The 56,275-nt window shown below is 59.9% G+C and carries 55 protein-coding genes, 2 tRNA genes, 1 pseudogene and 1 riboswitch (1 of these 59 cut by a window edge); of the genes and pseudogenes, 24 read left to right on the top strand and 34 right to left on the bottom strand.

Features of this window, described 5'->3' with window-relative positions:
• On the top strand, window positions 1–183 hold the 3' end of the coding sequence (locus G5171_RS05845) for an MATE family efflux transporter (protein ID WP_005338381.1). 1,197 nt of this gene lie to the left of the window's left edge; the window shows 183 of its 1,380 coding nt (coding positions 1,198–1,380); its start codon lies off the left edge, out of view; the stop codon is at window positions 181–183.
• Window positions 184–306: 123 nt separating this feature from the next.
• A complete protein-coding gene (locus G5171_RS05840) occupies window positions 307–555 on the top strand; it encodes a YciN family protein (protein WP_005338382.1) in 249 nt (82 codons plus the stop codon).
• 33 nt (window positions 556–588) lie between these two features.
• On the opposite strand, the gene G5171_RS05835 is transcribed toward G5171_RS05840, so the two are convergent.
• Entirely contained in the window at window positions 589–1,710 is a 1,122-nt protein-coding gene (locus G5171_RS05835; protein WP_005349944.1) for a GGDEF domain-containing protein, read from the bottom strand.
• A 246-nt stretch (window positions 1,711–1,956) separates the two neighbouring features.
• Here G5171_RS05835 and G5171_RS05830 point away from each other — a divergent pair, with 246 nt between their 5' ends.
• Both G5171_RS05830 and G5171_RS05825 read left to right on the top strand, forming a co-directional pair.
• Window positions 1,957–3,354 carry a nucleobase:cation symporter-2 family protein gene (locus G5171_RS05830; protein ID WP_368193040.1) on the top strand — a complete coding sequence of 466 codons (1,398 nt, stop codon included), beginning with the start codon at window positions 1,957–1,959 and terminating at the stop codon, window positions 3,352–3,354.
• A gap of 102 nt (window positions 3,355–3,456) precedes the next feature.
• Complete coding sequence (locus tag G5171_RS05825; protein ID WP_368193042.1) at window positions 3,457–4,173, top strand: lipoyl protein ligase domain-containing protein; 717 nt, start codon at window positions 3,457–3,459, stop codon at window positions 4,171–4,173.
• Window positions 4,174–4,287: 114 nt separating this feature from the next.
• Here the strand turns inward: G5171_RS05825 and G5171_RS05820 are convergent, their stop codons facing one another.
• Window positions 4,288–5,664 carry an alanine/glycine:cation symporter family protein gene (locus G5171_RS05820; protein ID WP_005338391.1) on the bottom strand — a complete coding sequence of 459 codons (1,377 nt, stop codon included), beginning with the start codon at window positions 5,662–5,664 and terminating at the stop codon, window positions 4,288–4,290.
• A gap of 107 nt (window positions 5,665–5,771) precedes the next feature.
• A riboswitch (glycine riboswitch) is annotated at window positions 5,772–5,887 on the bottom strand.
• 507 nt (window positions 5,888–6,394) lie between these two features.
• Between G5171_RS05820 and G5171_RS05815 the strand changes: the two genes are divergently transcribed.
• Complete coding sequence (locus G5171_RS05815) at window positions 6,395–7,561, top strand: type III PLP-dependent enzyme (RefSeq protein ID WP_100646524.1); 1,167 nt, start codon at window positions 6,395–6,397, stop codon at window positions 7,559–7,561.
• An 84-nt stretch (window positions 7,562–7,645) separates the two neighbouring features.
• Here the strand turns inward: G5171_RS05815 and G5171_RS05810 are convergent, their stop codons facing one another.
• Window positions 7,646–8,614: a calcium/sodium antiporter gene (locus G5171_RS05810; RefSeq protein WP_100646525.1), complete on the bottom strand. Its 969-nt coding sequence runs from the start codon at window positions 8,612–8,614 to the stop codon at window positions 7,646–7,648.
• A 126-nt stretch (window positions 8,615–8,740) separates the two neighbouring features.
• Window positions 8,741–9,214, bottom strand: a complete 474-nt coding sequence (locus G5171_RS05805; RefSeq protein ID WP_100646526.1) for a peroxiredoxin — start codon at window positions 9,212–9,214, stop codon at window positions 8,741–8,743.
• Window positions 9,215–9,340: 126 nt separating this feature from the next.
• Here G5171_RS05805 and G5171_RS05800 point away from each other — a divergent pair, with 126 nt between their 5' ends.
• Window positions 9,341–10,267: a phenylacetate--CoA ligase family protein gene (locus G5171_RS05800; RefSeq protein ID WP_167557840.1), complete on the top strand. Its 927-nt coding sequence runs from the start codon at window positions 9,341–9,343 to the stop codon at window positions 10,265–10,267.
• Window positions 10,268–10,350: 83 nt separating this feature from the next.
• Here G5171_RS05800 and yfcD read toward each other — a convergent pair whose 3' ends face one another.
• A complete protein-coding gene (gene yfcD / locus G5171_RS05795) occupies window positions 10,351–10,833 on the bottom strand; it encodes an NUDIX hydrolase YfcD (protein WP_167557839.1) in 483 nt (160 codons plus the stop codon).
• Between the two features lie 203 nt (window positions 10,834–11,036).
• Between yfcD and G5171_RS05790 the strand changes: the two genes are divergently transcribed.
• Window positions 11,037–11,255 carry a DUF1107 family protein gene (locus G5171_RS05790; protein WP_421172537.1) on the top strand — a complete coding sequence of 73 codons (219 nt, stop codon included), beginning with the start codon at window positions 11,037–11,039 and terminating at the stop codon, window positions 11,253–11,255.
• Window positions 11,256–11,309: 54 nt separating this feature from the next.
• On the opposite strand, the gene G5171_RS05785 is transcribed toward G5171_RS05790, so the two are convergent.
• The 11 genes from G5171_RS05785 to G5171_RS05735 all read right to left on the bottom strand — a co-directional run bounded on the left by G5171_RS05785 (window position 11,310) and on the right by G5171_RS05735 (window position 21,364).
• Window positions 11,310–11,624, bottom strand: a complete 315-nt coding sequence (locus tag G5171_RS05785; protein WP_227341111.1) for a DUF2845 domain-containing protein — start codon at window positions 11,622–11,624, stop codon at window positions 11,310–11,312.
• A gap of 188 nt (window positions 11,625–11,812) precedes the next feature.
• Complete coding sequence (locus G5171_RS05780) at window positions 11,813–12,424, bottom strand: FKBP-type peptidyl-prolyl cis-trans isomerase (RefSeq protein ID WP_005338405.1); 612 nt, start codon at window positions 12,422–12,424, stop codon at window positions 11,813–11,815.
• 212 nt (window positions 12,425–12,636) lie between these two features.
• Window positions 12,637–13,362, bottom strand: a complete 726-nt coding sequence (locus G5171_RS05775) for a copper homeostasis protein CutC (protein WP_421250606.1) — start codon at window positions 13,360–13,362, stop codon at window positions 12,637–12,639.
• 41 nt (window positions 13,363–13,403) lie between these two features.
• Window positions 13,404–14,306: an ROK family protein gene (locus tag G5171_RS05770; RefSeq protein WP_421250607.1), complete on the bottom strand. Its 903-nt coding sequence runs from the start codon at window positions 14,304–14,306 to the stop codon at window positions 13,404–13,406.
• Window positions 14,307–14,414: 108 nt separating this feature from the next.
• A complete protein-coding gene (locus tag G5171_RS05765; RefSeq protein ID WP_421250608.1) occupies window positions 14,415–14,921 on the bottom strand; it encodes a GNAT family N-acetyltransferase in 507 nt (168 codons plus the stop codon).
• Window positions 14,909–15,715, bottom strand: a complete 807-nt coding sequence (locus tag G5171_RS05760) for a M48 family metallopeptidase (RefSeq protein ID WP_005343906.1) — start codon at window positions 15,713–15,715, stop codon at window positions 14,909–14,911. The genes G5171_RS05765 and G5171_RS05760 overlap by 13 nt, the downstream gene beginning before the upstream one ends.
• A 181-nt stretch (window positions 15,716–15,896) precedes the next feature.
• Window positions 15,897–16,871, bottom strand: coding sequence for a PstS family phosphate ABC transporter substrate-binding protein (locus G5171_RS05755; protein WP_421259946.1), 975 nt, complete (start codon window positions 16,869–16,871; stop codon window positions 15,897–15,899).
• 177 nt (window positions 16,872–17,048) lie between these two features.
• A complete protein-coding gene (gene phoR, locus G5171_RS05750) occupies window positions 17,049–18,344 on the bottom strand; it encodes a phosphate regulon sensor histidine kinase PhoR (RefSeq protein ID WP_421250609.1) in 1,296 nt (431 codons plus the stop codon).
• An 8-nt stretch (window positions 18,345–18,352) separates the two neighbouring features.
• A complete protein-coding gene (gene phoB / locus G5171_RS05745; protein ID WP_005338414.1) occupies window positions 18,353–19,042 on the bottom strand; it encodes a phosphate regulon transcriptional regulator PhoB in 690 nt (229 codons plus the stop codon).
• Between the two features lie 101 nt (window positions 19,043–19,143).
• Window positions 19,144–19,554 carry a VOC family protein gene (locus tag G5171_RS05740; RefSeq protein WP_421250610.1) on the bottom strand — a complete coding sequence of 137 codons (411 nt, stop codon included), beginning with the start codon at window positions 19,552–19,554 and terminating at the stop codon, window positions 19,144–19,146.
• Between the two features lie 130 nt (window positions 19,555–19,684).
• The gene (locus G5171_RS05735; protein ID WP_421250611.1) at window positions 19,685–21,364 is read right to left on the bottom strand and encodes a sigma-54-dependent Fis family transcriptional regulator; all 1,680 of its coding nucleotides are present in this window, start codon (window positions 21,362–21,364) and stop codon (window positions 19,685–19,687) included.
• A gap of 236 nt (window positions 21,365–21,600) precedes the next feature.
• Here G5171_RS05735 and G5171_RS05730 point away from each other — a divergent pair, with 236 nt between their 5' ends.
• Window positions 21,601–23,118, top strand: a complete 1,518-nt coding sequence (locus G5171_RS05730; protein WP_005358870.1) for an aldehyde dehydrogenase family protein — start codon at window positions 21,601–21,603, stop codon at window positions 23,116–23,118.
• An 80-nt stretch (window positions 23,119–23,198) separates the two neighbouring features.
• Here G5171_RS05730 and G5171_RS05725 read toward each other — a convergent pair whose 3' ends face one another.
• A complete protein-coding gene (locus G5171_RS05725) occupies window positions 23,199–23,984 on the bottom strand; it encodes an AraC family transcriptional regulator (protein WP_421250612.1) in 786 nt (261 codons plus the stop codon).
• A 233-nt stretch (window positions 23,985–24,217) separates the two neighbouring features.
• On the opposite strand from G5171_RS05725, the gene G5171_RS05720 reads away from it, so the two are divergent.
• Window positions 24,218–25,117: a DMT family transporter gene (locus tag G5171_RS05720; RefSeq protein WP_421250613.1), complete on the top strand. Its 900-nt coding sequence runs from the start codon at window positions 24,218–24,220 to the stop codon at window positions 25,115–25,117.
• Window positions 25,118–25,193: 76 nt separating this feature from the next.
• Here G5171_RS05720 and G5171_RS05715 read toward each other — a convergent pair whose 3' ends face one another.
• From G5171_RS05715 to G5171_RS05700, 4 genes are read right to left on the bottom strand one after another with little or no spacing between them, the layout of a single operon-like run.
• On the bottom strand, window positions 25,194–25,889 hold the full coding sequence (locus G5171_RS05715) for a response regulator (RefSeq protein ID WP_005338420.1): 696 nt from the start codon (window positions 25,887–25,889) through the stop codon (window positions 25,194–25,196).
• Window positions 25,890–25,892: 3 nt separating this feature from the next.
• Complete coding sequence (locus G5171_RS05710) at window positions 25,893–27,461, bottom strand: ATP-binding protein (protein WP_421250614.1); 1,569 nt, start codon at window positions 27,459–27,461, stop codon at window positions 25,893–25,895.
• Between the two features lie 17 nt (window positions 27,462–27,478).
• Window positions 27,479–29,029 carry an oxaloacetate-decarboxylating malate dehydrogenase gene (maeA, locus tag G5171_RS05705; protein WP_421259945.1) on the bottom strand — a complete coding sequence of 517 codons (1,551 nt, stop codon included), beginning with the start codon at window positions 29,027–29,029 and terminating at the stop codon, window positions 27,479–27,481.
• Between the two features lie 23 nt (window positions 29,030–29,052).
• Window positions 29,053–30,369: a 2-hydroxycarboxylate transporter family protein gene (locus G5171_RS05700; protein ID WP_005343883.1), complete on the bottom strand. Its 1,317-nt coding sequence runs from the start codon at window positions 30,367–30,369 to the stop codon at window positions 29,053–29,055.
• Between the two features lie 987 nt (window positions 30,370–31,356).
• Between G5171_RS05700 and slyA the strand changes: the two genes are divergently transcribed.
• From slyA to G5171_RS05675, 5 genes are all read left to right on the top strand, one after another.
• On the top strand, window positions 31,357–31,869 hold the full coding sequence (gene slyA, locus G5171_RS05695) for a transcriptional regulator SlyA (protein ID WP_268012276.1): 513 nt from the start codon (window positions 31,357–31,359) through the stop codon (window positions 31,867–31,869).
• 1 nt (window position 31,870) lies between these two features.
• On the top strand, window positions 31,871–32,926 hold the full coding sequence (locus G5171_RS05690; protein WP_421259944.1) for an HlyD family secretion protein: 1,056 nt from the start codon (window positions 31,871–31,873) through the stop codon (window positions 32,924–32,926).
• Window positions 32,916–34,013: a DUF2955 domain-containing protein gene (locus G5171_RS05685; RefSeq protein ID WP_421259943.1), complete on the top strand. Its 1,098-nt coding sequence runs from the start codon at window positions 32,916–32,918 to the stop codon at window positions 34,011–34,013. The genes G5171_RS05690 and G5171_RS05685 overlap by 11 nt, the downstream gene beginning before the upstream one ends.
• Before the next feature lie 163 nt (window positions 34,014–34,176).
• Window positions 34,177–34,932 (top strand): substrate-binding periplasmic protein, encoded by a 756-nt coding sequence (locus G5171_RS05680; protein ID WP_005343874.1) that lies wholly within the window; start codon window positions 34,177–34,179, stop codon window positions 34,930–34,932.
• A gap of 145 nt (window positions 34,933–35,077) precedes the next feature.
• Complete coding sequence (locus G5171_RS05675; protein ID WP_005343872.1) at window positions 35,078–35,434, top strand: MliC family protein; 357 nt, start codon at window positions 35,078–35,080, stop codon at window positions 35,432–35,434.
• Between the two features lie 56 nt (window positions 35,435–35,490).
• On the opposite strand, the gene G5171_RS05670 is transcribed toward G5171_RS05675, so the two are convergent.
• From G5171_RS05670 to nrdD, 4 genes are all read right to left on the bottom strand, one after another.
• Window positions 35,491–35,883: a TonB family protein gene (locus G5171_RS05670; protein ID WP_005358848.1), complete on the bottom strand. Its 393-nt coding sequence runs from the start codon at window positions 35,881–35,883 to the stop codon at window positions 35,491–35,493.
• Between the two features lie 176 nt (window positions 35,884–36,059).
• Window positions 36,060–36,230 (bottom strand): YqaE/Pmp3 family membrane protein, encoded by a 171-nt coding sequence (locus G5171_RS05665; RefSeq protein WP_005338440.1) that lies wholly within the window; start codon window positions 36,228–36,230, stop codon window positions 36,060–36,062.
• Between the two features lie 64 nt (window positions 36,231–36,294).
• A complete protein-coding gene (gene nrdG, locus G5171_RS05660; RefSeq protein ID WP_421250619.1) occupies window positions 36,295–36,804 on the bottom strand; it encodes an anaerobic ribonucleoside-triphosphate reductase-activating protein in 510 nt (169 codons plus the stop codon).
• 100 nt (window positions 36,805–36,904) lie between these two features.
• Window positions 36,905–39,022, bottom strand: coding sequence for an anaerobic ribonucleoside-triphosphate reductase (gene nrdD, locus G5171_RS05655; RefSeq protein WP_005343867.1), 2,118 nt, complete (start codon window positions 39,020–39,022; stop codon window positions 36,905–36,907).
• A 445-nt stretch (window positions 39,023–39,467) separates the two neighbouring features.
• Here nrdD and G5171_RS05650 point away from each other — a divergent pair, with 445 nt between their 5' ends.
• Window positions 39,468–40,442 (top strand): ABC transporter substrate-binding protein, encoded by a 975-nt coding sequence (locus G5171_RS05650; protein ID WP_421259942.1) that lies wholly within the window; start codon window positions 39,468–39,470, stop codon window positions 40,440–40,442.
• 73 nt (window positions 40,443–40,515) lie between these two features.
• Here G5171_RS05650 and G5171_RS05645 read toward each other — a convergent pair whose 3' ends face one another.
• The 3 genes from G5171_RS05645 to G5171_RS05635 form a co-directional block, all read right to left on the bottom strand.
• Window positions 40,516–41,067 (bottom strand): hemerythrin domain-containing protein, encoded by a 552-nt coding sequence (locus G5171_RS05645; RefSeq protein ID WP_216951846.1) that lies wholly within the window; start codon window positions 41,065–41,067, stop codon window positions 40,516–40,518.
• Window positions 41,068–41,139: 72 nt separating this feature from the next.
• Window positions 41,140–41,817 carry a uracil-DNA glycosylase gene (gene ung, locus G5171_RS05640; protein WP_421259941.1) on the bottom strand — a complete coding sequence of 226 codons (678 nt, stop codon included), beginning with the start codon at window positions 41,815–41,817 and terminating at the stop codon, window positions 41,140–41,142.
• A gap of 69 nt (window positions 41,818–41,886) precedes the next feature.
• Complete coding sequence (locus G5171_RS05635) at window positions 41,887–42,564, bottom strand: substrate-binding periplasmic protein (protein WP_236344800.1); 678 nt, start codon at window positions 42,562–42,564, stop codon at window positions 41,887–41,889.
• Between the two features lie 429 nt (window positions 42,565–42,993).
• Here G5171_RS05635 and grcA point away from each other — a divergent pair, with 429 nt between their 5' ends.
• Window positions 42,994–43,374, top strand: a complete 381-nt coding sequence (grcA, locus tag G5171_RS05630) for an autonomous glycyl radical cofactor GrcA (RefSeq protein ID WP_005343856.1) — start codon at window positions 42,994–42,996, stop codon at window positions 43,372–43,374.
• 148 nt (window positions 43,375–43,522) lie between these two features.
• Here the strand turns inward: grcA and kdsA are convergent, their stop codons facing one another.
• The 6 genes from kdsA to hemA all read right to left on the bottom strand — a co-directional run bounded on the left by kdsA (window position 43,523) and on the right by hemA (window position 49,133).
• Entirely contained in the window at window positions 43,523–44,377 is an 855-nt protein-coding gene (kdsA, locus tag G5171_RS05625; protein WP_005334937.1) for a 3-deoxy-8-phosphooctulonate synthase, read from the bottom strand.
• Window positions 44,378–44,559: 182 nt separating this feature from the next.
• Window positions 44,560–45,360: a SirB1 family protein gene (locus G5171_RS05620; RefSeq protein ID WP_216979294.1), complete on the bottom strand. Its 801-nt coding sequence runs from the start codon at window positions 45,358–45,360 to the stop codon at window positions 44,560–44,562.
• Window positions 45,361–45,372: 12 nt separating this feature from the next.
• Window positions 45,373–45,762: a SirB2 family protein gene (locus G5171_RS05615; protein ID WP_288729540.1), complete on the bottom strand. Its 390-nt coding sequence runs from the start codon at window positions 45,760–45,762 to the stop codon at window positions 45,373–45,375.
• Between the two features lie 57 nt (window positions 45,763–45,819).
• Window positions 45,820–46,671, bottom strand: coding sequence for a peptide chain release factor N(5)-glutamine methyltransferase (gene prmC / locus G5171_RS05610; protein WP_337072546.1), 852 nt, complete (start codon window positions 46,669–46,671; stop codon window positions 45,820–45,822).
• Between the two features lie 61 nt (window positions 46,672–46,732).
• On the bottom strand, window positions 46,733–47,821 hold the full coding sequence (gene prfA / locus G5171_RS05605; RefSeq protein WP_216979297.1) for a peptide chain release factor 1: 1,089 nt from the start codon (window positions 47,819–47,821) through the stop codon (window positions 46,733–46,735).
• 55 nt (window positions 47,822–47,876) lie between these two features.
• Entirely contained in the window at window positions 47,877–49,133 is a 1,257-nt protein-coding gene (gene hemA, locus G5171_RS05600) for a glutamyl-tRNA reductase (RefSeq protein WP_005343850.1), read from the bottom strand.
• Window positions 49,134–49,259: 126 nt separating this feature from the next.
• Here hemA and lolB point away from each other — a divergent pair, with 126 nt between their 5' ends.
• The 8 genes and pseudogenes from lolB to G5171_RS05560 all read left to right on the top strand — a co-directional run bounded on the left by lolB (window position 49,260) and on the right by G5171_RS05560 (window position 56,275).
• Complete coding sequence (lolB, locus tag G5171_RS05595; protein WP_216979299.1) at window positions 49,260–49,838, top strand: lipoprotein insertase outer membrane protein LolB; 579 nt, start codon at window positions 49,260–49,262, stop codon at window positions 49,836–49,838.
• A pseudogene (gene ispE / locus G5171_RS05590) lies at window positions 49,838–50,708 on the top strand (4-(cytidine 5'-diphospho)-2-C-methyl-D-erythritol kinase). The gene lolB and the pseudogene ispE overlap by 1 nt, the downstream one beginning before the upstream one ends.
• A tRNA-Gln gene (locus G5171_RS05585) sits at window positions 50,688–50,762 on the top strand. Before ispE ends, G5171_RS05585 begins: the two are co-directional and overlap by 21 nt.
• Window positions 50,763–50,948: 186 nt before the next feature.
• Window positions 50,949–51,896, top strand: coding sequence for a ribose-phosphate pyrophosphokinase (locus G5171_RS05580; protein WP_005343846.1), 948 nt, complete (start codon window positions 50,949–50,951; stop codon window positions 51,894–51,896).
• 117 nt (window positions 51,897–52,013) lie between these two features.
• Window positions 52,014–54,002 carry a bifunctional metallophosphatase/5'-nucleotidase gene (locus G5171_RS05575; protein WP_421259940.1) on the top strand — a complete coding sequence of 663 codons (1,989 nt, stop codon included), beginning with the start codon at window positions 52,014–52,016 and terminating at the stop codon, window positions 54,000–54,002.
• A 218-nt stretch (window positions 54,003–54,220) separates the two neighbouring features.
• On the top strand, window positions 54,221–54,811 hold the full coding sequence (pth, locus tag G5171_RS05570) for an aminoacyl-tRNA hydrolase (RefSeq protein ID WP_167574292.1): 591 nt from the start codon (window positions 54,221–54,223) through the stop codon (window positions 54,809–54,811).
• 61 nt (window positions 54,812–54,872) lie between these two features.
• A complete protein-coding gene (ychF, locus tag G5171_RS05565) occupies window positions 54,873–55,964 on the top strand; it encodes a redox-regulated ATPase YchF (protein ID WP_005343844.1) in 1,092 nt (363 codons plus the stop codon).
• Window positions 55,965–56,198: 234 nt separating this feature from the next.
• Window positions 56,199–56,275, top strand: a tRNA-Met gene (locus G5171_RS05560).

Below are 56,275 nucleotides of genomic sequence, written 5' to 3'. Positions count from 1 at the left end.
TTTATCGACATCGTCGGCATGTGGTGCATCGGCATCCCGCTCGCCTGGGTGGCGGTCACGCTACTCGGCTGGCCCCTCTCCTGGGTGGTGGCGGTGGTCTTGCTGGAGGAGCTCAGCAAGGTGTTGCTGGTGCAGCGCCGTATTCGCCAGCGCTGCTGGTTGAAGAATCTGGTGATCGGATAAACAGCCACAAATCGGGGTCATATCAATGACAGAAAAACCCTGTTTGCAGTATGCTGGGCGCCTCTTCAATCAGAGGCAGGGATCCACGATCTCCCTGTCCAGTAGTCGTTTAAGGAGACGAGCATGCAACCACAGAAAGAGCTGATCACCGAGACGGCCCTGCTTGAGATGGCCAACAAGATCATTAAAGAGCATGAAGACTTCATCCACGGTATGCGCGCCGATTCGGTGGAGCAGAAGGGGGATATTCTGGTGTTCAAGGGGGAGTATTTCCTGGCCGAAGATGGCACCCCGACCGGCAAGACCATGGCGGTCTTCAACATGTTCAAGCTGCTGGCCCAGCAACTCTCCGGCAAGTACAAGCTGGCCTGATCTCGCCAGCACATTGCCAACAGGATGCCGCCCTCAGGCGGCATCTGTTTTTGCGCGGTTCTGCCCCTCAACCACCACGCAGTTGCGTCCCGCCATCTTGGCCTGATAGAGACACTCGTCGGCACGGTTGATCAGAATATCGATGGTGTCATCGGAACGAGCCATGGCAATCCCGATACTCACCGTCACCTCCAGCAATTCATCCGAAGTGGGACTCTTCACCAGCCGCGCCTCAACGGCAATGCGCAGCCGCTCGGCCATTTTGCTCGCCAGCGCCGGATCGGCACAGTTGTGCATCAGGATAGCAAACTCTTCGCCGCCATAACGCCCCAGCACCATGTCAGGCTCCAGCTGCTCGCCCAGGGTGGTCGCCACCTCCTTGAGCACCGCATCCCCCGCCAGATGGCCGTAGATATCGTTGATCCGCTTGAAGCGATCGAGATCCAGCAGCATCACCGCAAAGGGCTTCTTCTTGAGTTGCAGCCGGATTCTGGCCTGCTCCAGCTGCTTCATCAGCAGGCGGCGGTTCATCATGCCGGTCAGCTCATCAGTGGTCGATTCCCGATATAGCCGCAGCAGCATATTGAGCTGGCCGCACTGCACCCAGCAACTGGCCATGGTAAACATGCCGAGCACCCACACCTGATTCAGGGTGGCCTGACTCCAGATGCTCTGTCCCACCAGCAGCCAGTGGCCCAGCAGCATGGTCACCAGTACCACGCCTGCCAGTTGCAAGCCGAGGGATAGGGGGATGGGGAAGATGGCAAACAGGGTGATCAGCAGATAGGGAAAGGCCGCATAACCCGCCTGCAACTCCTGTCCGGCGCCAAAGCTGTTCAGGCAGAAGAGGGAGAAGAGCATCATCACGGCCATCAGGTAGCCAAGGGCCAGCTTCATTCTTTCCCGCTTGAAGTGGATGAGGTACGAGAGCGGAATAAGTGGCGAGAGCGCCAGGGTGCAGAAGATCCTGGCCTGGAACAGCTGCTCGAAATGAACGGCGGGCAAGGTCAACCAATCCACCACTGCCCAGGCGGGCAATCCAAGCATCAGCAAGCAGGTCAGCAGGCGCAACCGCACCGTCATAAACCCCATGCGAGTACGAGTAAAATCTTCGGAGTGAACCCTCGCACTCCAGAACTCTGACAACTTGAGCATCCAGAGTCTCCACGATGAATACTGAGGGCTCATTCTACACCTACAAAGTGGTAAAAATGTCATTAGCGGGGAGAATAAAAAGGAGAGGTCGATCACACAAACCGACAGATGATAATCTCAGCGCGCAAACGTTTCAACCCATCAAAAAATAAACCTTTTTTTGCATAATTAGCGCTGGTCAGCCTCATTTCAATCACTACAATAGCGCCCAATTTTCTCCCCCTCCCCACACAATTCGAGGTACTTATGGAACAGGCTGCTGTCACACGCGCCAATCGAGAGGCACATCCACCCAGGCGAGCCCATAGCGAACTGGTCTATGGCATAGAGGATGTCCCGCCTCTGCCCCAGACGCTGTTCGCCGCCCTGCAGCATATGCTCGCCATGTTTGTCGCCATCATTACCCCGCCCCTGATTATCGCCAATGCCCTCGGCCTCCCTGCCGCCGACACCCGTTATATCGTCTCCATGTCGCTGGTCATGTCCGGCATCGCCTCCTTCATTCAAACCCGCCGCTTCGGCCCCATCGGTTCCGGCCTGCTCTCGGTACAGGGCACCAGCTTCAACTTCCTCGGCCCCATCATCGCCTCCGGTCTCGCCCTCAAACAGGCGGCCATGCCCACCGAGGATCTGTTGGGCACATTGTTCGGCACCATGATGGTTGCCGCACTCACTATCGTGGTGATGAGCCGCTTCCTCCATCTGGTGAAACGGATCATCACTCCGCTGGTCACCGGCATAGTGGTGCTGCTGATCGGCCTGACCCTGATCAAGGTCGGTCTCATCAGCATGGGCGGCGGCTATGCAGCCCTCTCTGATGGCAGCTTCGCCAGTCACACCAACCTCTTCCTCTCCCTGCTGGTGCTCGGCCTTATCGTGTTGCTGCAACGCAGTCGCAACCCCTGGTTGCGCCTCTCCGCCATCATGATCGCCATGCTGGCGGGCTATGCCGTGGCCCTGCTGTTGGGCAAAGTGAGCGCCCCCACCTTCGACGGCCCGCTGGTGGTGGTGCCCATTCCGCTCCACTACGGTCTCGGCTTTGACTGGCAGCTGTTCGTGCCGCTCGCCATCATCTTCGTGGTCACGGCGCTCGAAGCGATCGGCGACATGACCGCCACCTCGGACATCTCCGGCGAGCCGCTGGAAGGGCCTGTCTATATGGAGCGGATCAAAGGCGGCGTGCTGGCCGATGGTGCCAACTCCATGCTGGCGGCAGTTTTCTCCACCTTCCCCATGTCCACCTTCGCCCAGAATAACGGCGTCATTCAGCTGACCGGCGTCGCCAGCCGTCACGTCGGGCTCTTTATCGCCGCCATGCTGGCGCTGCTTGGCCTGTTCCCGGCGGTCGCCAGTCTGGTGCAGCAGATCCCCGAGCCCGTGCTGGGGGGCGCCACTATCGTGATGTTCGGCACCATCGCCGCCGCTGGCGTGCGCATCATTGCCCGCGAGGAGCTGGATCGCCGCGCCCTGATGATCCTGGCAGTGTCGCTGGCCATGGGGCTGGGGGTCGCACAGGTGCCGGAAGTGCTGCAACACCTGCCGGAGCTGGCCAAGAGTGTGCTCTCCTACGGCGTCGCCACCGGTGGCATCACCGCCATCGTGCTCAACCTGCTGCTGCCCAAGCGCGAAGCGCGCCACTCCTGAGACATCGTCCACCGATAGCCAACCCAAGCCCCGCACTGCGGGGCTTTACCTTGCCAGTCGCCACGGGTAGTGTGCTGGGCAGCCTTTTTTGAGGATGCCGCCATGCCCTATCGCCTGCTCTCCCCCCTATCCAATACCGCTTCACCCGCACAGATACTGGCGCAAGAGCAGTGCTGGCTGCGCGACTGTGCCCATGACGGCCAGCCCCGCGCTCACCTGTGGCAGGCGCCCCAATGCCTGATTGTCACTCGCAAGGATACCCGCCTCCCCCGTTACGAAGCTGCCTGCCAGCAACTTGCAGCTGAAGGCTGGCCGGTACATGTGCGCGACAGTGGCGGCACCGCCGTGCCCCACGGGGCGGGGATCCTCAACCTATCCCTGCTGCTGCCTCGTACCACCACAGATCTCGCCCACTACTACCGGCTGCTGGGGGCGCCACTGCTGACCCTGCTGGCGGAGTACGGCCTTGAGGGAAGCTATGACTTCGTACCCGGCTCCTTTTGCGATGGTCAGTACAATCTGGTGATCGGGGGACGCAAGATCACCGGTACCGCCCAGCGCTGGCTGGCGCCGGGGCAGGATCACCAAGGCGCCGTGCTGGCGCAAGCCATGCTGCTGGTGGCGGGTGATGTGGATGAGGGAACCAGAATGGCGAGCCGCTTCTACGAGCTGGCGGGCGGCGAGCTGCGTTTTATGGCGGGAACCTCCACCACGCTAGCAAGCTGCATCGATTGGCACGGTAGCGATCAGGCACTGGTAGAGAAAGTGCGAGCACGTCTGGATAGCCTGCTGAGCGAGGGGCTATCCTCCTCATCCTGACCTTATCCCGAAGGGAGAGGGAAAGTCCCCATCCAGAGACACGGCGCACAAAAAAGCCACGACCGGAGTCGTGGCTTGTTCTTTTCAATGGGAACGTGAAACGGGCTGAGGCGTTCAGGCCGTCTGCGGCTCCGGCTCGGCTTCGCTATCCAGATCACGGCTAAAGTAGGCGCGGGTCTCGGCGATCACCACATGGCGCAAGCCAATCAGGCCGATGAGGTTGGGCACCGCCATCAGGCCGTTGACGATATCGGCCAGCAGCCAAATCATATCCAGATGGAGGAAAGCACCGCTCGCCACCAGCGCCAGATAGACCAGACGATAGGGCTTGATTGCCTTCACCCCGAACAGGTACTCGGTGCAGCGCTCGCCGTAGTAGTTCCAGCCAAGGATGGTGGTAAAGGCGAAGAACAGCAGGCCAATGCTCACCAGATACTGGCCGACATGAGCATCGAGCCCCTGGGCAAAGGCCAGACTGGTCATGGCCGCACCGCTTGCATCGCCGCTCCACACCCCGGTCACCACCAGGGTCAGGCCGGTCATGGTGCAGATGATGATGGTGTCGATGAAGGTACCTGTCATGGAGACCAGCCCCTGCTCCACGCACGAATCGGTCTTGGCTGCCGCCGCCGCGATGGGCGCAGAGCCCAGTCCCGATTCGTTGGAGAAGACCCCGCGCGCCACCCCGGACTGAATGGCCAGCATGATGCTGGCACCGACGAAGCCGCCGGTCGCCGCATGGCCGGTGAAGGCACTCTCGATCACCAGCATGACGGCATCGGGCAGGGCGCTGGCGTTGTTCACCAGCACGCCCAGACAGGCGACGATGTAGAAGATGGCCATGAAGGGCACCACCTTGCTCGACACGCTGGATATGGACTTGATCCCTCCCAGGGTCACCAGCGCCACGATCAGGGTCAGCACCACGGCGGTCGCTTCACGGGGCACCGAGAAGGAGAGGCTCATGGCGTCGGAGATGGCATTGACCTGAGGGAAGGTACCGATGCCGAAGAAGGCCACGCCGATGCCAAACAGGGCAAACAGCTTGGCCAGCGGCTTGGAGCCGAGCCCCTTCTCCAGATAGTACATGGGGCCACCCGCCATCTGGCCGTTGGCATCCTGCTCGCGATATTTCACCGCCAGCAGACACTCGGCGTACTTGGTGGCCATGCCGAACAGCGCCGCCATCCACATCCAGAACAGGGCACCGGGACCACCGAGCTTGATGGCGGTGGCCACCCCGACGATATTGCCGGTGCCGATGGTGGCAGAGAGTGCGGTACAGAGGGCGCCGAAGCTGGAGACATCTCCCTGCTTGCCCTGCCCCTGATCGCGACCAAAAACCAGCCGCAGAGCGAGCGGCAAGCGCACCACCTGAAGCAGACCCAGACGCAGGGTGAGATAGATACCGGTCCCGACCAGCAGGATCAGCAGGGGCGGCCCCCAGATAAAGCTATCGATGGCGGTTAACGCCGATTGAATTGATGACATGCATCCTCCTTAAGAAACAGAAATTAAGGAGGAGAAGGATGATCTTCCCATAGGTGTCACGATCGGCCAGAGGCGATCGGATGCGGGCCAAGCCCAGGTACAACCATCCCATCCCCTCTGTCCTTTTGCCTGAGAGTTTCCGGCGCCAGCCTGCCCTTGCGGGTAGTCATGGTGCCTTGCTCCTTCGGCGCCCGATTTAACGGGTCTCTCCAGAGTATCGTCCAGTAGCAGTCCACACCGGTTGCCCAGTACCTGAAAGATTCACTTCTTCGGTGGATGGTTGCCCATCGCTCTCCTGCTACCTTCATCCGAACTAGTTTGGATTAGGAAGTCGGCATGTTAATCCAAAAAATGTGAGCTGTCTCGCACTTGGCCGCCCCCATTTATATTTTTTTAGTGACCACCAGAACCGCGGCAAGAATGTTAAATGCTAGTTAACTATCAACAAGTTAGGCTATCACGCATCAAATGTGGCCCAAACGGGAAAAATGGCGGATAGAGAACAGTGATCCCTCTCGTTTCGCCAAGAAAATCTTGCCGACATATCCAATCAAAATGCTTGCACACAGAATCAATAAGCCGATAATCCGCTGCATAACCAAGCACTTTGCCATCAATTTATGCACTGTGTTCGGTTGGTCCCACCGGACCGCTCGCCTGACCCGGCCGTCGCCGGTTCAATCGCATATGGCTTGGGCATATCACGCCCCCTAAGGATGACCAAAAGAGAATGAACGAGACCCTGGTTGCAAAAGATGTGGTCGCACAAGATTACCGTCAGCTGGTTGAACAATTCGGCTCCCCCCTGCTGCTGCTCGACAAGGCAGCCATCCGCAAACAGTATCGGGCGCTGGCCGCCGCCCTGCCCGATGTACGATTGCACTATGCACTCAAACCCCTGCCCCATGAGGCGGTGGTCTCTGTCTTGAAGGAAGAGGGGGCCTGTTTCGATCTGGCCACCAATGGCGAAGTGGATCTGGTGCGCAGTCAGGGGGTTCGCCCGGGACGTTGCATTCATACCCATCCCATCAAGCGCGACAGCGATATCCGTTACGCGCTGGAGTTCGGCTGCACTGTGTTTGTCTACGACAACCCGCTGGAGCTGGAAAAGTTCATTCCCTATAAGGACGAAGTGAAACTGCTGCTGCGGGTCAGCTTCCCCAACCCCGAGACCAAGGTCGACCTCTCCAAGAAGTTCGGCTGCACCCCGGAGCAGGCGCTGCCGCTGCTGCAACTGGCCCACGCCAAGGGGATCAAGGTGATGGGGCTGTCGTTCCACGTCGGCTCCCAAGTACCCCACGCCCGTCGCCATGTGCAGGCCATCGACGCCTGCCGCGAGATCATGGAGCAGGCCTGGGCGCTCGGGCTCAAGCCCTGGGTGCTGGATATCGGCGGCGGTTTCCCGGTGGATTATGAGGGGGGCGAGTTCGATATCGACGGCTTCTGCGCGCCGATCCGCGAAGCGCTGGCCAAGTTGCCCGCTACCGTGCAGAAGATTGCCGAACCGGGCCGCTTTATCAGCGCGCCGGCCATGACTTCGGTATCAAGCGTGATGGGCAAGGCGCACCGCGGCGACAAGATCTGGTACTACCTGGATGACGGTCTCTACGGCAGCTACAACGGCCAGCTCTATGACCACGTTACCTATCCGGTTAGCACACCTTATGCCAGTGGCGAGCAGCACAATTCGGTGCTTTCAGGCCCCACCTGCGACAGCGTGGATGTGATCCGCGACGGCATCATGCTGCCGGATTTGGCTATCGGCGAGTTGGTGGTAGGCAAGGTAATGGGTGCCTACACCTGGGCCTCCGCCTCCACCTTCAACTTCTTCCCCAAGGCCAGCATCCTGATTCTGGACAGCAGCCAGAAGGGGCAGAAGCTGGTGGCAGTAGCCTGAGCACACCGCTCGCCAACAGGTTCACTGGGCAAAAACAAGAGGGGGAAGCTTGAGCTTCCCCCTCTCTCATTTCACCAACCCCTATCAGATAAACTGACTGGTCAGCAGCCAGCCGGTGTAGGCGACGAAGCAGGTCAGCAGCAAGCCCCCCTCCAGCCGGTTGATACGGCCCTGCCCCTTGCGGCCCAGACACATCACCAGCAGCAGCAGGGTCAGCCCCATCATGATGCTCCAGTCACGGGTGAGCACCTCCGGCGCCACATCGAGCGGGTGGATGCCCGCCGCGATCCCCACCACCGCCAGGGTGTTGAACAGGTTGGAGCCGAGCACGTTGCCAAGGGCCAGATCATGCTCGTTCTTGCGAATGGCGATCAGCGACGAGGCCAGCTCCGGCAAGGAGGTTCCCACCGCGACTATGGTGAGGCCAATCACCAGATCGCTGATACCAAGCGCCTGAGCGATGGTCACCGCCCCCCAGACCAGTAGACGGGAAGCACCGATCAGCAGCACCAGCCCGACCACCAGCCAGAAGATAGCGCTCTTGAGGGACATCCCCTCGCTCTCGATATCCTCGGCGGTCTCGGTATCCAGCGCATCTCCCTTGCCATTCATGCCAGCCCAGATAGACCAGCCCATCAGGGCAACGAAGACGGCCCCCAGAATGACCGCATCCATCCGGCCCAGATGGCCATCGATCAGCAGGGCGCCAGAGAGCAGGGTAATACCGAGCAGGATCGGGATCTCCTTGCGTACTACCTGAGAGGCCACCGCGATAGGGCTGATCAGTGCCGTCAGACCCAGGATCAACGCGATATTGGTGATGTTGGAGCCATAGGCATTGCCGAGCGCCAACCCGGGATTGCCCTGGGACGCCGCCAGCGCCGAAACCACCATCTCCGGGGCCGAGGTACCAAAACCGATGATCACCATGCCGATCAGCAGCGGCGGCATCCCCGCATAACGGGCGGTGGCGGCAGCGCCGTCGACAAACTTGTCTGCGCTCCAGACCAGCAGCGCCAGTCCGGCAATCAGGGCAACAAAAGCCAGGGTCATAGGATCTTCATCTCTTGTTATCTGCAACGAAGCGCCAGCCCGAACGGGCAGGCACCATGGGAAAGTGGCGCCAGTGTAGCTGTGCCACCTTCCATTTCAAGGGGAAATCAAACCGTGATTAACATTTCACAGCACAGCCAGCAGGCTCGCGGCATCGGAGACCTCGAACTTGCCCGGAGCCTCCACAAACAGCTGCTCGACCACACCATCGTTGGCGATCAACGCAAAGCGCTGGGCACGGATGCCGCCAAAGGCGCCGGTATCCTTGGCCAAGCCCAGCGCCCGGGTCCAGCTGCCATCGCCATCTGCCAGCATGGTGATCGCCTCGGCATTCTGGGCCGTCTGCCAGGCACGCATCACGAAAGCATCGTTGACCGACAGACAGCAGATGGCATCCACCCCTTTGGCCATAAACTGATCGGCCAGCACCACATAACCGGGCAGGTGGGCATTGGAGCAGGTGGGAGTAAAAGCACCGGGTACCGCAAACAGCACTACTTTTTTACCGGCGAACAGCGTCTGGCTATCCCGCAGCTGCTTGCCCTCGGCGGTGATAAAGGTAAATTCGCCCGAAGGCAGAGTCTGACCCATCGCAATCATTGTGCTCGTCCTTAAGTGGAGGGAGGAGGCCCCAGTCTACCCCACTGCCGAGCTGTGACACAGACCTCCCTTTGCTTGGATCATTTGAACTAACCTTGAGCAGGATCAGCCGACCAAGGAGGCCTCATGCAGCACTATTACGATGGACTGGAAATTCGCCCCCCCGCCTTGCGCGAACAACAGCAGCTGGAGCAGCTCAATCATCAGCTTACCCATGTCAGTCAATATTGCGCCGGTTACTCCAGCGTCTATCGCCAGTGCCGCCTCGAGGATCTGGCAGAGCTGGCCACCCTGCCACTGCTCGACAGCAAAGAGCTGTTTGCCGCCCAGCAGGCTCACCCTCCGTTCGCCGGACTCACCGGCCGCCCCGCCAGTCAGGCGTTGCGGGTCTTCTCCTGTCCGGGCCAGCTGGCCATCCCCGAGTATGCGGGAGCAGACTGGTGGGGGGCCGCTCGAGCACTGTTTGCCGCCGGCTTCAAGCCAGGTGAGGTAATACTCAATGGCCACGACTATCATGCCGGCCCCACCGCCTTTATTTTCGATAACGGCGCCCGCCAGCTGGGCGCCCCCGTGGTGCCCTGCGGGCCCCACGATACCCAGCGCCAGCTGGAGGCGCTGCTGCGCTATCAACCCACCGGCTACGTCGGTCCGCTGGTGACCCTGCTCGATCTGCTGGAAGCGGCCGAAGCGGCCGACATCCCGACCGACTCGCTGCGCCGCGCACTGCTGTGTGAAGCCACTCACCCGGAAACCACGCCGCTGCGCGCCATTCACGGCATTGCGGCCCTCAACTGTCTGGTGTGGCAGGATGTGGGGGTAGTGGCTTACGAGAGCCGACCAGGAGAGGGATTTATTGTGAGCGAGAGTTGCATCATCGAGATCATCGATCCCGCCAGCGGCGAGCCGGTGAGCGGCGACGAGACCGGCCAGCTGGTGCTGACCAGGCTTGACCTGGAGTATCCATTGCTGCGCCTCGTCACCGACTGGCAGGGGCACTGGCTCACGACGCCAAGCCCGTGCGGTCGCTCCAACCGGCGCCTAAAACTGGTGTAGCAGGCCAAGTAAATGCACAAAGGCAAACGGGCAGCCATCAGGCAGCCCGTCTTGTCTCTGAAGAAGAGGATATATGAAATTGGTCAGCGCCTCGCCTGCCAGGTGGCGATGGCGAGCAGGGAGTCGGGGGTAAATTCGCTGGCACGCTCGGCGATCTCGGCCAGGCTCATCCAGTGCACCGAGCTCACCTCTTCGGCCTGCAACTGCAGCGGCCCCTGATAACGGCAACTGAAGAGGCCACCCCAGACCCGGTAGCCCTCCCCTTCCGCATAAAAGCTGCCAAAGCCCTGCAGAGGAACATCTATAATCCCCAGCTCCTCGGCCAGCTCGCGGCGGGCGGAGCGCTCCATCTCCTCACCGGTGGTGACCACGCCACCAGCGCAGGCATCCAGCATGCCGGGGCAGAAATCCTTGCTGAGGGTGCGTCGCTGCACCAGGATCCGATCCGCGTCGTCGAGCACCAGAATATAGCTGGCGCGATGGCAGAGATTCTCCCGCCGCACCTTGGCTCGCTCGGCCACGCCAATCACCCGGTTATCCTCGTCCACCACATCAACCCATTCCACGCACAGGCCCTTTTATTTGTTCCATTCAAGCCCGCAGTATATCGGTGCGGTGGTTTGTCATGGCACAACTTTTTCGATGATGCCGTCAATTTGCCGAGCTCACTGGCAAAATAAGGATTCATGCAAATCTTTATAAACCGTCATATCAGTGTCATCGACCGACACCATAGTGTGCCCTGTCCAGGCAATCAGGGAACCGTGTGATGAAGGTATTCAAGCAGTTATCCCCACGGCAGATCGCTCGCTACATCAAGAGCTTTCATCGAGGCTATTTTGCCATCGAGTCGCTGGGGACATTTGAATTCAACGCGGGCAGGATCAGCCTCCATGGCCTGACCTGCCGCCAGCGGCTAAGACTGGCACGCCAGATCAATCTGGCTGTCAGACAACTTGGTCACAACGACCCCTTGCCGGACATGTGAGTCAAAGGGTCTTGCCCTGCTGTCTGTTGTGCATCCATGCCTTTCGCCCGCCGGCTACTCGCCGCGCGGGCCATTTTCGATGTCGATTACCTTGCCGTTGCGCACGGTGACAAAACGCATGAATTCGTTCTTGCCGAAGTTGTAGGTCCAGCGTTCACCATATTTGACCTCGACCACGTTGCCGTACTGATTCTCCTCGTTACGGGTAATATCTTCCCGCAACATCGGCTCGCCGCACTTGAGCAGCATCTCGGCGGTGCTGTCCCCTTCGGTTATGAGCGCATTCTTGCAGCGCATTGCGTCGGCGCTGGCCGGAATGCTCAGCAGCAACAGAGCAAGCCCCGCTACATTCTTCATCTTATTGCTCATCGGGTTCTCCTTATCCTCTCTAATGAGTCGCGGTATGCCTGTTTCCGTTTCTGAAAAAACCAGTCAATGGCGCAAAAACGCCGTCCTTTTCTGCTCTCCAGCCCGCTGCCCGCGACAAATGCTGTCTATCACATAACCCAAAAACAAACGGCGACCCGAGGGTCGCCGTTTGCATCAAGCCAGCAGGATCACAGGATGTCCAGCAGCTCGACTTCAAATACCAGTGCAGAGTAGGGCGGGATGGAACCGGCACCACGAGCACCGTAGGCCAGATCGTGGGGGATATAGAGCTTCCACTTGGAACCAACTGGCATCAGCTGCAGCGCTTCAACCCAGCCAGCGATCACGCCGGTTACAGGGAATTCAGCCGGCTGGCCGCGAGCGACGGAGCTGTCGAATACGCCACCGTGGGTGAAGGTACCGTGGTAGTGCACACGCACGGACTGACCGGCTACCGGAACGGCACCGTTGCCTTCTACCAGCACTTCGTACTGCAGACCGGAGTCGGTCACCTTCACTTCAGCGCGCTTGGCGTTGTCAGCCAGGAAGGCTTCGCCGTCAGCAGCGGCGGCCTTGGCGGCGGCTTCCTGCTCTTCTTGCATACGCGCAGTGATCACCTGGAAGGCATCATTGATATCGTCACGGCTGACCGCGAACTCCAGACCATTCAGGGCATCTGCCAGACCTTGTTGCAGGGCCGGGATATCCAGACCGGCGAAGGCTTGCTGCGCCAGCTGATCACCCATGTTGCGGCCGATGCCATAGCTGGCCTTCTGTTCGATAGAGTCGTATTGGGACATTGAGATGTTGCTCCAGATCCATGTAGTAAAGAGGCGGGATGATATCAGACTTTTATGTCGGGTGCTGCCGGCCAGACCGTTGATTTACCCGTCAGTGGGAGGAACTTCACACAAGACGCGGATGAATGCCGCCCAACGGCGGCGCTCTGCTTAAGCTCGATCCAGCAAGGCTCTGACTACCGCGAGCCTGGAGAAATCCCATCCAGCTTTCTTCACGCCTTGTCGAGCAACGCACGCACCGCGGCCACCTTGGCGCCGTCGGTGATATTGACCCGACCGTCATCCGAGGTGCCCATATTGACGCCATGGGGCACCATGCCGCCGCGCCAGCCCATGCCGGACATATGCACTTCGCTCACCCCGGTGAACTCGATGATGGTCCGCACGTTGTCGGCATTGACCCCGGCACCCGGCATCAGGCTGGCACGCCCCGCCAGCGCCTGCTGCATCTCTTGCAGGGTTTCCAACCCAGCCAACGCGGTCGGCGCATGGCCCGAGCTCAGAATGCGCTCGCAACCGGCCGCGACTATGGTCTCCAGATCGAGGCGCCAGTCTGAGGAGAGGTCGATGGCGCGATGGAAGGTGACACCCAAGGGGCCAGCGGCGTCCACCAGCTGTTTGAGTCTGGTGGCAGGCACACGCCCCTCCTCATCCAGCAAACCGACCACCACCCCTTGCAGCCCCGCAGCACGTGCGGCCGCGATATCTTGCAGCATCATCTCGAACTCGCCGTCATTGAAGCAAAAATCCCCGGCACGCGGGCGGATCATGGCGTAGACCGGCACGGTGGCATGGCGGGCTGCCTGCTGCATAAAACCGTAGGAGGGGGTCAGGCCACCCAGACCCAGCGCAGAGCAGAGCTCGATGCGATCCGCCCCGGATTGCTGGGCGGTAAACAGGGATTCCAGGTTGTCGATACAGATTTCAAGACGGGTCATGAGGACTCCTTTTTCGGGGAGATCAGACCCCACATCTGATCTCATAGATTGAGCAAGGCTGCGCCGCGCACACCACCGGCGCCGCCGAAGCGGGCCTGGCGGATCTCGGGCAGGGCGACCCCGGGCAGCAAGTGACCGGGCAGACGCAGCGGCAGCTGTTCATAGAGGGCGGGCAAGCCGCTCAGGCCGCCCCCCAACACTACCACCTCGGGATCAATCACCGAAATGGCGGTGGCAAGCCCGGCGGCCATGATCTCCAGCCAGCAGTCGACCGTCTCGACCGCATGGGGTTCATGGGCCTCGAAGCGCCCCACAATCTGGTGACCCGTGGCGCGCTGGCCATGGAAATGGTGATAGAGACGCTCCAGACCGGTGCCGGAGGCATAGGTTTCAAAACAGACCAGACGGCCGCAGCCGCAACGGGGACGGGGCAAATCGGGGTACTTCATCAGCATGGTCGCGGGCAAGGGGTAGTGACCAATCTCGCCAGCCAGCCAGTTGCGCCCCTGAATAAGCTTGCCCGCCAAATAGACGGCGCCGCCGATGCCAGTGCCGATGGTGACGCCGAGCGCACTGCCTGCGCCGTCGGCAGCCCCTTGATGCACTTCGGACCAGAGGAAGCAATTGGCATCGTTATCCACTTTGACCGGCCGTTCCAGCAACTCGGCCAGATCGGCGCCCAGATGGCGACCATTGATGGAGGGCAGATTGGCCGCCACTATGCTGTGATCCTGGCTGTTGATGACACCGGGGAACCCGATGCCGACCGAGCCCCGTACGCCGGAGCGGGCATCCGCCTGCTCGACCCGGGAGCGGATCAGCTGCTGCAGCCCCTCGTAATCGTTGCCCGGGGTGCTCATTCGCTCCTCGTAACAGAGGTTCAATGCTCCGTCATAGACCGCGAAGGCGATCTTGGTGCCACCGATATCAAAGCCGTAATACATGCCCGCACTCCCTGTCAGCCCGTGTTTATCCAACTCTGTTCCAAGGGGGACATTGTATTAATTCGCAAAAAAAATAAAGTGACCGAGGGCGAAAAAACGGGAGAGAGATCAGAGCAAACGGCTCATTTGTCGCTGCAGACAGGGCTGCCCGAGGCTTATCAGGGTGCGCTCCTCGCCGTCAAAGACGAAGCCGCGGCGCAGGTAGAACCCCTCGCCAATGTGGTTGCCATCGAGCAGCCACAATTTGACGCAACTACAACCGGCGCGGCGCATCTGCATCGCCACCGCCTGCCACAGCCGTTTGCCATAGCCTTGTCGCCAGTGGTCGGGATGAAGGTAAAAGGCGCGGATCAGGGCATGGCTCTGTTCCGCTTCCTGCTGTGGTTGCCAGTAGAGCAGGCCAATCACAACCTCATCGAGACAAAGTAGCATGGGCCTTGGGCCCGGCTCGGCCAGACGGCTCTGCCAAATCTGCAGATGAGCGGTAACATCCAGCTGCTCCAGCAAGTCGGCACCGAGCACCTGGCCATAGACAGCGAGCCAGCTGGCTCGCTGCATCACCGTCATGGCGGCGGCATCATCGCTGCGCGCCATGCGCAGGCTTATGCCTTGCATTGGGGCACCAGACCATTGGCTCGGGCCTGCTCATAGAGCGGCAGCACTTGCGCCTGTTGCGCCTGCAACTCGGCGATCCGGTTCTCGTTGCTCGGGTGGGTGGAGAGCAGTTGCGGCGGGGTATTGCCACCAGCGGCGGCACTCATGTTCTGCCACAGTGGGATCGCCTCGGCCGGATTGAACCCGGCCCGCGCCATCAGCTCAAGCCCGAGCCGATCCGCTTCGCTCTCCTGAGTGCGGCCATAGGGGAGCATCACCCCCACTTCAACCCCGAGGCCAAGGGCGGCCATAGTGGCGCCGCGATACTCGCTGGTGCCCATAGCGATGTCGGCCGCCGCCAGACCGAGTCCGGCCAGCTGGCTGCGCGAGAGTCGCTCGTTTGAGTGCTGGGCCAGCACGTGGGTCAGCTCGTGGCCAATGACTGTCGCCAGCTGATCCTGATTTTTGGCCACCTTGAGCAGGCCGCTGTAGACCCCGATCTTGCCACCTGGCAGGGCGAAGGCGTTGACCTGTTTGGAGTCAAACACCACCACTTCCCAGTTGGTGATGCCATAGCTGGCCGGCACCTGGGCGGTCACCGCCTTGGCGACACAGGAGACATAGGCGTTGAGTTTGGCATCCTTGCTCACCTTCTCCTTCTTCTTCATCTGCTCGAAGGAGTCGGCACCCAGCTGATTCATCTGCTGGGGAGAGTAGAGCAGCATCTGGCTGCGGCCGGTCGGCGACTGGGCGCAGGCGACCAGCAGGGAACTACAGAGGGCTACCAGGCCAAACTTGGTGAGGGACGCAATCATGAAGGGATCCTTTGCCATATCGTTGCCCTATTCTCGGAAATGCCGCCCCGCGACGCAAGGGAGCCAGCCCCTGGCTGGTGGAAAAACATCCATCCAGCATTATTAACAAAACTGACAGCCGCCAAAAACAAAACGAGCCCGCTTGGGGCTCGCTTTATCAGGACATACTGACCTCAGGCAGTTACATGATACCCAGCTTTTTCAGATCAGCCTGTACCACCTTGGCCGGCACCGGCACGTAGCCATCTTTGGCCACGATGTTCTGGCCTGCTTTGGAGAGCATCATTTTGACAAACTCTTGCTCCATCGGGGAGAGAGGTTTGTTCGGATGCTTGTTCACATAAACGTACAAGAAGCGAGAGAGCGGATACTTGCCGGTGATGGCGTTGTCGGCGCTCGCTTCGATAAAGGTCTTGCCATCCTTGGAGAGTGGAACTGCACGCACGCCGGAGGTGACATAACCGATACCGGAGTAACCGATACTGTTGAGGGAAGCGGAAACAGACTGCACCACGGAGGCAGAGCCCGGCTGCTCGTTCACACCGCTCTTGAAGTCGCCGTTACAGAGCGCGTGCTCCTTGAAGTAACCGTAGGTGCCGGATACCGAGTTGCGACCGAACAGTTGCAGATCCTTGCCCGACCAGTTACCGGTCAGACCCAGATCAGACCACTTGGTGGCCGCCTTGGCTTCGCCGCACTTGAGGGTGCTGGAGAAGATTGCGTCGATCTGCGGCATGGTCAACCCCTTGATGGGGTTGTCCTTGTTGACGAACACTGCCAGGGCATCGACTGCGACGCGGATGGCAGTCGGCTTGTAGCCGTAACGCTTCTCGAATGCCTCCTCTTCACCGGCCTTCATGGCACGGCTCATCGGGCCAAACTGGGCAACCCCCTCGGTCAGAGCGGTCGGCGCGGTAGAGGAGCCGGCAGCCTGGATCTGCACATTGACGTTGGGATACATGCGCTTAAATTCTTCAGCCCACAGGGTCATCATGTTGGCCAGAGTATCAGAGCCGACAGAGGACAGGTTGCCCGAGATGCCGCTGGTCGGGGTGTATTCCGGCAGGTTTTTATCGACACCATAGGCCAGGGTGCTGGCAGAAAAAAGGGCTGCTGCGGTGAATCCGATTACACCAGCCAGTTTGTTGAGTTTCATCCAATCTCTCCAAAGTTACAGAAGGTCCGTTCTTAAAACGGCGCCAGTATCTGACCTGGCAGTGACAAATTTATGGATTTAATGTGACACTTTAATGACATGGCAGCGCTTTTGTCTAAATGGCAAAGGGCTGCAAGCGCAGCCCTTCCCGTGTATCTAACACCTTGTCATAAAAGACTATTTAATCACCACCAGGCGACTCGGAATGAGAAAGCTGAAGCGGCTGCCAAGGCCAACCCGGCTCTCGATATCAAGCTGGCAGTCATGGTGACTCAAGGCATGCTTGACGATGGCAAGGCCAAGTCCTGAGCCGCCGGTGTGGCGGGAGCGGGCCTTGTCGACCCGATAGAACCGCTCGGTGAGCCGCGCCAGATGCTCGGGCGGGATCCCCTCCCCCTCATCCTGCACCGCAAATAGCGCCATCGCCCCCTGCTTGCGCCACTCCACGCTGATTTTTCTCCCCGCAGGGGTGTAGTGGATGGCGTTGTAGACCAGATTGGAGACGGCGCTGCGCAGCTGCTCCTGATCGCCACGCACCAGGAGGTTGGGCTGCACCATGAATTCGATCTGGTGAGCCCGCTCCCCCGAGAGCGCCCGCGCCTCCTGCTCCAGCAGCCCCAACATGGCGGGCATGTCTACCAGATGGGAAAGATCCACGCTCGGAGCCGCCTCGATGCGCGACAGGGTGAGCAGCTGATTGACCAGATTGTCCATCCGGATGGTCTGCTCCATCATCACCCGATGCGCCTTGGCCCACATGGCGGGCGGCGGCGGCTCCTCGGTCATCTCCAGATAGCCCTTGAGCACAGTAAGCGGGGTGCGCAGCTCGTGGGAGACGTTGGAGACAAAGTGTTTGCGGGTCTTTTCCAGACTGCGCAAGCGGGTGACATCGCGCACCACCAGCATCGCCTGATCGGAGGCGTAGGGCATGATGCGAAACTCGAGAAACTTCTCCTCATTGACCGGAGAGTGCATCTCCAATGGCTCGTCAAAAGCCTGTTTCGCCAGATAAGCGGTAAAAGCCGGATTACGGATCAGGTTGCCGATATGCTGGCCGGCATCTTCCGGCCAGCGAAAACCGAGCAGTTGCTCCGCCAGCCGGTTGCACCAGAGGATGCTGCCATCATCGCGCAATACTACGGCCGCGTCAGGCAATGCCTCGGCCCCTTCCCGAAAACGGCGGATCAGGCCCGCCAACTCGCGGCGCCGGGCGCGGTGGCGCTGCTGCAACTTGTAAATGCCATTGAAGATGTGCTCCCAACTGCCTTTTCCGTTGGGAGGAACCAGACTGCGATCGTGCCACAGCCAGTCCGACAGCCGCTTCTGGAAGCGATAGTGCCAGCCCAGATGCAACACGGCCGCCACCAGCAGGCAGAGGGCAAGATGATCAATCAACCAGCCAACCAATGCGAAGGGGGCGTAGAAAAACGCCATTCGCCACAACTGTCGCCGCCAGGCGTAAGGTTGCAACATAACTGCCTCTAGAGACGGGTTGAGAAGCGGTATCCGGCTCCACGCACCGTCTGGATCAATCTGTCGTGCCCTGTCTCTTCAATCGCCTTGCGCAGGCGACGAATATGCACATCCACGGTTCTGTCCTCGACGTACACATTGGTACCCCAGACATTGTTGAGCAGCTGTTCACGGCTGTAGACCCGCTCGGGGTGAGTCATGAAGAAGTGAAGCAACTTGAATTCGGTCGGCCCCATGTCGAGCGCCTTCTCTTCGGCACTGACCCGGTGGGAGACAGGATCGAGTTTCAGCCCCTGCACCTCGATCACCTCGTCTACCGAGGTGGGCGACACGCGGCGCATCACCGCATGGAGGCGAGCGGTCAGCTCCTTGGGCGAGAACGGCTTGGTGATGTAGTCGTCGGCTCCGGCCTCCAGACCACGCACCTTGTCCTCCTCTTCACCGCGAGCGGTGAGCATCACCACCGGGATCTGGCGCGTCACCTCATCCTGCTTGAGCTGCTTGATAAACTGGATGCCACTGCCGCCCGGCATCATCCAGTCGAGCACGATGAGTTCGGGGTAGGGTTCGCGCACCTTCGCCAGTCCATCGGCGTAATCTTCCGCTTCAATCGTCTCATATCCCTTCTGCTCCAACACGAAGCAAAGCATTTCGCGGATCGGTGCTTCGTCCTCGACCACCAGAATTCGCTTAGCCATTCCCTTCTCTCTCCTCTGTGAAGATGGGTGCGCCAATTATTAGAATTTTCTGTGACACTTTTATGACTTTATGACAGGCGGGATGATAAACGTTTTCAGATTCAGTTGGCAGCAGTACGTTGCAACAAGTCCCACCGGTTGCCGCTGATATCCTCAAACACCACCACGATGCCATATGGTTCATCGCGGGGCTGTTCACAAAAATGAACACCGTACGCCTGCATGCGCTGGTAATCCCCCCAGAAATCAGTGGTCTCGAGGAACAGAAATACCCGGCCACCGCCCTGTTGGCCGATGGCGGCCTGCTGCTGCGCATTGGCCGCTTGTGCCAGCAGCAACGCGGAACCGGGGGTGCCTTTGGGGGCAACCCGTACCCAGCGCTTGCCCGGTTTGCCCGGTTCATCGAGCCGAGTGTCCTCCAAAAGCGCAAAGCCAAGACCCTCGGTAAAAAAGCGAATGGCCTGATCGTAATCAGCCACCAGCAGGGTCAGCGCCCCTATGTGTTGTGACATGGCAGAAAATCCTCAACGGATGAGTCAACGGGCGCAATGCCCCCAGCAAGGGCGCATCATAGCGGCTGGACGGACAGGGCTCCAGCCGTCATGTGCGTCTTGAAAACGACCGATGAGGGGTAGTGAGCACTCAAGGGGCTTCGCGCAGCGTCCGGTAGAGGGTGGTGCGGCTGATCCCCAGCTGGCGCGCGGCCTCGCTCACATTGCCGCCGCATGCCGCCAGCGTTTGCTGCACCTGCCGCCGGGTTTGTTCACGCAAGCTGGTCGCCTCCCCCATCGGCAAGACGCCGGGCTCTGTGGCCACACTGGGCAGATGCAGGTGGGCGGGTTCTATCCAACCCAACCCCTCTGCCAGCACACAGGCCACTTCCAGTGCCTGCTTGAGCTGGCGCACGTTGCCGGGCAGCGGATGGACCAGCAGCTGTTGCTCCGCATCGCGGGTCAGACGCAGGGTCGGGTCCATCTCCGCCAACAGTCGCTGGATCAGCTCCAGACGCTCAGCGGCAGGCCAACGGCGCAGCGGCATCAGCTGCTGGCGCCAGCCGCAGATCCGGTAATAGAGGTCTTCGCGAAATGCGCCACTCTGCACCATGGCCGCCAGATCCCGGTGGCTGGCACTGACCAGCCAGAAATCCACCGCCTCCGGCTTGTGACTGCCAACCGGCGTCACGCTGCGCTCCTGCAATACCCGCAGCAGTCGGGTTTGAGCATGCAGCGGCAGTTCGCCAATTTCATCGAGCATCAGCATGCCGCCATGGGCTGCGCGCAGATAACCCTGACTGCCCTGGCTGCGGGCACCGCTGAAGGCCCCGCCCACATAGCCAAACAGCTCGGCTTCCACCAGATCTGCTGGTAACGCGCCGCAGTTAACGCACACCAGTGGCTGCTCCCGCCGACTCGACGCTCGGTGCAGGGCCCGCACCAGATGCTCTTTACCGCTGCCAGTCTCCCCCTCGATAAGCAGTGAAATGCCGCGCTCCAGCATCTTGAGCGGCACCTGCTGCGGAGGTGGCACCGGGCTTGAGTGACCCGGCAGCGCGGTGCAGGAAGGTGTCGCGTCCGCTTCTGGCACCAACCGCAAGCCACGCCCCTCGCGCAGCAGTTGTCTGCCATCGAAAGGGTGCTGGCCAAGCCAGAGTCGACCTGCCCGGTTGGCGCCGAGCAGTTCCCCCTCCTCTCCCAGCAACAGGCGAGCGGACCAGAGGCTCTGGGGATCGAGATCCACCAGCCAGCCCGGCTGACGCGCCAGCAGTGCGTTTTCGAGGGTCATGGCCAGCAGCCGCACCGTGCCCAGCATATCGCCATCGTGATGGGCCGCATCGGTGGAGATATCGAGCACCCCGAGCAATTGCCCATTCGGCCCCAGCAACGGACAGGCGCTGCAACTAAGGAAGCTGTGCTGGGCGAAGAAGTGCTGATTGCCGAGCACCTGCACTTCGCTCTGCTCGGCCAGCGCGGTACCGATGGCGTTGGTACCCTTGCTCGCCTCCCCCCAGCGGGCGCCACTGCGCAAAAAGATACGCTCGGCATGGCGGGCGAACCCCTCATCACCACTGGCGGCCAGAATGGCCCCCTCACCGTCACACAACAACAGGCGACAGGGGCGACCCGCCAGCAGCTGGGCAAACAGCGGCAGCACGAAGCGCTGGAAGCAGGAGATCAGAGCCCTGTGCTGATCCTGACGGGCCGACAGCTCCCCCTGGGGCAGCAAGTCCAGATCGGCGCTCTGCTGACGGCTCAGCCCCTGATGCAGGCAGCGCTGCCAGGAACGCTGGATCGGACCGGGACCGGGTTGAAGTGACTCACTCATCACGCCTCCTGTTCACAAACAGCACGACTGTCTCGGCCACTGCCCAGAAACGGTACAGTTTTATCTCAATAGCCGTGGTCATTGGTTAACCAAGATACGCTGCCACACCCCATTTGATAACGTTTTTGTAACCTTCTATCTGCTGGTCAGACCCTTTGGCACGCCCCTTGCGATATCAGCTGGCAACCGGTCTGTCAGCCAGTCCGGTCAGGATCACACACATAAAGGATGATGAGATGATTTATACCGCTCCCGGTCAGGCAGGTGCCCTGGTCAGCTTCAAGTCCCGTTACGACAACTTCATCGGTGGTGAGTGGGTGGCTCCTCGCGCCGGCCGCTACTTTGAAAACATCTCGCCGGTGGATGGCAAAGTATTCTGCGAGGTCGCTCGCTCCGACGCCGCCGATATCGAGCTGGCGCTGGATGCCGCCCACAAGGCGTTCACCAGCTGGAGCAAAACCAGCGTCACCGAGCGCAGCAACCTGCTGCTGCGCATCGCCGATCGCATCGAGCAGAACATCGAGCGACTCGCCATCGCCGAAACCTGGGAGAACGGCAAAGCGGTGCGCGAAACCCTGGCCGCAGACCTGCCGCTGGTGGTGGATCACTTCCGCTACTTCGCTGGCTGCATTCGCGCTCAGGAGGGCTCGGCCGCCGAGCTGGATCAAAACACCGTCAGCTACCACTTCAAGGAGCCCATCGGCGTGGTCGGCCAGATCATCCCGTGGAACTTCCCGCTGCTGATGGCCGCCTGGAAGCTTGCCCCTGTGCTAGCGGCGGGTTGCTGCAGCGTGCTCAAGCCCGCCGAGCAGACCCCGGTCACCATCATGCTGATGATGGATCTCATCAAGGACATCCTACCTGCCGGCGTAGTCAACGTGGTCAACGGCTTCGGCGCCGAGGCAGGTCAGGCGCTGGCCACCAGCAACCGGATCCAGAAACTGGCCTTTACCGGTTCGACCGAAGTGGGCGCCCATATCCTGCGCTGCGCCGCCGACAAGCTGATCCCCTCCACCGTGGAGCTGGGGGGCAAGTCCCCCAATATCTACTTCGCCGACGTGATGCAGCACGAGAGCAGCTACATCGATAAGGCGGTGGAAGGGATGCTGATGACCTTCTTCAACCAGGGGGAAGTGTGTACCTGCCCCTCCCGCGCGCTAGTGCAGGCCAGCATCTATGACGACTTCATGGACCGAGTGCTGGCCCGTGCCCGCACCATAGTGCAGGGCAACCCCCTCGATACCGCCACTCAGGTGGGAGCGCAGGCGTCTCGCGAGCAGTTCGACAAGATCCTGGGCTACATGGAGATCGGCCGCGGCGAAGGGGCCAAGATGCTGATCGGCGGCGGCCCGGCCAAGGTGAGCGGACTGGAGGGGGGATTCTACATCCAGCCCACCATCTTCTCCGGTCAGAACAAGATGCGAGTATTCCAGGAGGAGATCTTCGGGCCGGCACTCGGAGTCACCACCTTCAAGGACGAGGCGGATGCGCTGGCCATTGCCAACGACACCCAGTACGGGTTGGGGGCAGGCCTGTGGACCCGTGACAGCAATCTGGCCTGGCGCATGGGGCGTGGCATTCAGGCTGGCCGGGTCTGGGTCAACTGCTACCACGCCTACCCGGCACACGCCGCCTTTGGCGGTTACAAAAAGTCGGGGATCGGCCGCGAGACTCACAAGATGATGCTGGACCACTATCAGAACACCAAGAACCTGCTGGTGAGCCACGACATCAACCCGCTCGGCTTCTTCTAACGCAAGCAGATACCATCAGAAAGGGCGCCTGCGGGCGCCCTCCTTGTTTTGCTTTACCAGATGACATGTCCGGCGATTTATTATCGGGCTGACTGTAGGCGATAACGCTGGGGGGAGCAGCCCAGCTCCCGGTTGAACATGGCGATAAAGGCCGAGGTGGAGCCATAACCGAGCCGCCAGCTGATCTCCTGAATGGGCATGTCCCCCTTGAGCCAGGCCAGCGCCTTGAGCAGCCGCAACCGCGCCCGCCACTGACCGAAGCTCATCCCCAGCTCCCGCAGGCAGCGCCTGGCCAGGGTGCGCTCTGTGGTATGCAGTTGTCCGGCCCACTGGGCCAGAGTTCGGGGATCGGCAGGATCGCTGTGTAACGCCGCCAACATGGGAGCCAGCAGCTTGTCCTGACTCATCGGCAGGTAGCTCTCCTGACAGCGGGTGCGCGCCAGTCGCTCCACCAGTAACTCGGCCTGACGCTGATCCCACTCATCCGCCATATGGCTCACCCGCCGTTCGCAAAAATCGCTCAGCAGGGCGCGGATCAGCGGGGTGAGCAGCAGCAATCTGGGCTCTGGCGGCAGCTTGGCCGCCAGCTCGTGGCTGACGTAGATGGAGGTGTAGTCGAGGGTCTGCTCGTTGTAGGAGGTGTGCTCGAGATCCGCCGGCACCCAGATAAGATAGTCGGCAGGGGCCACCAGTCGCTGCTCCCCCAGCTCTATCTCCATGATCCCCAGGCTGATCATGTTGAGCTGGCCCCAGGGGTGGGAGTGCAGCACGGTCGCGCTGTCGGCTAGCATCTGCTGGTAACTGAAAAATAGCGGATTGGGAGCGGGCAGAACGACATCTACCGGCTGAAAGTGGTGAGTGGCCATCAGCGCCCCTTGTCAGCGAAAGAGAGGAGCAGGCGTGATGCAACGCCCTGTTGGCTCGGTCTCCGGCACAGGCCAAAAGCAGCCATCAGTTGCGGGCAAACGCAGTCCGTGTGGGCCGGAATAAAGTGCATCAGAAAGAGTTGTCTTTTCTGCTGGGTCATCTGTCTGTTTTACGCTACTTGATAATATAAAGACAAGGGTAGACTTGGCCCCCTGTTAATAAGGAGCCTCTGATGCGAATCTTTTCCCCTCTTCTCTTTCCGCTGATGGCTGTGCTGATCTGGGCTACCAATACCGTGGTGTCCAAGGCGGCCGCCAGCGTGCTCGACCCCGCGGCCATCTCCTTCTATCGCTGGGTGATTGCCGCCCTGGCACTGACCCTCTTCTGCCTGCCGCAGCTGTGGCGCCGCCGTAGCGAGGTTCGCCCCTGGCTCGGCAAGCTGCTGGTGCTGGCGGCGCTCGGTATGGTGCTCTACCAGTGCCTCGCTTACTACGCTGCTCACAGCACTTCGGCCACCAATATGGGGGTGATCGGCTCCCTCATTCCACTGCTCACCCTGCTGCAAGGGGCGCTCTTCTTCGGCCAGCGCCCCGGCAAACAGGCACTGCTCGGCATGAGTCTCTCCCTGTTCGGGGTGCTCTGGCTGCTTGGCAAGGGCGAACCACTGGCCCTGCTCCATAACGGCATCAACCAGGGGGATGGCATGATGTTGCTCGGCTCCGCCAGCTACGCCCTTTACGGCCTCTTGATCCGCCGCTGGCAACTGCCGTTTGGCCCCTGGCTCAACCTCTACATGCAGATCCTGCTGGCAGTGCTACTGCTGGTGCCGCTCGCTCTCAGTGCCGACTCGATGGCGGTGCCGGCCGAAGGGTGGGGACTGGTGCTCTTCGCCGGGCTCGCTTCCTCCCTGCTGGCGGCCTACTGCTGGATGCGCGGCCTCGCCTGCATGGGAGCCGAGCGCACCTCGGTCTTTATGAACCTGATGCCGCTCTGTACGGCGCTGATCGCCGTCGTCGGTCTGGGTGAACCGATCCACGGCTATCACCTGCTGGGGGGCGGGCTGATCCTGGGCGGGGTGATGACCTCCCAGCTGAAGGGGCGTGCGCCGGTAGCCGAACGGGAAACCGCCTGAGAACCAACATCGTCCGGAAACAACAAGGGAGCCCATGGCTCCCTTGTTGTTTCTGCAATGCACGCCAGTGCGCATCTCAACCGGCCCGGCGCCAGCGGTAGCGCCGCTCCGGCCGCCCCCGCTGACCATAGTTGAGATCCACATCCACCCGATCTTCCGACTCCAGATACTCCAGATAGCGGCGCGCCGTGGTGCGGCTGAGGGAGAGTCGCAGCGCCACCGTGTCGGTGGAGAAGACGTTCTCCGGCTCACCCGCCAGCAGATCCAGTACCTGACGCAGGGTGATGCTGTCGATCCCCTTGGGAGTGACGCGCATCTCCTTGATCTGGGAGCGCCCTCCCTTGCCCAGCAGCTTGTCGAGATCTTCCTGCTCCAACCGACCCCGCTCGCACAGACGGCTGTGCAGTTGCAGGATCTCGTCCAGACTCTGCTGGATGCGAAACAGCCGCAATGGTTTGATGACGTAGTCATGAACCCCCAGATTGAGGGCCTGCTGGATGGTCTCCACATCCCGCGAGGCAGTCACCATGATGACATAGGCTTCGCGGTTGTGGCTGCGCAGGCGGCTCACCCACTCAAGGCCGGAGCCATCGGGCAGGGAGACATCCACCAGCAGCAGTTGAGGCACCACACCTGCCATCATGGCATCGGCCTGGGCCAGGGTGCCAGCCCGCCCCAGCAGGGAGAAACCGGGTGTCGCCGCCACCAGTTCTGACAAGATGGCACCGATCCGATCGTCATCTTCAATAACAAGCGTGATTATTGGGTCCATGGCTCACATTAATTGGTTTTTATTCAAGTAGATACCAAACAGGGTGGTCTGCTCGGCGGTTCGCCGCCATTCTATCACACCCTCGTGCCGACCCACGGTCTCCTTGACCAGGAACAGACCCACCCCGTGATCGCCGCTCTGACGGCTCACCCCGTAATCGAACAGATGATCGGCCAACTCCTCGTCGACCCCCTCGCCGCTATCCTCCACCTCGATCACCAGTCGCCGCCCCACATCGCACAGAGAGAGCAGCACCCTGGGCGGCCGCTGCTGGCGGTTGCGCCAGGCCGCCTGCAGGCCGTTATCCAGCAGGTTGCCAATGAGGGTGATGAGATCGGCCGAGACCGAGGCCGGATACTCCGCCAGCGCCGAATCGGGATCTAGCTCCAGGGTCACCCCCAGCTCGCGAGCCCGGCTGAACTTGCCGAGAATAAGTCCCGCAACCGGCTTGTTGTCGATCAGCCGCAGCAGCTCCTGCAGCATGGTCTGGCACGCTTCGTTCTCCTGCTGGATCAGCTCCACCGCCTGATCCACATGGCCCAGCTGCAACAGGCCGGAGAGGCTGCTCAGCTTGTTGGCGAACTCGTGGCTCTGCATCCGCAGCATCTCGGCATACTGGCGCAGGTGGGTCACCTGCACCCCCAGACTGGCGGCCACCTCCGGACGGCTGAAGATCAGCAGCCGCCCCGGCGCCTTGCCCTGCACCGCCTGCCAGCGACCGACGAAGGACTCCCCCTGAATGGTAAAGCTCACCTCGCCCCCCTCCTGCTCCAGACAGGGGGCAAGGGGCGGCACCAGCTCCACCAGCGACTGCCCCTGCAGGGCGTGGCGCCCGGTGGCCGGCAGCCGCAGCTGATAGATGGCGGTGCTGTTGATCATGTTGATGTTGCCGCGGCCATCGAGGGCAATCACCCCTTCGGTGATGTGCTCCAGCACCAGATCCTGCAGGGTGAAGCGGCGCACGATCGCCTCCGGCTCCAGATCGAGCAGGGTCTTGCGCAGCAAATATTGCACCCAGAGCGCCAGCAGCAGGCCACACCCCAGCACCGCAACGATGGCGCTGATGAGCAAGGCTACCCGCTCCATATAGATGCCCTCCACCTGCTGCATCAGGTAGCCCACCACCACAGCCCCCATGACGCGCCCATCCCCGCCCACCACCGGGGAGAAGCAGCGGATCGCCGGCCCCATGGTGCCCCGCTCCTTGGAGCAGTAGCTGCGCCGCTCCTGCAGCGCGGGCCAGATATCCTCGCCACGGAACTTCTGCCCCACCAGCTCGGGGTTGGGGTGGCTGAGGCGGCGACCATGCTCATCGGTCACCACCATATAGGTGGCATCGGTGCGGTTGCAGACCGTCTCCACATAGTCGCGCAGAGTCGGATCACTCCCCTGACGCAGGGCCTCGACCACCCGGGTATCGGCCGCCATGACCCGTGCCAGATCGCTCCCCTTATCCTGCAGATTGCTTTCCAGCAGATGACGGATAAAGAGGGCCAGCAGGCTGCCCAGAATGAGGATCAGCAGCATGGAGAGCCCAAGAGAGAGGGTGACCAACTGGTGGCGAAGCTTCATGCACATACCTTAAAACGTCAGGACGCAGCCCAATAGTGCGGATGCCACCAGGTCTGGTCAATCAAAGGTGCCGGATCGCCAACAAAATCGGCCAATCCTTCCTCGCGTGCGCAGAGCGCCACCGCTCTGGCGACGGCGCGGGCCACCTCTCCCACCTGTTCAATCGGGGGCAGCAAACGACCCGCCACCAGCGGATAGGCGCCGACTGCCCGCACCGCGGCCAGCAACATGCCATCGCTGATGCGGCGCGCCTTGACGGCGCAGGCTCCGAGACCAATCCCCGGAAAGACATAGACGTTGTTGCACTGGGAGACCACCCGCCGCTCCCCCGCCAACGTCACCGGCGCAAAAGGGCTGCCGGTGGCCAGCAGGGCGCGGCCACCTGTGGCGGCCCACACCAGCTCGGGCGTCGCCTCGGCGCTGCGGGTCGGGTTGGAGAGTGGCAGGATCACCGGCTGATCGCACACCTCCCCCATCGCCTGCAACACCTCGCCAGTAAAGAGGCCACCCTGACCACTCACGCCAATAAAGACCGCCGGTCGCACCTGGCGGATGGTCTCCAGCAGCGAGCCGTTACCCTCCTCCACGGCGCGGGCAAACGGCTGTTGGGCGCGAGTCAGGTTGGGGCGATCGCAGCAAACCACCCCATCCTGATCAAACAGCCAGACGCCGTCGTGGCTCCCCGCCAGCTGGGCCAGCATGGCGGCAATGCCGCAACCGGCAGAGCCTGCCCCGACGATCAGCACCGGCGCATCGCACAGAGCAGTACCTGCCTGCTGCAACCCGGCCAGCACGCAGGCGGAGGCCACAGCCGCCGTTCCCTGAATATCGTCGTTGAACATACAGAGCTCGTCCCGATAGCGGCTCAGCAGGTTGGCGGCGTGCTTGCCGGCAAAATCTTCAAACTGCAGCACCACCTGCGGCCAGCGCTTGCGAATGGCGGCCACCACCTTGTCCATGAAGTGGTAATAACTCTCGCCGTCAATGCGCGGGGATTGCCAGCCGAGGTAGGAGTCATCCTCCAGCAGCTCGGGATTGTTGGTGCCCACATCGACGCAGAGCGGCAGGGTCCGTGCCGGGTTGATGCCACCCGCGGCGGAGTAGAGAGCCAGCTTGCCGATACAGATCCCCATACCGCCGATACCGAGATCGCCAAGCCCAAGCACCCGCTCGCCGTCGGAGATGACGATCACATCCACCTCCTGCTCCACCGACTCGAGAATATCGTCGAGATCGTCCCGGTCGTGCCAGGAGAGATAAAGCCCGTGGCTGCGCAAATAGAGGTCGCTGTGGCGCTGGCACGCCTCTCCCACCACCGGGGTGTAGATGATCGGCAGCAGCTCCGGCAGGTGGTGACGCACCAGATCGTAGAAGAGCACCGGGTTGTCCTCCTGCAGCTGACGCAGCAGCAGATGCTGGTCAAACGGACTCTGCATGGCGCTGACCAATCGGTAGATCCGGCGCCGCTGCTGGGAGAGGGACTCCTCCTTGTGGGGCATACGGCCCCGCACCCCCTGACGCTTGCGTTCGGCATAGGGCAGGCTGGTGCCCATCATGATGTCGTTCATCTTGTTTGTTCCTCAATCCGGTATCAGGCGAGCAGGGAGATAAGGGCGGTGGCCAGGATCAGCATCACGGCGCCGCCAAGGCGAGAGGAGATCTGGGCAAAGGGCATCAGCTTCATCCGCTGGGCCGCCGAGAGCACGGCTACATCGCCGGTGCCGCCCATGTTGGCCATGCAGAGCCCACCGGTGATGGCCGCCTCGATGGGATAGAAGCCGATCAGCTTGCCAACCAGCGCCGCGCCAAGGGCGCCACCGATCACGGTGACCATGACCAGCACGAAGTAGCTGATGGAGAAGGCGCTGATCAGCTCGGGAATACTGGTGTAGGCGACGCCGATCCCCACCAGCAGGGAGGGGGTGAGGTTGCTCACCACAAACTGATACCAGTCGGCTGCCGCCTGCTCATAACGACGCGGCAGCAGGCCGCTCACCTTGATAAAGGCGACCGCCAAAATCATCAGGGCGAAGGGGTGCATGGGGATAAAGTTGCCAAGCAGGGAGCCCAGCACAAACATGCTGGAGCTGATGAAAAGGCCCATGCCCAGACTCTGCAGGGTCGGCGCTTCGGCCTGCTCATCAGCAATGCTCTGGCTACTTTCCTTGACCATCAGCTTGCCGTTGCCAGTCAGAGAGGGGTAGCGGCGACCGAGCCGTGCCAGCAGGGAGCCCACCAGAATGGCCAGGGTATTGGCGATCACCACCGCCGGTACCATGCGCGACAAGAGGTCCGCACTGGACATCTGCATCGGGCCGGAGAGGATCTCCACCAACGGCACCGCACCGGCGCCCATGCCACCCCCCATGATGGGCAGGCCGATCAGCAGCACCGCATTCTTGAAGCCATACCCCATCAGGGAGCCGACCAGACCAACGCTCAGCAGTGCCAACGCCACGCCGCCAAGAATGACCGGCAGATAGCGCATGGCGGCATTTTTCAGCAAAGCGCCGCTCATGCCAAACACGGAGCCAGTCACCAGACTGGCGATAAAGAAGTTGAGAAAGCCCCCCTCCTTCATGAAGTTGGTGATGACCTGCCCTGCCTGCACCGGCAGCAGCTGATATTCGAACAGGGCGGCGCCGCCGAAGATGGCGAGGATGGTGCCGCCCCCCAGATATTCACGGATCGGCATGATCCGCTCACCCAGCTCGGTCAGCAGGGTGCCCAGCACAAACATCAGTGCCAGCGCACCGACCATGCCGAGCGGCAACGAGCCGTTCCAGCCGGAAAAGAGAACACAGGTTGCCAACCCGAGAAATATAAAGAGCGGCATACCGGCAATTTGTTGGCCGCCCATAAAGGCGGCCTTTTCTTGTGTGGTTTGTAGGGGTGAGAGGTTTTTCATTGTTATGTACTCTGCGTGTGATTGTGGCCACTACTTTATTGATCCCCCTCACTCCTGTCGGTTAGCCAGACTGCAAAGCCATATAAAAACATTAAAAACTTAAACATCATGGTGCCTCCAACGTGCGCTGCACAATAGAACACCAGACATACGATACCCGACCAAGTCAGGAAATAGGGTGATAAAACGAGCGAGCCCAATGGCGGATATTTTGGTGATCAGCAGTAATAACGATGCGATGATCTCTTCCCCTTAGGGGAAATAACAGAGCCAGATGACAAGCTCTGCGACCATTTATCGCCACAGATCCTGTGAGTGATAATCAGCGGGCAGTGTCATCGCCATGACGCGAGTGCTACGGCATGCCACATCAGGGTTTGAGTCGGCGTGCAGGAAGCACCCACGATGAAAAATGGTGAGAAGAAAGATGCAAAAAGGGGAGATTGAAATAGTGATGAGTCAAGCCAGCGAATACCAGAGCACTGGCTTGAACTCACAAGGATCACACACGGTCAGGTCTATTCTGCCAACAGCAATGGAATATTGGCGGGGTCAAAATCATGACTGATATCGGTACTTCTGATAGCGCCTTCCCGATTCACGCCATGGTGTGACTCTGCACCATATTCCCCATCACTCAACAGCGCTTCAATTGCCAGATACACACATCCACTGTCATATCCATCCACAACCCGTTTCCCCCTTGTTTTATAACCCCATCAATATTAGCGGATAAAAAAAGAGCTGCTCGCTGAAGCTGAAAATTTCATGAAAATAACTGCCGGATATCCTCCATTCACGGTGCAATATCCGAATCGGCAAGAGAGCCTCGAGTGGATCAGCCCCGAGAATAATATCAGGGGCTCGAATGCTGCTCGCCATCACCAACGAAAGATCCGACCAGAAACATGATCAGCATCACACTATTTACTTAGCCTGCTAAACAAGTATGATACTTAGCAGGCTAAGTACATTGAGGATGAGAAGATGACGGATCTGGAAAGGTTGCGCGAGCTGTCGCTCGCCGAGCAGATAGCGCGGATGCACCGGCTATGGCGTACTGCCGCCGATCTGGAGCTGGCTCCCCTTGGCCTCACCCATCCCCGCTGGACCGCGCTGTGGAAACTCTCCCGCATGGGGAACCATGTCAGCCAGAAGACCCTGGCCGAAGCCCTCGAGATAGAGCTCCCATCCCTGATGCGCACCCTGGGCCAGCTGGAAGAGCAGGGACTGATTGAGCGTCACTGCTGCAGTCAGGACAAGCGGGCCCGCATCGTCTGCGTGACCTCGGCTGGCCAGACCCTGCTCGATCAGATCGCCGACCGCATCATGAATATCCGCCGCGAGCTGCTGGGGGGCATCGACGAGCAGACCCTGCAGCTGTTTGAAGCCACGGTGCAGCGGATCTCGGCCAACGCCCTCAGCAAGATTGAACAACACCACGACCGACAAGCCGGAGGCGATACAAGCCCTCCCGAGACCGACACAGAGAGAGAATAAGATGACCCCTGATCAACAATTTACCCGCTGGATCAAATGGTCCATGGCGGGCTTTGCCACCCTGTTTGCCTATTTTCTGATAGCCGACCTGCTGATGCCCCTCACCCCTCAGGCGATGGCGACCCGGGTGGTCACCAAGCTGGCCCCCCAGGTGAGCGGCAAGGTGATCGAGGTCGCCGTTCACAACAACCAGCAGGTCAAGAAGGGGGATCTGCTGTTCAGGCTGGATCCGGCCCCTTTTGAACTGGCTGTGGAGCAGGCCCGCCTTGTGCTAGCGCAGGCAGAGCAGCAGAACAGTGAACTGGATGCCGCCCTGACCGCCGCCGTCGCCGAGATCAACGCCAAGGAGACCCTGGCCAGCCAGAAGTGGCGCGAGGCTGAGCGGATCGATGCGCTCTACCAACGTCACATGGTTTCGCTGCAACAAAAAGATGAAGCTGACAGCGCCCTGCGCAGCGCCCAGGCCAACCTGCGCGCCAGTCAGGCCAAACTGGCCCAGATCAAGGCCAGTCGTGGCGTGACCGGTGAGGATAATCTGTTGCTGCGCCAGGCCCGCAACAAGCTGGCGCAAGCGCAGCTGGCCCTCTCTTACAGCCAGGTCCACGCGGATCAGGATGGCACCATCACCAACCTGCAGCTCAAGCCGGGCAGTATCGCCAGCGCGGGCAGCCCGCTGCTGGCGCTGGTGTCGGAACAGGTCGATGTCATAGCCGATTTTCGGGAGAAGAGCCTGCGCCATGTCGGCGAGCAAACCCGCGCACTGGTCGCCTTCGATGGCGAGCCGGGTCAGCTCTATCCTGCTCGGGTAAGCAGTCTGGATGCCGGAGTGAGTGCCGGTCAGTTTGATGCCAATGGTCGACTGGCCGCGCCGGTGGAGTCTGATCGCTGGGTACGGGATGCCCAGCGGATGCGGCTGCACCTCGAGCTGGAGCAGCTCCCCGATCATCTGCCAGCCGGGGCGCGAGCCACGGTGCAACTGCTGCCGGACAATGCCCTGACCGCCATGCTGGCACGGGGCCAGATCCACCTGCTCAGCCTGCTCCATTATGTCTACTAACCACGCCACTCACCCGTCGGCCAATACCGCCCCAGCACACCCCGCCGGTGGTGCTTCCGCTCACCTCTGGTATCGGCCCCTCACCGGCAACGAGCTGCGCCAGTGCCTGCGCATCGCCTTTGGCTGCACCACGGGCTTTCTGCTCTGCAAGCTGTTTGGCTGGAATTACGGGGTCTTCTATACGGTCACGCCGGTGCTGCTGCTGGGGATGGTGCCTGTAATGAATGGCCATGCCGCGCGCCAGCTGATCGCGGCGGCGGTGGTCTGTGGGGTGGAGGTCGGGCTGCTGGGGGGGCTGTTTGGCAGCCATCCGGCGCTGATGACTCCCATCGCCTTTCTGCTGTTTCTCTACCGTTTCGCAGCCATGTCGCGGGGCAGCCTGTTTCTGTTCGGGGCCAACGGGGTGCTGAGCCTCAGCATCATGCTGCACTTTGCCAGCTATCCGCAGACCGACCTCAACGACCTGATCCTCAACAATATCTGGGCGAGCCTGCTGTCGGTGCTGATCGCCTACCTGATGACCATGCTGATCCCGGATGTGGAGGCCAGACCCAAGCCCGCCTCGGCCCCCAAGGCACCGCACCGGATGCGCCATGAAGCCCTGCTGGGGGCCACTGTGGCCACCCTGTCATTTCTGGTCTTTCAGGTGTTTGACCTGCGCGACTCCATGTCTGCCCAGGCCACGACCCTGCTGGTGCTGTTCCCCATGCACTGGAACGGCGCCCTCAGTTATGCCCGCAAACGGGCGATGGGTACCTTGCTGGGGGTCACCTTCGGCCTGCTCGGCCAACTGCTGCTCTATGACTGGTCAGGGCAACTGCTGCTGGTCGCTCCACTGCTGTGGCTCGGCGCCATGCTGTTCAGCCATGCCCACGTCAAGGAGGCAGGCGGTTCGGGGGTCGGCTTTGGCGCCCTCACCACCCTCGGCATCCTGTTTGGCCAGTACCTCACCCCGGGCAACGATCTGGTGTTCAGCGCCCTCTACCGGGTGAGCAGCATCCTGTTTGCCATCGTGGTCACCCTGCTGGCCTGCTACCTCGTCCACCGGTTGCTCAACCGCTTCGAGGCGACCCGCTTCGGTTATTGATCTCCTGTTGTAAACACTGTTGTCAGCCCATGGATGAGCTCTCTTTCGCCCCGTCGCCTGCCGGGGCGTTTTTTTCTCTCCCTTATTTACCTCCCTCCTGCCGCCACGGATCAGCGCAGAAGTGTAGCTATGCTTGTAAAGCTGCAGTCGATGAGGTGCACCTATGATTCCGTGGTTTAAAAAATGGTTGGTGTGTCTGCTGCTGGCGACCAACCCGCTCGGGGCTACCCCGCTTGTCATTGGTGCCGAAGATGACTGGGCCCCTTATTGCGAGCGCGACAAGGAGGATGGCCAGCCTCACGGGCTGGCGCCAGAGCTGGTCAAGGCGGTGTTCGCCGCCGAAGGGATCGAGATTGTCTTTCGTACCCTCCCCTTTGCCCGCTGTATGCACGATGCGAAAAGCGGCAAACTTGCGGGGTGCTTCAACGCTACCATCACCGAAGAGAACCGCTACCAGTACCATTGGCACGATACCCCCATGTTCGAGGAGGATCTCGCTATCTTCGCCCTCGCCAGCGAACCGCAACGGGATCTCAAGCTCACCTCGCTGGAGGGTAAACGGGTAGGCATCACCCTCGGTTACACCTATCCCACCGATTTTATGGAGAACCCCAGGATCACCCGCTTTCAGGCCAAATCCGATGCCCAGATCCTCGAGATGCTGGTACGCGGCCGGGTCGACTACATCCTGATGAACGGCATGCCGGGCTACCTCAAGATCCAGCAGAAACAGCTGACCGGCAAGGTGGTCAAGGTTGGCAAGCTCTCTACTGATGGCTTCTGGCTCGCTTTCTCCCGCAACACACCGCAAGGGGAAGCGCTGGCCAAACAGTTCGAGCAGGGATTGCAGAAGATCAAGAACAATGGCACCTATGAGACGCTGATCCGCCAGTTTGAAACCAGGCTTGGCCTGCACTGATTGGCGCAACCTTGTTGTTAGTGACATCCCCTCATACTCGTCCGGTATGCCTGACAGCCAGCGACGCACCGAATGGCCTTCATGATTGCACAATGGGGGTAACCTGTTAGGCTCACCCCCGTATGACACCAATGGAGCTGTAATCATGAATAAGGCATATATGATGGCCGCTGGTGCACTGACTCTCGGCCTGCTCGCTGGCTGCAATCAGGGCAATACTCTCTCCGTCACCGGTGGCGAACCGGTCAGTTACCAATGCGAGCAGGGCAAGAGGGTGCAGGTGCGCTACTTCTCCCTCTCCGACGATAGCCTCAACTTTATCAAACTGTCGCTGCCGGACGGCAAGGATTACACCCTGCCCCAGGCCATTTCAGCCTCCGGCGCCCGCTATACGGACGAACACGAAGCCGTCTGGTGGAACAAGGGGAATGAGGGCTTTGTCGAGCTGCGGGATCAGGATGGCGAGTGGCAGACTGCCTACGACAACTGCAAACAGCAATAAACGTGACCCCGGCCTGGCCGGGGTCTCTCTTTCTCTGGCATCAGAGTGGTGGGGGATTAGTTGATCTCGATCTCGAAGCGGTTGGTTACCTCGACCGGGATGGCATCCGGGTTGCCCTCTGCCGGGCTGTAGCGGATCCGCGAGAGGGTCGCCAGCGCGCTCTGCTCCAGCTCGCCGGGGGGCTCGGCCGCCACCACTTCCGGCTTGACCGGCGTGCCGCTGGCGTCGATTTGATAGCGCACTTCCACATACCCCTTGACCGGTTTGGCCGGCAGGGCAGGCTCGTCATTGCCAAGCCATGACCACTGCTTCTCCTGAACCCAGTAGCTGGACAACTGCTCGAGAGGGATAGCGATCGGAGCGCGCTCGTGCGCTACCTCCTGACGGGATGAGCACCCCAGCAACAGTGTCACTGCCAGACCTGACCATACTGCGACTTTCCACTTCATGTAACGCTCCTTGTTCTCTGCCGGTGCTTGTTGCCGGACTGCGGGACGCTCAACGCGGCCCGCTTGGTCAGTCACCCATCCTAACGAAAAAGTATTCGTATGAACATGAACAAAAGGACCAACCCCGAGAGGTTGGCCCTTTTATCGTCAATAAGCTCACTAACCAGCCGCTGGCATCAGCCGCGCTTGTCGCTCACCACCAGCCAGAGCGCATGCACCATGCCCGGCAGACCGCCCATCAGGGTCAGCACTATGTTGATTAAAAAGTGCAGGCTAAAGCCCACCTGGATAAACGCGCAAACCGGGGGCAGGAAAATGGCCAGCAGGATCTTGAGCAGATTGTTCATCTCGGCTCTCCTTTTCAAAAATGTCGTCAGGATTGGAATGGGCTAACCATAAACATCCCGGGCTTCAACTGCAAACCAGACAGGGAATTCGCTCACCCGCATCACGCCAGGCGTTGAGGTCGTGGATCTGCTGATTGCTGCTGCCACGCCAGAGCAGGCCCGGGTCTGCCAACTCCTTTTCAAACTTGCCATCCACCAGCACATCCAGCAAGGCAACCAGCTCGCGCTGGGCATCTGACAGCTCGCCGAGCAGATAGCCGGTCCAGCACCAGATGTCCTTGCCCGGACACTCGGTGCGTACCCGTTTCACCAGCGCCAGCACGTGGGACACGTTGGCCGGGTGGAGCGGATCGCCGCCGGAGAGCGACAGACCACGCCGTTTGATGCGGCTGTCGTTGAGATCCGCAATGATGCGATCGCTCATCGCCTCATCGAACGGCTTGCCGCCATCGAGCCGCCAGGTGCTCTGGTTGTAGCAACCCGGGCACTGATGCTCGCAACCGGAGACAAACAGGGTGGCACGGGTGCCGGGGCCGTTGATCACATCGACCGGGTAGTATTGGTGGTAGTGCATCGCTTGTTTCCTGCCTCGTTCACGGGACAGCGGCATAGCTGCCGCCCTCCAATGAAAATGGCCCCTTGAGTCAGGGGCCAGCTCTTCATTGCCCGTGCGCTTACATATGTTTGACGCGGCGCTTCACCTCTTCCTGCTTGCCCGCATTGAAGGGGCGCGCATCCGGGCTGCCGAGGTAGCCGCAGACACGGCGGGTCACCGACACCTTGGCGGGGTCGTGGTTACCGCAGCGTGGGCAGGTAAAGCCCTTGGAGGTGCACTCGAACTCGCCGGTGAAGCCGCAGTCATAGCACTCGTCAATGGGGGTGTTGGTACCGTAGTAGGGCACCTTGTCATAGCTGTAGTCCCAGACGTTCTCCAGCGCTTCCAGATTGTGCTGGATGTTGGGGTACTCGCCGTAGCAGATGAAGCCACCGCTGGCGATGGGCGGATAGGGCGCCTCGAAGTCCAGCTTGTCGTACGGGTTGACCTGCTTCTCCACATCGAGGTGGAAGCTGTTGGTGTAGTAACCCTTGTCGGTCACGCCGGATACCACGCCAAACTCCTTGGCGTCGATACGGCAGAAACGAGTGCAGAGGTTCTCGCTCGGGGTGGAGTAGAGGCTGAAGCCGTAGCCAGTCTCCTCTTTCCACTCATCGATGGCCGCCCTGAGACGGGCAATGATGGCGATGGCCTTCTGTTGCAGCTCGGCGCTGTCAAACAGGTGCACCTTGTCACCAAACAGGGCGTTGATGGTCTCGTGAACGCCGATATACCCGAGGGAAATGGAGGCGCGACCGTTCTTGAAGATCTCGCTGACGTTGTCGTCCGCCTTCAGCCGCACGCCGCAGGCACCTTCCATATAGAGGATCGGAGCAACCCGCGCCTTGACGCCATCCAGACGGGTGATGCGGTACATCAGCGCCTTCTTGGCGACCCGCAGGGAAGCATCCAGACGATCCCAGAACTCCGCTTCATCACGGGATTTCAGGGCAATGCGCGGCAGGTTGAGGCTCACCACCCCCAGGTTGTTGCGACCTTCGTGGACGAGCTCGCCATTCTCCTCGTAGGCACCGAGGAAGGAGCGGCAACCCATGGGAGTCTTGAAGGAGCCAGTCACCTTCACCACCTGGTCGTAGTTGAGAATATCCGGGTACATCCGCTTGGAGGCACACTCCAGCGCCAGCTGCTTGATGTCGTAGTTGGGATCGCCCTGCTTGTGGTTGAGGCCATCCTTGATGGCGAACACCAGTTTCGGGAACACCGCGGTCTTCTTGTTCTTGCCAAGGCCGGCGATACGATTGCTGAGGATGGCGCGCTGGATCATCCGCGACTCCCAGCTGTCCCCCAGGCCAAAGCCGAAGGTGACGAACGGCGTCTGACCGTTGGCAGTGTGCAGGGTGTTGACTTCGTACTCCAGCGACTGGAAGGCGTCGTAACACTCTTTCTCGGTGCGGGCCATGGCATAGGCTTCCACATCGGCAATGCCCCACTCTTCGGCCACTTCACGGTGTTTCTGCCAGCTGATGGTCACATAGGGGGCCAGCACTTCGTCGATGCGGTTGATGGTGGTGCCGCCATAGATGTGGCTCGCCACCTGAGCGATGATCTGGGCGGTCACGGCCGTGGCGGTGCTGATGGATTTCGGGGTATCGATCTCCGCATTGCCCATCTTGAAGCCGTGGGTCAGCATCCCTTTCAGATCGATCAACATGCAGTTGAACATCGGGAAGAAGGGCGAATAGTCGAGATCGTGGAAGTGCAGATCACCGCTCTCATGGGCCTGAACCACATCACGGGGCAGCATATGGCTGGTGGCATAGTGCTTGGCGACGATACCTGCCAGCAGGTCGCGCTGGGTCGGGATCACCTTGGAGTCTTTATTGGCATTCTCGTTGAGCAGGGCAGCGTTGGTCTGCTCGACCAGACCACGGATCTCCTGTGCCAGACGGCCGCGGGCCTCGCGAGCCTGATCCCGATCGTGACGGTATTCGATGTAGGCACGGGCGATGGCCTTGTCATCGGAGGCCATCAAGTGGTTTTCAACCAGACGCTGGATCTCGTGAATATCAACTTCACCACGCCCATCCAGCTCCTGACTCACTGCGCTTGAGATACGCTGTGCCAGTGCCGGATTGGCCTGATTGACCGCCTCCGCCGCACGGCTGACCGCATCGCTAATCAGCTGGGCATTGAATGGTGCGCGACATCCGTCACGTTTGATCACAACCGGTTTCATGGATTTTCCCCGTTAAAAGGCCAGGCATTTGCCTCTGGCTCACCCTTGTTGGGCCCCCCTCCCGGCATCTCGTCCTGGACGCAAATAAATTCAGCCGAGGCTTGACAAGCCTGGGCTGAAGATAGGAGGGGAACAGCTTATACACAGCTTAATAACACAACATATAGGGATTAAAAACGAATGCGTCCCTATATGTGGTGTCTATTAGGCACCAAAGCGCAGCCTCATTTCTTGATCCAGAACAGGTTTTTCAGCGAGCGGGACAGTTCACGACCAACCAAAAAAAGACTCAATAAAACCCGATCCCAAGCAGAGTGTGGGCTGGCGTCCGATCCGCTCAACCGAAAAAAAATCGCGCCCTGCCATACCGGTTTCGAGATGACAGTAACGGCAAACACTGCCCATACTGAGCATGCATACACTATCACTCGACAGGGGCCTTCCCATGCGCACCTCCCTGCTGTTGCTACTGCTCTCCACCCTCTCCCTGCCGCTCTGGGCCGCAAACATTCTGGTGATCAGCAGCTACCATCCCGAATACCTTTGGGACCAGAGCTACAACGAAGGTTTGCGCAAAGGGTTGCAGGGGGAGCACAAGATCTCTCACTTCTATATGGACACCAAACGCTATCCACGGGAGGCGTTCGACGACATCGCTCAACGGGCTATCGCTTTTTATCTCAAGAGCAAACCGGATCTGGTGGTGCTGGGGGATGACAATGCCATCAACTATCTGGCCAACGAGATCGCCTCGCTGGGTACTCCCGTTGTTTTTCTCGGCATGAACGAAAACCCCCGCCTCAAGGGCTTTGTCGGCCACCCCAAGATCACCGGGGTGCTGGAACGCCCCCTGCTCAAGCGCAACATCAGCGAAATAAGCCAGATGATGGGAGGGCTTGACAAGGCGCTGGTACTGTTTGATTCCAGCAATGTGGCCCTCACCGCTATCGAGGATGAATTCAAGACCCAGACCGAATTGCGAGTCGGCCAGACCCGGGTCAACAGCCAGCTGATGGGGGATTACAGCCTCTGGCAGGAGGCGGTGCTCAACGCCAAGAAGAATGGCTATCAGGCAATCTTCCTCGGCCTCTACCACACGCTGGTCGACGATAATGGCAAGCATGTGAGCGAACAGACGGTGCTGGAGTGGACCAGCGCCAACACACCGGTTCCTCTCTTCTGTTTCTGGGAGTTTGCCGTCGGCAAGGGGATGGCCATCGGCGGGCTGGTACTGGACGGCCACGATCAGGGGTTGCAGGCAGCGTCCCTTATCAACACCATACTGGCGGGCACCCTGCCCCGTACTATCTCCCCGCGAGCGGCCCTGCGCGGCGAATATGTCTTCAGCAAGAGCGAGCTGGCCCGCTGGCAGCTCACTGTGCCCGACAAATGGCACAACAAGATCATGTGGCGTGAGTAACAATAAGTAACCCGGCACATTGGCCGGGTAACACCTGCACAGTCAGATGACTGATGACCGAAAGCCGCGTGAGTCAGCTGGCAGCAAAAGGCAGGGAGAGGCGCTTGGCAAGCGCCTGGAAGTGCTGGCTGATCTCGGCACCAAACAGAGGATCACCGATAGCTCGGTTCTGCCAGTTTTGCTCCAGATGACGCCAGTCATCCTCGGTCAGGGAGTCACGCAGATGGGGGAAGATCACCCCCTCTTCGTAGTTCATGTGTGCCTCTTGCAGCTCCACGAAGCGCTCCAGCTTGGCGGTGAACTGATCGAGCGGGATCACCGCATCCATCAGGATCATCTCCACCATCTCCTTGAGCTCGGTCCCTGCCTCCAGCAACTTGAGATGCTCTTCATGCAAGCGGTTCGCGACATCCCCCTCCACCACCCGGTATTTCAGGTAGTAGTCATAGACAAGATCTTCCTTGGGGTGGTGATACTTGTCAGAGACCTCCCGCAGATAATCGATGACATCGCGCACCAGAAAATAGCTGATGGGTTGCTCGGCACGAATGGCGGCCAGCTTCTGCTTCAGCAGATCCAGCAGTCGGGCGATATTGAGGTGATCCTTGTGCAGACTCGATAACATGGGCACTCCTTGGCGCTGAAATAAAATGTTACTTTCCTGAGTATACGGTCATTTGTCGCCCGAACTTTGCACTCAATCAAGTGGTTGGCAGACAGATTGCCATTCGATCGGGCTTTTACCCTGCAATTCCAGCAGGCGGTTGGTCTCGGAAAAGTGGCCGCAACCGATAAAACCACGGTGGGCAGAAAGGGGGCTGGGATGGGGTGCCGTCAACACGTGGTGGCGTTGCCGGTCGATAAAACGCCCTTTCTTCTGGGCATGGGAGCCCCACAACAGAAATACCACCCCCTGACAACTGGCATTGATCTGCTCAATGACCCGATCGGTGAAGGTTTCCCACCCCAGATGGGCATGAGAGTGTGCCTGACCGGCCTGCACTGTCAGCACTGTGTTGAGCAGCAGAACCCCCTGTCTGGCCCAGGACTCCAGAAAACCGTGATTGGGTGTGACGAAACCAGGCAGATCCCGCTGCATCTCCTTATAGATGTTGACCAGTGAGGGAGGCGTACGCACGCCGGGCAGAACGGAGAAGCAGAGGCCATGTGCCTGATTGGGGCCGTGGTAGGGATCCTGCCCCAGGATCACCACCTTGACCTGATCCAGTTCGGTCAATTTGAAGGCGTTGAATACATCGGCAGCAGGAGGATAAATCACCTTGCCTGCTTCCCGCTCGCTCCTGACGGTCGCCAGCGTACTCTTGAAATAGTCCTGCTCTTTCTCAGAGCCAATCACATCACTCCAGGTCAGCACCCCGGCCTCCTCACTTGATACGGCGAAGGGCTCAGGATAGGGGGGCAGCCCGCAAGACGCAACCGTAGCTCACACTTTCCAGAGCTTGGCGAGCCGGCCGGAGCGCTCCAGTTTGTGCAGGCCTGCGTTAAACAGCAACATCAAGCGGCGCGCATCGGGATCGGCCTTGCGCATCAGCAAGTATCCCGGTTGCGACCAGATGGGGTCGGCGGCGCCGGTCAGTGATAGCGATTGGGGATGACGAGAGAGTGCCTGCTGAAACAGAACCTGGGCCACCTGCTCATCCATAACCAGATAACGAATACGTCCGGTAAGCAGTTTCTCCATGCTCTCCTCATCGGAGTCGGACCACTCAAGCGCCAGCTCGGATTGCCTTGCAGCAAACCCTTCACCATAAAAATAGCCACGGGTAACCCCGACAGGCTCGTTTTTCAGCTCACCCATACTGACCAATGGCGAGCCGTTCAGCGCAAGCAGACGGGTCGTAAATTTGCCCAGCGATGCAGAGAGATAGAAGTACTGTTCGCGTTCGCGAGAGCGAAACCAGGGCATGGTAATCATATAACGCCCTTCAAGAGTCAGGCTGTATGCCTCAGCCCAGGGGTAGAAATGAAAGCTGACATCGACCCCCTGCTCGGCAAAAGCTTCGCGCACCACCTGACAGAGGAACCCCTGGTTGGGCAGCGACTCACTGATATAGGGCGGCCATTCGCCCACCGCAATGCGTACCGTTTCGGCCCGGACCACAGTCGTGATTGCCCAACAACAGAACAGGGCCAACCATCCCCACTTTCGCCACCTGATATTCACCCGACACTCTCCTTGCTTTCTGCTGAGTGTAGTCAACACCTCAATCCACCGCAGAAAAGCTGAAAAAGATGTAGTTAAATTACTAGATTAAAAAGATAAAAGATGCATAATTAGGATATCTTACAAAATCAGAAAAATGACCTATTTTTGATTCAACTCAATAATTTAATCCCATTTAAATGGCGGTTTATCGATTTTTATTGATCTGGATCAATTTTGGTAATATTACCAACATGGTATATATGACCCCATCAAAGCAAAGGTGTAAGGCAAGGGCCCTTTAAGTCACCGCAATTAACGGTAGCTTAAATACATCAGGGTAATTTCCTTACAGTTGGATTCGCGTTCCCATTGAGGAGTCATACCATGATCAAAGGCATTCAAATCACCCAGGCTGCCAACACCGCCCTGCTGAACTCTTTCTGGCTGCTGGACGAAGAGAAGCAACAGGCTCGCTGCATCTGTGTCAAAGGCGATGCCTTTGCTGCCGATCAGGAGGTAGCACTCTCTGACCTGGGCCAGTTCGAATACCGCGAGCTGCCTGTTCAGGCCGAACCGGCTGTTGAAGGTGGTCAGCACCTGAACGTCAACGTGCTGCGTCGCGAAACTCTGGAAGATGCTATCGAGAATCCGGAGAAGTACCCGCAGCTGACCATCCGCGTATCTGGCTACGCAGTGCGTTTCAACGCCCTGACCCCGGAACAGCAGCGTGACGTGGTTACCCGTACTTTCACCCAGAGCCTGTAATCAGCGTCCTGCAGTGAACCGCTGATATAGCGAGTATCAGCACAAAAAAAACGGCCGGTAGGCCGTTTTTTTATACGAGCTTTTCACTGGGTAAGCACAAAAAAACAAGGCCTCGCATTGCGAGGCCTTGTAATAAGTGCTTGCCCCATCAGGCAGAGGTATCGAGGGGCTCAAAACCCTTGATCAGGTCATCAATGGCCTTCATCTGTTTGAGGAAGCCTTCCAGCTTCTCCAGCGGCAGAGCACTCGGACCATCACAACGGGCAATTTTCGGATCCGGGTGTGATTCGATAAAGAGACCGGCTAGACCGACTGCCATACCGGCGCGGGCCAGCTCGGTCACCTGCTCGCGACGGCCACCGGAGGCGGCACCCAGCGGGTCGCGGCACTGCAGGGAATGGGTCACGTCGAAGATCACCGGATAGCCGCCGGTACTCTTCTTCATCACGCCCAGACCCAACATGTCCACCACCAGGTTGTCGTAGCCAAAGTTGGCGCCACGCTCGCAGAGGATCAGCTGATCATTGCCGCACTCCTCGAACTTGTCGGTGATGTTCTTCATCTGGCTTGGGCTCAGGAACTGCGGCTTCTTGATGTTGATGACGTTGCCGGTGCGGGCCATCGCCTCCACCAGATCGGTCTGGCGTGCCAGGAAAGCGGGCAGCTGGATAACGTCCACCACCTCGGCAACCGGTTTGGCCTGATGGGGTTCGTGCAGATCGGAAATAACCGGCATGCCGAAGGTCGCTTTCAGCTCCTGAAAAATCTTCATCCCCTCTTCCAGACCCGGACCACGGTAGGAGTGGATGGAGGAGCGGTTGGCCTTATCCCAGCTCGCCTTGAAGACAAACGGGATGCCCAGCTTGCTGGTCACTTCCACATACTTCTCGCATACCGCCATCGCCATATCGCGGGATTCCAGCACGTTCATGCCGCCAAACAGCACGAACGGTTTGTCATTGGCAACATCGATCTGGTTGATCTTGATATTCTTCTGTTCCATCTAAGACTTCCTTAGTGAAGGGGCCTGAAGCCAAGTTAATCCGTTGCGACCGGACGCAGCGGCCTTGATATTCTTCTGTTTCGACTCCAAGACATCCTTAATGAAAGGGCCTGAAGCCAAGTTAGTCCATTGCGACCGAACACAGCAGCCTTGGTATTCTTCTGTGTCAGTTTCAAGCGTCCTTAATGAAGAGGCTTGGGGCTAAGATCCAGCGCAGCCAGTTGCACTTTCAGCACATCGGCTACCGGATCGTCCGGGCATTGCTCAATAAAGTATTCGAAATCGTCGGCAGCCTGGCGCGGGCAATCGAGCTGCTCGTAGATAAAGCCGCGATCCCGCGTCTCCAGGGGATCGCCGGGCTTCATCCGTAGAAGTAACTCGCTGCAGCGCAGAGCCTCGGGCATGCGATCTTCCCGCAGCAAGGCCCCCTTGCTGACGTTGAGCAGCCGTTCGATGATCTCCCACTGGCCAGAGGGCTGCAGGTAGTCCGGGGTCAGGGTGGCCAGATCGCCGAGCGCACCGCGCAGCAGCAGTTCAATACGGGCTAGGCTCAACTCGTCGCCGGTAAAGGGGTCGACATAGACCTCCCCTTCGCCACCAGCAAAGCTCACCAGGAAGTGACCCGGGAAACAGATCCCCTCCACATCGAGACCAATCTTGCGTCCCAACTGGATGATCAGGATACCGAGGCTGACGGGTATTCCCTTACGCTGCAGCAGCACCTGATTGATGTCGCAGTTGTCAGCCGAGAAATAATCCTGCCAGTCGCCGTAAAACCCGAGGCTCTGATAGAAACCGCGCAGCAGTTGCTGGCGCACCTCGTCGCAGGTCCCCTCTTCGATCTGCTCATCCAGCCACTCATCCAGCAGCTGCAGCTCGCGGATCCCCTGCTCGGCCGAGCCATAGATTTCATCGCTGACCGCCAGGGCCAGCTCGGTCAGCTCATGGGCTTCAAAATCGGTCCATTCGTCTATACGTAACATGCTTTTCATGCCTTAACCGAACAAACTCGCCTGTTTGAGCACTGCCAACTTGGCAATAAAGTAGATCCAGCCGAGCGCCCCCAGAAAGGAACACCAGCGCACCAGATTGCTTTTGGCCAACCGCAGCGCCATCGCCGCCAGAAAGACCAATACCAGGATCCCCGTCAACTTCTCGCTGAGCCAGGGAATGCCGTTATTGAGCGGGTTGAGACCCAGCACCACGCAGAGCAGTATGCCGGAGAGCACCACCAGTCCGTTGAGCAGACCGCTGGTTTTCAGCACGGGTGCGCTGAATGCCCGAGCGGAGCCGGCCTGAACCCAGTAAAAACGCAGCATAAACATCAGCACTGCCCCGCCAATCAGGGTGAGATGCAGATGTTTGAGCAAAAGATAGCTGTTCAATGTCAATCCTCGATGCAGAAGCCTCACCCCTGCCCGTCAAACTGGTAGTAAAGGGAGTCAGCAGGTCGGGCACATGCCCAGAGTGACCCGCTCGTTCTCCCCGTAATCACGCACCGTGGTTACGCTGCGATAGCCCAGATCCTGCAACAGCTGGCGCACCACCATCCCCTGATCCCAGCCATGTTCCAGCAGCAGCCACCCTTCGCAGTGCAGATGGGCCGGGGCATGGGTCGCAATATGGCGGATATCCGCCAGCCCCGATTCGTCCGCAACCAGCGCCGAGCGAGGTTCAAAGCGCACGTCACCCTGCTCGAGATGGGGATCGGCGCCGTCGATATAGGGGGGATTGGAGACAATCACCGCAAAACGTGGCGTCTTGTCGCGATCCGGCTCACCAAAGGGTTCGAACCAGCTGCCATCGCGCACCTCGATGGGTAACCCCAGCGCGGTGCTGTTCTCGCGGGCCAGCGCCGCGGCATCTGCCATCCGATCCACCGCCCACACATCAACTTCGGGCCGCTCGGACTTGAGCGCCAGCGCGATGGCACCTGTGCCGGTACCCAGATCCAGCACGGCGCAGGGCCCTTGCGGGATCTTCGCCAGCGCCTGTTCCACCAGCACCTCGGTATCGGGGCGCGGGATCAGGGTCGCTGGGCTCACTTTCAACGGCAACGACCAGAACTCCCGCTCGCCAACGAGATGAGCGATAGGCTCGCCGTTGAGACGACGGGCCAGCCACCCCTGCAGGATGGCCTGCTGGTCGGCATCCAGCTCACGCTCGGGCCAGGTCATCAGATAGCTGCGACGACAATCGAGCAGATGGCAGAGCAGTGCATCGGCATCGGCGCGGGGGGATTCCCCGCCCGCCAACACAGTCATGATATGGGCGCGGGCCTGCTGGATCTGCATCAACGCTGCCCTACCTTAATCGCGCTCTTCTGAATGCGAGCTTGCCGGTACTGCACTTGCATCAATTGCTCTCGGCCAAGGAGGCAAGCTGGTCGGCCTGATACTCCTGCACCAGCGGCGTGATGACGCAGTCCAAGTCCCCTTCCAAAATTTCGGAGAGACGGTACAGGGTGAGATTGATGCGGTGCTCGGAGAGACGGCCCTGCGGATAGTTGTAGGTCCGGATGCGCTCGGAGCGATCGCCGGAGCCCACCAGATTGCGGCGAGTGCTCTGCTCGGCGGCGCGGTGGCGCTCATCCTCGGCCGCTTGCAAGCGGGCGGAGAGAACTGACATCGCCTTGGCGCGGTTCTTGTGCTGGGAGCGCTCGTCCTGACACTCCACCACCAACCCGGTCGGCAGGTGGGTGATGCGGATGGCCGAGTCGGTCTTGTTGACATGCTGACCACCGGCACCGGAGGCGCGGAAGGTATCGATCTTCAAGTCGGCCGGATTGATCTCGATCTGCTCGGCTTCCGGTACTTCCGGCAACACGGCGACGGTACAGGCGGAGGTGTGCACTCGCCCCTGGGATTCGGTCTCCGGCACCCGCTGCACCCGGTGGCCACCGGATTCAAACTTGAGACGGCCGTAGACGCGCTCGCCATCGATCTTGGCGATCACCTCCTTATAACCACCATACTCCCCGTCATTACAGCTGACGATGGAGACGCGCCAGCCCTGACGCTCGGCAAACCGTGAATACATGCGGAACAGGTCGCCTGCAAAGATGGCCGCTTCGTCACCGCCGGCACCGGCCCGGATTTCCAGATAGCAGTTGTTGTCATCCTTGGGATCCTTGGGCAGCAGCATCACCTGCAGCTCCTGCTCCAACACCTCCAGATTGGCCTTGGCGAGCGGCAGCTCCTCCTGCGCCATCTCCCGCAGGTCGGCATCATCCTCTTCCAGCATCATCTGGGTCGTTTCCAGATCATCCTGCGCCTGACGAAAACGCTGGAAGGCGTGAACGATATCTTCCAGCTGGGCATATTCGCGGGTCAGGGCGCGATAGCGCTCCTGATCCGAGACCACGTCCGGCTCGCCGAGCATGGCCTGAACTTCTTCGTGGCGCTCGATGAGGCCTTCCAGCTTTCTGATCAGTGACGGATTCATAACTCTTGCTATCTCGAATGGAGGAGAGGGCCACCAGCATGGCAGCCCCGAACAATTACTCTTGTGACAATCCCAGTGCCTGTCGCAACCGGGACAGCGTACTCTCGTCGCCCCGGGAGGCCGCCTGGCGCAGGGCCTGGGTCGGTGCATGGATCAACTTGTTGGTGAGGCGGTGGGCCATCGCCTTGAGCGCCTGCTCGGCACTCTCACCCTGAGCCAGCGCCTGCAAGGCGCGCTGTAGCTCTTCATCCGCCACCTGTTGGGAGTGATGGCGATAATCGCGAATAAGGTCAACCGACCGCTGGCCGCGATACCACCCCATAAACTCGTCTCGTTCCTCCTGCACGATCAGCTCGGCCTGTGCCGCAGCTCGTTTGCGGGTCTCCAGATTCTGCTCGATGATCCCCTGCAAATCGTCCACCGTGTAGAGATAGGCGTCGGAGAGCTCGTCCACTTCAGCCTCTATGTCACGCGGTACGGCGATATCCACCAGAAACATCGGCTTGAAACGACGAGCCTTGAGCGCCCGCTCCACCATCCCCTTGCCGATGATGGGCAAAGGACTGGCCGTCGAGCTGATGACGATATCTGCCTCGTGCAGATAGTCGGGGATCTCTTCGAGCGTCATCACCTGGGCGCCAAATTCGGCCGCCAGGGTCTGGGCGCGCTGCAGGGTGCGGTTGGCCACCATCATCCGGGTGACATTCTGCTCGCGCAAATGGCGAGCCACCAGTTCGATGGTCTCTCCAGCCCCGACCAGTAACACCCTGGTCTGGGAGAGATCGGCAAAAATACGGCGACCAAGGCTGACAGCGGCAAACGCCACCGACACGGCACTCGCGCCAATCTCGGTATCGGTACGCACCCGTTTGGCCACCGAAAAAGATTTCTGGAACAGCCGCTCCAGCGCCCCCTTCACCGATTCCGCCTGCTGGGCATGTGCGTAGGATTGCTTGATCTGCCCCAGGATCTGCGGCTCCCCCAGCACCAGCGAATCGAGCCCGCATGCCACCCGCATCAGGTGGCGTACCGCCTCTTCGTCATGGTGTTGATAGATGGCACTAACCAGCTCGGCAGCATCCAGCCCGTGGAATTGCTGCAGCCAGCGCAACACCTCGCCCTGCTGCTCGCCATCCAGATTGCAGTAAAGCTCGGTACGGTTGCAGGTGGAGACGATCACCGCCTCGTTGATGCCGGGCTGGTTCACCAGCTCACGCAAGGCGCGATCGATGCAGTCCGGGCCAAAAGCGACCCGCTCCCGCAAGGCGACACTGGCGGTGTTGTGGTTGATTCCGAGGGCAAGCAAACTCATGAGTGGGCGACGATCATTTCTTACGCTGGGTGCAAAGGCTGCCAATTGTACGAGAAAGGGTAAGTCTTTAAAAGCAATACGGCCGCCCCTTATACTGTGGCAAATTTCTCTCTCTGGAGCCTTGCCGTGCTGCTGCGTATTTTTACCCTCGCCTGTCTGTTAATCCTTGGCGGTTGTGCCACTACCCAACCCCAGCGTGACCAGGTGAACTGGAACCAGGAGCGGACCCGTCTCGAGCAGCTGACCCACTGGCAGCTATCCGGCAAGATGGCCATCATCACGCCCCAGCAAAAGGGCAGCGCCCGTCTCAACTGGCAGCAAGATGGGGAGGATTATCGCCTCAACCTCACCAGCCTGATCGGCACCAGCATTCTCGAGCTATCCCGCAGCAAGGGGGAGATCACCCTGCTCGACAGCGACGGCAATCGCCACCAGAGCCAGGATGCCGAAGCACTCATCTATCAACTGACCGGCTGGAATATTCCGGTCGCTGGATTGCCAGAGTGGATCAAGGGGCTGCCGGGTCAGGCGGAGTTTGAACTCAACCCCGACAGCAGTCTGGCCAGCGTGCGCGACGGCCAGTGGCAGATCGTCTATGGCGATTATCGGGATCAGGATGGCTACCGCCTGCCGCACCAGCTGACCATGACCGGCCAGAACAGCCGCCTCAAGCTTCAGATCAACCAATGGACTCTTGCACGTTAATGGCTTCCACACGCTGGCCGGCACCGGCCAAACTCAACCTGTTTCTACACGTCAATGGCCGTCGTCCCGATGGCTATCACGAGCTGCAGACCCTGTTTATCTTCCTCAACCACAGCGACTGGCTCGAGTTCGAGGTGATACCTGATAGCAACACACTCACCCTGAGCCCTGCCATTCCCGGGGTGCCGGATGAGCAGAATCTGATTATCCGGGCGGCTCGGCTGCTGCAGGCAACCCTGCCGAGCCCGCAAGGGGCGAATATCAGGCTGGAGAAAGTGCTACCCATGGGCGGCGGCATTGGCGGCGGTTCGTCCGATGCAGCAACCACGCTGGTGGCGCTTAACCACCTCTGGCAAGCGGGTTTGAGTGAAGATGAACTGGCAGCGCTTGGCGTCCAGCTGGGGGCCGATGTGCCGGTGTTTGTCCGTGGCAAGGCGGCCTTTGCCGAAGGAGTGGGCGAGCGGCTGCAACCGGTCGAACTGCCCGATGCCTGGTATCTGGTGCTCAAGCCCGATTGCCATGTGGCGACCGCGGCCGTATTCCAGGATCCGGACCTGCCGAGAGCCACGCCGAAAATGGCGCTGGACAACCTGCTGGAAGGCGAGTGGAAAAACGATTGCGAATCACTGGTGAAAAAGCGCCACCCCGAGGTTGCCAATGCGCTCGGCTGGTTGCTAGAATACGCGCCGTCAAGAATGACGGGCACAGGAGCCTGCGTCTTTACTCAGTTTGAAGACGAAGTGACTGCTCGGGAAGTGTTGGCCAGAGTGCCGAAGGGGTTGGATGGGTTTATCGCCAAAGGCGAGAACATATCACCACTCCTCGCCACTTTGCAACAGCTCAAATGATTGGGGTATCGCCAAGCGGTAAGGCAGCGGGTTTTGATCTCGCCATTCCTAGGTTCGAATCCTAGTACCCCAGCCAATTTGATATGATGGCAGTGATGCGGGTGAGGTCGTGCTCGCCCACACTCAAGGGCTCACCCCCCTTCAGTCATCCCGATGCAGCCAATCCCTTGCTCGTTATCTGGCTAAATCGTTTGCCCCAAAACGATAAGGGTCTGATTTCAGACTCCCCCACATACTGGATGCAACCCCGAGGTTTCAAACCGTGCCTGACATGAAGCTGTTTGCTGGTAACGCAACGCCGGAACTAGCCCAGAAGATCGCAGATCGCCTGTTTATCAAACTCGGCAATGCTGCCGTAGGTCGCTTTAGCGACGGCGAGATCAGCGTACAGATCAATGAGAATGTACGTGGTGGCGATATCTTCATCATTCAATCCACCTGTGCCCCGACCAACGACAATTTGATGGAATTGATCGTTATGGTGGATGCTCTGCGTCGTGCTTCAGCTGGCCGTATCACTGCCGTTATCCCCTACTTTGGTTATGCCCGTCAGGACCGCCGCGTCCGCTCCGCCCGTGTCCCCATCACCGCCAAGGTTGTCGCTGACTTCCTCTCCAGCGTCGGTGTGGATCGCGTGCTGACCGTTGACCTGCATGCCGAGCAAATTCAAGGTTTCTTCGACGTTCCGGTAGACAACGTGTTCGGTAGCCCGGTGCTGCTGGAAGACATGAAGTCCAAGAACCTCGAGTCTCCTGTCGTCGTCTCCCCGGACATCGGTGGCGTCGTGCGTGCCCGCGCCATCGCCAAGCTGCTGGATGACACCGACATCGCCATCATCGACAAGCGCCGTCCCCGCCCGAACGTCTCCCAGGTCATGCACCTGATCGGTGACGTTGCAGGCCGCGACTGCATCATCGTTGATGACATGATCGACACCGGCGGCACCCTGTGCAAAGCCGCAGAGGCCCTGAAAGAGCGCGGTGCCAAGCGTGTATTCGCTTACGCCACTCACCCGGTATTCTCTGGTTCCGCCGTCGAGAACATCAAGAACTCCGTGATCGATGAACTGATCATCACCGACTCCATCCCGCTCACTGCGGAGATGAAAGCGGTCGGCAAGGTCAAGCAGCTGACGCTGTCAACTGTACTGGCCGAGGCCATTCGTCGCATCAGCAACGAAGAGTCCATCTCTGCCATGTTTGAGCATTGATAGATTCAGCAATAACGAAAACCGCCATCAGGCGGTTTTCGTCTTTCTGGACCTTCTCTTTCCAACTTTCTGCTATCTGGTACGACCCTGCCCCCCGGCAGGCTTAAGGATTTACCCATGAATTGCTTGCGTCCCCTCCTGCTCGCGACCCTCACCTCCGCCCTGTTCGCCTGTCAGCCCGCCAAAGAGAACCCGCCCTTCGTGCTGACTCTGGCTCACATGAACGACACCCACTCCCAGTTTGATCCGGTCAATGCCGAGATCAAAGGGCAGATCTTTGCCCAGCAGGGGGAGACGGATACCCTCTATACCCGCTTTGGCGGTTACCCGCGCCTGCTGACCATGGCGAAAGCCTATCAAGCCGATGCGCTGGCCAAGAACCAGCCCTTGCTGCTGCTGCACGGCGGTGATGCCTGGCAGGGCAGCGGCTACTTCAAACTCAACGAGGGGATGGCCAACGCCGAGTTGCTGAGCCAGTTCGGCCTCGATGCCATGGCGCTGGGCAACCACGAGTTCGATCTGGATAACCAGAAGCTGGCCCGCTTCATCGAGGGGGTCAACTTCCCGGTGCTGGCCGCCAACCTCGACACCAAGGCCGATCCGGCCCTCAGCAAGGCTGACAACCTCAAGCCCTTCGTGGTCTACGCCTTTGACGGCAACCAGAAGAGCCCGGTCACCGATCTCGACAACCTGCCGCAAGGCAAACAGCTGGTCGCCGTCATCGGTCTAGTGCTGGAAGACATGGGCAATATCGCCCCCAACGTCGGCAAGCTGCGCTTTGGCAAAGAGGTCGCCTCGGCTCAGGCCACGGTCGACATGCTGCAAGCCAAGGGGATCCACCAGATCGTGGCCCTGACCCACATCGGCAACGAGCGGGATCTGGCGCTGGCGGCCAAGGTAAACGGCCTCGATGCCATCGTCGGCGGCCACTCCCACAGCCTGCTCGGCGATTTTCGCAACATTGGCTGGGGCAAGACCGGCGATTACGCCAAGCTGGTTACCAATCCGGATGGCATCGGCAAAACCTGCGTGGTGCAGGCGGGCTCCTACGCCCAGGCCATCGGTCTGGCACAGGTGACCTTTGACAGCCAGGGTCAGGTGACCGACTGCCAGGGCCACAACAGCCTGCTGGCCAGCCGCGATTTCTTCGCCGATGCGGCGCGCAAGCAAGCACTCGACGAGACCCGCAGCAAAGAGGCAAGCCAGTTTGTCGACAACCAACCCAATCTGGTGACCGTGGATGAAGATCCGCGCCTGCGCGGCATCATCGACAGCCACTACAAACCGGCGCTGGAGCAAGCCTACGGCCCGGTGATCGGTACCATCCCCGAGCAGCTGCAAAATGCCCGTCGCCCCGGCGACAACGGCAGCGACAGCCACGGCTCAGATGTAGCGCCGCTGGTTGCCGAAGGGGAGTTCTACTGGGCCAATACCCCAGCAGTGCAAGCCCTGACCGGCGGCCCGGTCGATTTTTCTCTGGTTGCGGTGGGCGGCGTGCGCGCCGACCTGCCTGCTGGCGAATGGCGTGAGGGGGATAGTGCCCTCACCCTGCTGCCGTTCAAGAACCAGCTCTCGGTGCTGACCCTGACTGGCGCTGAGGTGCGCACCCTCTTGACCGAGACCATCACCGCCACCCTGCCCGCCAGCGCCCATGCCGGCAAGTTCCCCTATGGCGGCCACCTGCGTTACACCTTCCAGGAGACCGACGCAGGCAAGGCGGGCACCCTGACCCAATTGCAGCGCAAGACCGCAAGCGGCGAATGGCAAGATCTGGTGGATAGTCAGCGCTATCGGGTGGTGATGAACGCCTACAGCGCCAACGGCAACGATGGCTGGCAGGCACTGGCCAATGCCCAGCGCCACCGGAGCGAGCGGGTCGACATCGCCAGCGTCAATGGCAAGCTGACCGCCTTCCCGGTGCTCAAAGTGGCACAAAATGGCGAGTTGCTCGGCGCCGTCTACGCCCCGGGCCAGGCCCTCGATTGCAAAGCCAGCGGCGTGGATTGCGGCACCGATGCAGCCTCTTTCGTGGAGTATGTGCGCGATGCCCGTCCCACCCTGACCGTACTGGATGAAGAGACCGTCACCCTGCTGCGTACCAAATAACGACGATAGTCAACCGGGCACAATCCATCGGTAAACTGAAACGGGCCTCTTGCAAGAGGCCCGTTTGCCCACAGTTAGCCACCCATTGGCCGCAATAATGCTGCAAATCCCGCCATAACATGCGCACTGGTTGAGTGATCGCCACTCGGCGGCTAGAATATTGCGTCCTATTGCCCTGGGTAGTGTGCCCACGGCAGCTGCGAGTGAAGACATCAAGCGTGACAAGCGAAATCAAACTGATCGTCGGACTGGGCAACCCCGGCCCGGAATATGCCAAGACCCGCCACAACGCGGGCGCCTGGTATGTGGAGCAACTGGCCCGCTGGCACAATGTCAGCCTGCGTGAAGAACCCAAGTTCTTCGGCCATACTGCCCGCATCCTGGTCGAGGGGCAGGATGTGCGGCTGCTCATCCCGAACACCTATATGAACCTCTCTGGCAAGGCGGTGGCCGCACTGGCGCGTTTTTATCAAATTGAGCCGGAAGCGATGCTGGTGGCCCATGACGAACTGGATCTGCCGCCAGGCATCGCCAAGTTCAAGCAGGGTGGTGGTCACGGTGGCCATAACGGCCTCAAGGACATCATCGCCAAGATGGGCAACAACAATAACTTCTTCCGGCTGCGTCTCGGGATCGGCCATCCCGGCAGCAAAGAGCAGGTGGCTGGCTTCGTCCTGACCAAGGCCCCCAGCAGTGAACAGAACCTGATCGACGCCGCGCTGGACGAGTCCCTGCGCGCCACCGATATCCTGTTCAAACAAGATATGACCAAGGCCATGAATCGCTTGCACAGCTTCAAAGCCGAATAAAGCATGACACGGGCCGCCTACGGGCGAGCCTCACAGCATCCATCAAGTAAGGTAACAATCCATGGGTTTTAAATGCGGTATCGTGGGCCTGCCCAATGTAGGCAAATCCACCCTGTTCAACGCACTGACCAAGGCCGGTATCGAAGCCGCCAACTTCCCGTTCTGCACCATCGAGCCGAACACAGGTGTGGTGCCGATGCCGGATCCCCGCCTCGATCAGCTGGCTGCCATCATCAATCCGCAGCGCGTTGTACCGACCACCATGGAATTTGTGGACATCGCCGGTCTGGTTGCCGGTGCCTCCAAGGGTGAAGGTCTGGGTAACCAGTTCCTAGCCAACATCCGTGAAACCGAAGCGATCGGCCACGTAGTGCGCTGCTTCGACGACGAGAACATCATTCACGTTGCCGGCAAGGTCTCCCCTGCTGACGATATCGAAGTGATCAACACCGAGCTGGCCCTGTCGGATCTGGACGCCTGCGAGCGCGCCATTCACCGCCAGTCCAAGCGCGCCAAAGGCGGCGACAAGGATGCCAAGCTTGAAGTAGAAGTGCTTGAGAAGATCAAGGTCGCACTGGAAAACGGCCAGATGATCCGCGGCATGAAGCTGGATAAAGAAGAGCTGGCCGCCGTGAGCCACCTCAACTTCCTGACCCTGAAACCAACCATGTATATCGCCAACGTGGCGGAAGATGGCTTCGAGAACAACCCCTATCTGGACAAGGTGCGTGAAATCGCCGCCGCCGAGAACGCGGTCGTGGTCGTGGTCTGCTGTGCCATCGAAGCCGACATCGCCGAACTGGACGACGAAGATCGCGCCGAGTTCATGGCTGACCTTGGTATCGAAGAGCCGGGCCTGAACCGCGTGATCCGCTCCGGCTACCAGCTGCTCAACCTGCAGACCTACTTCACCGCCGGTGTGAAAGAGGTGCGCGCCTGGACTATTCCGGTCGGAGCTACTGCCCCGCAAGCGGCTGGCAAGATCCACACTGACTTTGAAAAAGGCTTTATTCGCGCCCAAACCATCGCTTTTGAAGACTTTATTACCTACAAGGGTGAGCAAGGCGCCAAGGAAGCGGGCAAGATGCGCGCTGAAGGGAAAGATTACATCGTCAAAGATGGCGATATCATGAACTTCCTGTTCAACGTCTAATCCCATGACAGGCCAGCATTTGCTGGCCTGTTTTTTATCGAGCAGAGTCAGCTATCTGCCAGTCATGCTTTAAAAAAAACCAGATTGTCGGGCTTTTGCGCAACAGAGGCCAATATCTGGTCAAACGCACTCAAATTGCGTTTTTCTGGCAAAAAAAGGGTTGACGCCCCAGAGCCAGATACGCATAATTCGGCCCGCACGGTGACGAGGCAACGACTCACCGGAAGCAAGGTTGGCTATGTAGCTCAGTTGGTTAGAGCATCGCACTCATAATGCGGGGGTCACAGGTTCGAATCCCGTCATAGCCACCA

Source organism: Aeromonas sp. 600774, assembly GCF_049175075.1.
Classification (GTDB): Bacteria; Pseudomonadota; Gammaproteobacteria; order Enterobacterales; family Aeromonadaceae; genus Aeromonas; species Aeromonas veronii_A.
This window is presented reverse-complemented; position numbering and strand designations above follow the sequence as displayed.

What these genes read in the sequence shown, in the direction of transcription:
- G5171_RS05840 (WP_005338382.1), top strand. Translation starts at nt 307, where the DNA reads ATGCAACCACAGAAAGAGCTGATCACCGAGACGGCCCTGCTTGAGATG.
- G5171_RS05835 (WP_005349944.1), bottom strand. Translation starts at nt 1,710, where the DNA reads ATGCTCAAGTTGTCAGAGTTCTGGAGTGCGAGGGTTCACTCCGAAGAT.
- G5171_RS05830 (WP_368193040.1), top strand. Translation starts at nt 1,957, where the DNA reads ATGGAACAGGCTGCTGTCACACGCGCCAATCGAGAGGCACATCCACCC.
- G5171_RS05825 (WP_368193042.1), top strand. Translation starts at nt 3,457, where the DNA reads ATGCCCTATCGCCTGCTCTCCCCCCTATCCAATACCGCTTCACCCGCA.
- G5171_RS05820 (WP_005338391.1), bottom strand. Translation starts at nt 5,664, where the DNA reads ATGTCATCAATTCAATCGGCGTTAACCGCCATCGATAGCTTTATCTGG.
- G5171_RS05815 (WP_100646524.1), top strand. Translation starts at nt 6,395, where the DNA reads ATGAACGAGACCCTGGTTGCAAAAGATGTGGTCGCACAAGATTACCGT.
- G5171_RS05810 (WP_100646525.1), bottom strand. Translation starts at nt 8,614, where the DNA reads ATGACCCTGGCTTTTGTTGCCCTGATTGCCGGACTGGCGCTGCTGGTC.
- G5171_RS05805 (WP_100646526.1), bottom strand. Translation starts at nt 9,214, where the DNA reads ATGATTGCGATGGGTCAGACTCTGCCTTCGGGCGAATTTACCTTTATC.
- G5171_RS05800 (WP_167557840.1), top strand. Translation starts at nt 9,341, where the DNA reads ATGCAGCACTATTACGATGGACTGGAAATTCGCCCCCCCGCCTTGCGC.
- G5171_RS05790 (WP_421172537.1), top strand. Translation starts at nt 11,037, where the DNA reads ATGAAGGTATTCAAGCAGTTATCCCCACGGCAGATCGCTCGCTACATC.
- G5171_RS05785 (WP_227341111.1), bottom strand. Translation starts at nt 11,624, where the DNA reads ATGAGCAATAAGATGAAGAATGTAGCGGGGCTTGCTCTGTTGCTGCTG.
- G5171_RS05780 (WP_005338405.1), bottom strand. Translation starts at nt 12,424, where the DNA reads ATGTCCCAATACGACTCTATCGAACAGAAGGCCAGCTATGGCATCGGC.
- G5171_RS05775 (WP_421250606.1), bottom strand. Translation starts at nt 13,362, where the DNA reads ATGACCCGTCTTGAAATCTGTATCGACAACCTGGAATCCCTGTTTACC.
- G5171_RS05770 (WP_421250607.1), bottom strand. Translation starts at nt 14,306, where the DNA reads ATGTATTACGGCTTTGATATCGGTGGCACCAAGATCGCCTTCGCGGTC.
- G5171_RS05765 (WP_421250608.1), bottom strand. Translation starts at nt 14,921, where the DNA reads ATGCAAGGCATAAGCCTGCGCATGGCGCGCAGCGATGATGCCGCCGCC.
- G5171_RS05760 (WP_005343906.1), bottom strand. Translation starts at nt 15,715, where the DNA reads ATGATTGCGTCCCTCACCAAGTTTGGCCTGGTAGCCCTCTGTAGTTCC.
- G5171_RS05755 (WP_421259946.1), bottom strand. Translation starts at nt 16,871, where the DNA reads ATGAAACTCAACAAACTGGCTGGTGTAATCGGATTCACCGCAGCAGCC.
- phoR (WP_421250609.1), bottom strand. Translation starts at nt 18,344, where the DNA reads ATGTTGCAACCTTACGCCTGGCGGCGACAGTTGTGGCGAATGGCGTTT.
- phoB (WP_005338414.1), bottom strand. Translation starts at nt 19,042, where the DNA reads ATGGCTAAGCGAATTCTGGTGGTCGAGGACGAAGCACCGATCCGCGAA.
- G5171_RS05740 (WP_421250610.1), bottom strand. Translation starts at nt 19,554, where the DNA reads ATGTCACAACACATAGGGGCGCTGACCCTGCTGGTGGCTGATTACGAT.
- G5171_RS05735 (WP_421250611.1), bottom strand. Translation starts at nt 21,364, where the DNA reads ATGAGTGAGTCACTTCAACCCGGTCCCGGTCCGATCCAGCGTTCCTGG.
- G5171_RS05730 (WP_005358870.1), top strand. Translation starts at nt 21,601, where the DNA reads ATGATTTATACCGCTCCCGGTCAGGCAGGTGCCCTGGTCAGCTTCAAG.
- G5171_RS05725 (WP_421250612.1), bottom strand. Translation starts at nt 23,984, where the DNA reads ATGGCCACTCACCACTTTCAGCCGGTAGATGTCGTTCTGCCCGCTCCC.
- G5171_RS05720 (WP_421250613.1), top strand. Translation starts at nt 24,218, where the DNA reads ATGCGAATCTTTTCCCCTCTTCTCTTTCCGCTGATGGCTGTGCTGATC.
- G5171_RS05715 (WP_005338420.1), bottom strand. Translation starts at nt 25,889, where the DNA reads ATGGACCCAATAATCACGCTTGTTATTGAAGATGACGATCGGATCGGT.
- G5171_RS05710 (WP_421250614.1), bottom strand. Translation starts at nt 27,461, where the DNA reads ATGAAGCTTCGCCACCAGTTGGTCACCCTCTCTCTTGGGCTCTCCATG.
- maeA (WP_421259945.1), bottom strand. Translation starts at nt 29,029, where the DNA reads ATGAACGACATCATGATGGGCACCAGCCTGCCCTATGCCGAACGCAAG.
- G5171_RS05700 (WP_005343883.1), bottom strand. Translation starts at nt 30,369, where the DNA reads ATGAAAAACCTCTCACCCCTACAAACCACACAAGAAAAGGCCGCCTTT.
- slyA (WP_268012276.1), top strand. Translation starts at nt 31,357, where the DNA reads ATGACGGATCTGGAAAGGTTGCGCGAGCTGTCGCTCGCCGAGCAGATA.
- G5171_RS05690 (WP_421259944.1), top strand. Translation starts at nt 31,871, where the DNA reads ATGACCCCTGATCAACAATTTACCCGCTGGATCAAATGGTCCATGGCG.
- G5171_RS05685 (WP_421259943.1), top strand. Translation starts at nt 32,916, where the DNA reads ATGTCTACTAACCACGCCACTCACCCGTCGGCCAATACCGCCCCAGCA.
- G5171_RS05680 (WP_005343874.1), top strand. Translation starts at nt 34,177, where the DNA reads ATGATTCCGTGGTTTAAAAAATGGTTGGTGTGTCTGCTGCTGGCGACC.
- G5171_RS05675 (WP_005343872.1), top strand. Translation starts at nt 35,078, where the DNA reads ATGAATAAGGCATATATGATGGCCGCTGGTGCACTGACTCTCGGCCTG.
- G5171_RS05670 (WP_005358848.1), bottom strand. Translation starts at nt 35,883, where the DNA reads ATGAAGTGGAAAGTCGCAGTATGGTCAGGTCTGGCAGTGACACTGTTG.
- G5171_RS05665 (WP_005338440.1), bottom strand. Translation starts at nt 36,230, where the DNA reads ATGAACAATCTGCTCAAGATCCTGCTGGCCATTTTCCTGCCCCCGGTT.
- nrdG (WP_421250619.1), bottom strand. Translation starts at nt 36,804, where the DNA reads ATGCACTACCACCAATACTACCCGGTCGATGTGATCAACGGCCCCGGC.
- nrdD (WP_005343867.1), bottom strand. Translation starts at nt 39,022, where the DNA reads ATGAAACCGGTTGTGATCAAACGTGACGGATGTCGCGCACCATTCAAT.
- G5171_RS05650 (WP_421259942.1), top strand. Translation starts at nt 39,468, where the DNA reads ATGCGCACCTCCCTGCTGTTGCTACTGCTCTCCACCCTCTCCCTGCCG.
- G5171_RS05645 (WP_216951846.1), bottom strand. Translation starts at nt 41,067, where the DNA reads ATGTTATCGAGTCTGCACAAGGATCACCTCAATATCGCCCGACTGCTG.
- grcA (WP_005343856.1), top strand. Translation starts at nt 42,994, where the DNA reads ATGATCAAAGGCATTCAAATCACCCAGGCTGCCAACACCGCCCTGCTG.
- kdsA (WP_005334937.1), bottom strand. Translation starts at nt 44,377, where the DNA reads ATGGAACAGAAGAATATCAAGATCAACCAGATCGATGTTGCCAATGAC.
- G5171_RS05620 (WP_216979294.1), bottom strand. Translation starts at nt 45,360, where the DNA reads ATGTTACGTATAGACGAATGGACCGATTTTGAAGCCCATGAGCTGACC.
- prmC (WP_337072546.1), bottom strand. Translation starts at nt 46,671, where the DNA reads ATGCAGATCCAGCAGGCCCGCGCCCATATCATGACTGTGTTGGCGGGC.
- prfA (WP_216979297.1), bottom strand. Translation starts at nt 47,821, where the DNA reads ATGAATCCGTCACTGATCAGAAAGCTGGAAGGCCTCATCGAGCGCCAC.
- hemA (WP_005343850.1), bottom strand. Translation starts at nt 49,133, where the DNA reads ATGAGTTTGCTTGCCCTCGGAATCAACCACAACACCGCCAGTGTCGCC.
- G5171_RS05575 (WP_421259940.1), top strand. Translation starts at nt 52,014, where the DNA reads ATGAATTGCTTGCGTCCCCTCCTGCTCGCGACCCTCACCTCCGCCCTG.
- ychF (WP_005343844.1), top strand. Translation starts at nt 54,873, where the DNA reads ATGGGTTTTAAATGCGGTATCGTGGGCCTGCCCAATGTAGGCAAATCC.